This window comes from Agrococcus sp. ARC_14 (assembly GCF_022436485.1).
Classification (GTDB): Bacteria; Actinomycetota; Actinomycetes; order Actinomycetales; family Microbacteriaceae; genus Agrococcus.
This window is the reverse complement of record NZ_JAKUDO010000001.1, coordinates 2,294,615-2,352,285: the sequence shown is the minus strand read 5'-3', so window position 1 is coordinate 2,352,285 and position 57,671 is coordinate 2,294,615. Positions and strand designations below refer to the sequence as shown.

Genomic DNA, 57,671 nt, shown 5'->3' with positions numbered 1-57,671 from the left:
TCCTGGGGCTGGAGTAGGTCCCAAGGGTTGGGCTGTTCGCCCATTAAAGCGGCACGCGAGCTGGGTTTAGAACGTCGTGAGACAGTTCGGTCCCTATCCGCTGCGCGCGTTGGAAGTTTGAGAGGATCTGACCCTAGTACGAGAGGACCGGGTTGGACGAACCTCTGGTGTGTCAGTTGTTCCGCCAGGAGCACCGCTGATTAGCTACGTTCGGGATGGATAACCGCTGAAAGCATCTAAGCGGGAAGCCGGCCTCAAGATGAGACTTCCGTGCCTTCGGGCGAGAGGCTCCCAGCCAGACTACTGGGTTGATAGGCCGGATGTGGAAGTGGGGACTAAAGACCCATGAAGCTGACCGGTACTAATAAGCCGATGACTTGATAACATATATATGAGCTTGCTGCTCGCGTCCACTTTGTGGTTCTCGATGTACGGTCGAGAACCGCAGCCCTCCGCTTCAATGCGGAGTGCTGTGCAGACTGAAACATCAATAGTGTTTCGGCGGCCATAGCGAGAGGGAAACGCCCGGTCACATTCCGAACCCGGAAGCTAAGGCTCTCAGCGCCGATGGTACTGCAGGGGGGACCCTGTGGGAGAGTAGGACACCGCCGGACTTCTTTTGGAAGGGGCCCCAGATCTTTCTGGGGCCCCTTTTTCATTTGTCGACTGTTATGGGAGCATGGCGCCGTGAACGATCAGGCAGATTCTGGCTCCAACAGGGGTGACGACCGCCGCCGCAACAGCGGTGACGCAGGTCGACCCAAGCGCGACGGCGATCGTCGCCCGCAGCGGGATGGCGAGCGCCGGTTCGGCGATCGCAAGCCGCAGGGCGAAGGCGACCGACGGCCTCCTCGAGACGGCGACCGCCGCTTCGGAGACCGCGACAGCCGACCGCAGCGCGACGGCGAGCGACGCCCTGGTGGCGACAGCGACCGCAAGCTCCGGCCCGGTGACCGCGGTTACCACCCTGACGGGGATCGTCGAGGCTCGAGCGACAGCGACCGCCGGCCACAGCGTTCCGGCGAGCGCACCTTCGGTGACCGCAAGCCGCCGCAGCGGGATGGTGAGCGTCGCTTCGGCGATCGGGACCAGCGTCCACAGCGCGACGGCGACCGCCGTCCACAGCGCGACGGCGACCGCCGTCCACAGCGTGACGGTGACCGCAAGTTCGGTGACCGCAAGCCGCCGCAGCGTGATGGTGAGCGTCGCTTCGGCGATCGCGATCAGCGTCCACAGCGTGACGGCGACCGCAAGCCGCCGCAACGTTCTGGCGAGCGCAAGTTCGGTGATCGCAAGCCGCCGCAGCGTGATGGTGAGCGTCGCTTCGGCGATCGGGACCAGCGTCCACAGCGCGACGGCGACCGAAGGCCTCCGCAGCGCTCCGGCGAGCGCACCTTCAGCGACCGCAAGCCGCCGCAGCGTGATGGTGAGCGTCGCTTCGGCGATCGCGACCAGCGTCCGCAGCGCGACGGCCAGGGGACTGGCCGTGGCGACCAGCGCCGCCGTGACGATCAGCGTGCGCGCAATCAGGGTCCGCAGCGCGATGCTGCGCGCCCCGGTCGCGATTACGACCACCGCGGTGATGGCTCCGGCGAGAGCTTCAAGCAGGTGCGAGAGGACGACTTCGTCCCGCCCGACTTGCCCGAGGAGATCCAGCCCGAGGATCTCGACATCGGTGCGCGCGCGCAGCTGAAGACGCTCACCAAGGACAACGCCGATTACGTCGCCAAGCACATGGCGCGTGCCTCGGAGCTCATCGATGAGGACCCGCAGCTCGCGCATCAGCACGCGCTGGCGGCCGCGCGTCGTGCCGGCCGCATCGGTGTCGTGCGTGAGACGCTCGCGATCACTGCCTACCAGCTGGGCGACTTCTCGCTCGCTCTTCGCGAGCTGCGCACCTACCGTCGCATCACCGGTCGCGACGATCAGCTGCCGCTCATGGCCGATTGCGAGCGCGGCCTCGGCCGCCCCGAGAAGGCGCTCGAGCTCGCCAGGTCTGTCGAAGCATCCACACTCGACACCGCGGTGCGCGTCGAGCTCGCGATCGTGAAGTCGGGCGCGCGTCTCGACCTGGGCCAGACGGACGCCGCGCTCGAGGAGCTGCGCATCCCGGAGCTGCGCAAGGACAAGGCGTTCGAGTACAGCCCTGCGCTGTTCGCGAGCTTTGCCGGAGTGCTCGAGGAGCTCGGTCGTGACGAAGAGGCCGCCGAGTGGTTCGCTCTCGCTGACCGCGCGATCGATGCCCTCGAGGACGCGCTCGCCCCCGGCGAGCTGGAGTCGGTCGGCATCGTCAGCGAGCGCCTCGAGACCGAGGACGCGCCGGAGGATGTCGGCGTCGCCCTCGAGCCCGCGGACGGCGACGCTGCGGATAGCGATGCCGACGCGCCGAGCGATGGTGTCGCGCCGATCGTCGAGCCTGAGGACGTCCCGGAGTCGGACGACGCTGTGGAGGCGCCCGATGCGATCGAGCTGGTCGAGCCGGACGACGTGCCGGAGGCTGAGGGCACCCAGGCCGAGGTCACGCCGGCGGATGACTCCATGGTTGCGTCCGAGGATGTGCCGGAGGCCGCAGTCGATCCTGTCGAGGTCGCGCCGGCGGGCGAGCCGATGGTTGCGTCCGAGGATGTGCCGGAGGCCGCTACCGATCCGGTCGAGGCTGCGCCGGCGGGCGAGCCCGTGGTCGAAGCCGAGGACGTTCCGGAGGCGGATGACGCCGCTGCAGAGCGCGTTGCGCCCGCGGCCCAAGACGACGCGCTGTTCGGCGATGCGCTGTTCGGCGACGAGCTGATCGCGGCGGACGACACGGCAGACGACACGTCGGGGGAGGCGCGGCCGGAGTCAGCATCGGGCGACGGAGACGCGCGCTGATGGGGCTGTTCCGCAGACAGCCGACGCAGGAGCCGACGCCGATCGACGGCGTCGACTGCCTGTATCTCGACCTCGACGGTGTGGTCTACCAAGGCCCTGACGCCATCCCTCATGCCGTGGACAGCATCCGCAGCACCGGCGTGCGCTCGATCTACCTGACGAACAACGCCTCGCGCACGGACGCGGAGGTCGCAGCGCACCTGTCATCCTTCGGGCTCGACGTGCAGCCAGACGACGTCGTGACGAGCCCGCAGGCTGCCATGCGCCTGCTGGCCGAGCACCTCGGGCCGGGCGACCCCGTGCTCGTGGTCGGCGGCGCTGGCATCGTCGTCGAGGTGGAGGCGCGCGGCTGGCAGGTGGTGCGCACCGCCGCCGAGCAGCCGAAGGCCGTCGTGCAGGGGTTCCATCCGTCTGTCGGGTGGAAGGAGCTTGCCGAGGCGTCCTTCGCGCTGCAGGCCGGGCGCACGGGCAGCGGCATCCCATGGATCGCGACCAACGGCGATTGGACGATCCCGGTCGCCGGCGGCATCGCGCCCGGCAACGGCACGCTCGTCTCCGCGGTGCACACGGCGGTCGGCCGACTCGCGGAGTTCGCAGGCAAGCCCGAGCGGCACATGTACGACGTGGCGACGGAGCGCTTCGGCGCCCAGACGCCCGCGATGGTGGGCGACCGCCTCGACACCGACATCCTCGGCGCGCGCCGTGCGGGCATCCGCTCCATCATGGTGCTCACGGGCATCGATCGCGGGGCGAGCCTCATCGGTGCCGACGAGTCGATGCGACCAGATCACGTGCTCGAGGATCTCCGTGGCCTCACCCAGCCGATCGCGCCGCTGCGCGAGACGCTCGAGACCTCGACCGGTGACACCTACTTCGAGGTCGGCGCCGCGGCCGTGCGCCGCAGCGGCATCGACATCACGCTCGTGCGGGCCGGGGCGCGCCCCGTCGACACGATCCGCGCCGCCTGCGCCGCCGTGTGGACCGCAGATCGGCCCGTGCTCGGATTGCGCATCGCCGACGAGCTGCTCGCGCTGTAGCAGCGCTGCTCAGCCGCCACCGGCGCCGTTGTCGTCACTGGGCAGCGCCCAGCGCGCCCGCCACTGCTCGATGCGTGCCGCGTCGGGCTCGATGCCATAGGCGCGCCAGAAGGCGGGCTCGCTGTCGGCCAGCCCGTTCCACTCCAGCGACCACGATGCGATCGCGAGATCCGACCAGCGGTCGGCCACGCCGACGCGCCCCAGATCGACGAGACCTGCGAAGCGCCCGTCGTGGATGAGCGTGTTGGGCGCGCACGGGTCGCCGTGGCAGACGACGAGATCCTGCTGCGGGGCGTCGGTGACGGATGCGGTCCAGTCCGGCGCGGGAAACGGGCAGTCGGCGATGGGCACGGCATGCAGCTGCCGCAGCCCTGAGCCGAGCGCAGCTGCGGCGAGCGCAGGCTCGCGCAGGCCGACGGAGGAGACGATGGAGTCTCCGGCGATCGCAGCCGTCACGAGCAGCTCGCCGTCGCGCTCGGCGATCAGCGCGAGCACCTTCGGTACCGGCACTCGATCCGTCTGCGCGAGCCAGCGCATCCGTTCGGCCTCCGCCGCGAGCGACTCGGGCGAGCCTGCGGGGTTCCACTTCGCGAACACGGGCCCGCCTGGGCGGTCGATGCGCGCAGTGATGCCGCCCGGCTCGTTCTGCCAGATCAGCTCGACCGGGTGGTGCGCCGCCAAGGCCGCGATCGCGCGCGGCACCGGGGAGCCGGCGGGCGGGGGACCGGCGAGGTCGGAAGGAGGCGGTGCGCGCATCCTGCGACGGTAGCGAACGCGCCAGTGGGTGTCGCAACGGCCTGTGCCGAGGGCGAACGACCGTGTTTCGCATCCGCAGACGTGGTCGGATGCTGGGATGACGCAGACCCAGACTCCGGCCCGAGTGCTCGTGCTCGGCGGCACCAGGTGGCTCGGCAGGCGCATCGCACTGGGGCATGTCGACCGCGGCGCGGAGGTCACGTGCCTCGCGCGCGGTGAGGGCGGGTCGGTGCCGGAGGGCGCGCGGCTCCTCGCCGGCGATCGTGCGACGGAGGGCGCCTACGCGGGCCTCGACGGCGACTGGGACGAGGTGATCGATGTCACACGGCTGCCGCGGCACGCGGCCGGCGCGCTCGACGCGCTGGCCGATCGTGCAGCACATTGGACCTTCGTCTCCTCTGTCTCCGCGCAGCGGCTCGAGGGTGCCCCCATCGGGGCCGACGAGCACGACGAGCTGGTGCCGGAGGATGCGAGCGGCGATGAGTATGGGGGCGCGAAGGCATGGATCGAACGCGTGGCGCGCGAGCGACTGGGGGAACGACTCGCGATCGTGCGGCCCGGCCTGATCGGCGGACCGGGAGACGAGAGCGGCCGCTTCGGGTATTGGGTCTCGCGGCTCGCGCTCGCGAAAGACGGCCCGGTGCTGATGCCCGCGCGCGACCAGGCGACGCAGACGATCGACGTGCGTGACCTCACGACATTCCTCGTCGCGGACGCGCCGCGACGCAACGGCGTCGTCAACGCCGTCGGGGTCGAGCGGCGGCTGCACGCGCTCATCGAGCTCGCTCGCGAGATCGCGGGCCACACCGGGGCGCTCGTCCGTGCGAGCGACGAGCAGCTCGGGTCGCTCGGCATCGGCCACTGGGCCGGGGAACGCGCGCTGCCACTGACGCTGCCCGCAGAGGTGGCGTCCCACGCGCAGCGATCCAGCGCCCGCTATCTCGCGGCCGGCGGGGCGCATCGACCGCTGCGGGACACGCTCGAGGCCGTCCTTCGGGATGAACGGGCGCTCGGACTCGATCGAGCGAGTCCTCACAGGCTGTCGCGCGCCGACGAGCTGGCGGCGATCCATTCGCTACCCTCCAAGGCATGACCGACGACTACTCGACCGACGGCCTCGTCGACGAGCTCGAGCTGCTCGAGCAGCAGCCGCTCGAGGAGCGGGCCGACCAGCTGGCGCGCATCCACGACAAGCTGCAGGCAGAGCTCGGCGCGGTTCGCGCTTGACGGGCATGGCTGAACCCACGGAGGCCGTGCGCCTCGACCAGGCGCTCGTCGAGCGCGGTCTCGCCCGCAGCCGCAGCCAGGCGCAGCAGCACATCGCGGCGGGGCTCGTGACCGTCGACGGCCGCGGCGTCGTGAAGGCGAGCCTGAGGGTCGCGCCCACCGCAGAGCTCTCGGTCACAGGGGGCGATCCGTGGGTCTCGCGTGCTGCCCACAAGCTGCTCGCCGCACTCGACGCCTTCGGCATCGATCCCACAGGTCGCGTCGCGCTCGACGCCGGTGCCTCGACCGGCGGCTTCACACAGGTGCTGCTCGAGCGCGGTGCCGCGCACGTGACTGCCATGGATGTCGGGCACGGGCAGTTCCAGCTCGACGTCGACGCGCTCCCCATCACCCTCATCGAGGGGCAGAACGTGCGCGACCTCGTGCCGGACTCGCTCGAGCCTGCGCCCTCCATCGTCACGGCAGACCTCTCGTTCATCTCGCTCTCGCTCGCGATCGGCCCGCTCGCGGGCGTCGCCGCGCCCGATGCCGACTGGGTCGTGCTCATCAAGCCGCAGTTCGAGGTCGGCCGCACGGGCGTGCGCGAGGGCATCGTGACCGACCCGACGCTGCGCGCGCAGGCGATCGAGCAGGTGCTCTGGGCGGCGTGGGATGCGGGGCTCGGCACGGCAGGGCTCATCGGCAGCCCGATCATCGGCGGCCGCGGCAACCTCGAGTACCTCGCACACCTGCAGGCGAGCACCGGCACGAATCCGACAGAATGGCTGGAGGAGTCCGTCAGGCTGTCGAAGGAGGCGCGATGAGCGATCGCAGGTTCCTGCTCGCGTTCCACCCCGGACGCGCCGAGGCCGTCGAGACTGCCGCCACGATCGCCAGGCGACTGCTGGCGGCGCAGGTGACGCCGGTCGTGCTCGTCGACGACCGAGCAGTGCTGCTCGAGGGGCGTGACGGTCTCGATGCCGTCGAGCCCCACGGCCCGGCAGATCTGCCGGAGGTCGAGCTCATCATGACCCTCGGCGGCGACGGCACGATCCTGCGGGCCGCAGAGCTGCAGCGCCAGGTCGACGCTCCGCTGCTGGGCATCAACCTCGGACACGTGGGCTTCCTCGCGGAGGCGGAGGTCGCCGACACCGCGAAGGTCGTCGAGCGCGCGCTGCAGCGCGACTACGAGGTCGAGCAGCGGCTCGTGCTGCGCGTCAAGGTGTTCGACGGCGACGTGCTCGTGCACGAGACGTGGGCGGTCAACGAGGCTGCCGTCGAGAAGGCCGGCTCCGGCCGCATGATCTCGACGCTGCTCGAGATCGACGACCGGCCCATCTCGTCGTTCGGCACCGATGCGGTCATCCTCGCGACCCCCACCGGTTCGACCGCCTACTCGTTCTCGGCCGGGGGGCCGATCGTCTGGCCCACTGCCGAGGCGCTGCTGATGGTGCCGCTCGGTGCGCATGCGCTGTTCACCCGCCCGCTGGTCGTCGCCCCGACATCGACGATGTCGGTCACGATCGCCGAGGAGTCCACGAGTCCCGCGGTGCTTTGGTGCGACTCGCGGCGCTCGTTCGACCTGCCGCAGGGGTACCGCGTCGAGGCGACTCGCGACACGCGTCCGCTGCGCCTCGCGAGGCTGTCGAGCGCGCCCTTCTCCGACCGCTTGGTCGCCAAGTTCCAGCTGCCCGTCGAAGGCTTCCGGCGGCAGCTGCCGTGACGCGGCTCGACGAGCTCACGATCCGCTCGCTCGGCGTGATCGACGAGGCCCGCGTGCCGTTCGGCGCCGGGTTCACCGCCATCACGGGTGAGACCGGTGCAGGCAAGACGATGGTCGTGCAGGCGCTCGCGCTGCTGCGTGGGGAGCGCGCCGACGCCGGCGTGATCCGCTCCGGTGAGCAGCGCGCTGCCGTGCAGGGCGTCTGGCTGCTCGATGACGCGGGAACGCAGGGCCTCGTGGAGGACGCCGGCGGCAGCGTCGACGACGGTGAGCTCATCCTCGGCCGCGCGCTCACGCGCGCCGACGGCGCTGCCACGCGCTCCCGAGCTCAGGCCGGTGGGGCCGCGGTGCCCGCCGGGCTGCTGCGCGAGCTGGCCGACCGGCTCGTCGCCGTGCACGGCCAGGCCGATCAGCAGCGGCTGCGCTCTGCGGAGGCGCAGGCGGCGGGGCTCGACCGGGCCGCAGGGGCGGAGCTCGGCGAGCTGCTGAGCCAGTATCGCGCTGCGTTCGCAGCCTGGACCGACGCGCGCGACGCGGCGGAGCACATCCGCACCCAGCACGATGCCCGTGTGGCAGAGGCGGCGTCGATCCGCGCAGAGCTCGAGGAACTCGAGGCGTTCGACCCGCAGCCGGGGGAGCAGGACGAGCTGGCCGCGGTGGCGAACCGGCTCGAGCACTCCGAGGCCATCAGGATGGAGCTCTCCGAGGCGCATGCGGCCCTCTCGACCAGCGATGACGCGCCTGACGCTCTGACGCTCAGCGCGATCACGCAGGCGGGCACGGCCCGCAGGCTCGTCGAGCGGGCCTCGACGGACGACGCGGCGCTCGCGGAGGCGCTCGAGCTGCTCGTGCAGTCAGAGGCGCTGCTGCAGGAGGCCGCATCCTCGATCGTGAAGGCGCTCGACGACCTGGAGCGACCGGAGCGCAGCCTCGACGAGGTGCAGCAGCGGCGCGCAGATCTCAGCGGCCTCGAGCGCAAGCTCGGCCGATCGCTCGACGCCGCCCTGGAGGCGGCACCGGCCGGGGCTCTGCGGCTCGCGGAGCTGGAGGGCGACGACGACGAGCTCGCACGCCTGGCGGCCGAGGAGCAGCGCCACCTCGACGAGACCCTCGCGCTCGCAGACCGACTGAGCGCGCTGCGACAGGAGGCTGCTCGCACGCTCGAGACGGCCGTCTGCGCAGAGCTCGCGGCGCTCGCGATGCCCAACGCGCGCCTCGTGGTGGAGGTGGCGCAGGCGGAGTCGCTGGGCGCCAACGGCCGCGACCGCGTCACGATGCTGCTCGTGCCGCACCCGGGTGCCGAGCCGCGCCCGGTGCAGAAGGGCGCGTCGGGCGGCGAGCTGAGTCGCATCATGCTCGCGATCGAGGTGGCGCTGGCCGCCGGAGCGCTGGCCGACGAGAGCGTGCCGACCATGGTCTTCGACGAGGTCGACGCCGGTGTCGGCGGCGCGGCGGCGATCGAGATCGGTCGCCGGCTCGCGCGCCTCGCCGAGCACTGCCAGGTGATCGTCGTCACGCACCTCGCACAGGTCGCGGCGTTCGCAGCCCAGCACGTCCGGGTCGAGAAGGGCACCGACGGCCGGATCACCGCGTCGCAGGTGTCGGAGGTCGCGGGCGACGACCGCCTGGCCGAGCTCGCCCGCATGCTCTCGGGCACCGCATCCGAGACCGCACTCGCCCATGCCCGCGAGTTGCTCGAAGATGCGCGAGCGGTGGGATAGGCTCGAAGCCCGTGAACCTCGTTGCGCCAGACGCCGACCAGAAGCCCGCGGAAACCCCGGCACAGACCGCCGATCAGCTCGACGCTGGCCGGCCTGCCAAGGTGACCAAGCAGATCTTCGTCACGGGTGGTGTCGTCTCATCGCTCGGCAAGGGACTCACCGCCGCGTCGCTCGGCAACCTGCTCACGGCGCGCGGCCTGCACGTCGTGATGCAGAAGCTCGACCCGTACCTCAACGTCGACCCCGGCACGATGAATCCGTTCCAGCACGGCGAGGTCTTCGTGACCGACGACGGGGCTGAGACCGACCTCGACATCGGCCACTACGAGCGCTTCCTCGACGTGAACCTGTCGCAGGCTGCCAACGTCACGACCGGCCAGATCTACTCGCGCGTCATCGAGCGCGAGCGCCGCGGCGAGTACCTCGGCGACACCGTGCAGGTCATCCCGCACATCTCCGACGAGATCAAGCGACGCATGCGTCTGCAGGCTGAGGGCGACCCGCAGCCCGACGTCATCATCACCGAGATCGGCGGGACGGTCGGCGACATCGAGTCGCAGCCCTTCATCGAGTCGGCGCGCCAGCTCCGGCACGAGCTCGGCCGCCAGAACGTCTTCTTCGTGCACGTGTCGCTCGTGCCCTTCCTCGGCGCATCCGGCGAGCAGAAGACCAAGCCGACGCAGCACTCGGTCACGACGCTCCGCTCGATCGGCATCCAGCCCGACGCGCTCGTGCTGCGCAGCGACCGTCCTGTCTCGGACGCGAACCGCAAGAAGATCGCGCTCATGTGCGACGTCGAGGAGGAGGCGGTCGTCAACACCGTCGACCTGCCCTCGATCTACGACATCCCCACGACCCTGTTCGAGCAGCACCTCGACGCGTACATCATCCACCAGCTCGGCCTCACGGCCGGCGAGGTGGACTGGTCGCACTGGCAGCCGGTGCTCGACGCCGTGCACGCGCCCAAGCATGAGGTGACGATCGGCCTGGTCGGCAAGTACGTCGACCTGCCGGATGCGTACCTGTCGGTCACCGAGGCGGTCAAGGCCGGCGGATTCGCGAACCAGACGAAGGTCAACCTGCGCTGGGTGCGCTCGGACGACTGCGAGTCGCCGGAGGGCGCGGCCGCGCAGCTCGGCGAGCTCGACGGCATCATCGTGCCGGGCGGCTTCGGCATCCGCGGCATCGAGGGCAAGCTCGGCGCGCTGCGGTTCACGCGCGAGAACGAGATCCCCACGCTCGGCATCTGCCTGGGGCTGCAGTGCATGGTGATCGAGGCCGCACGCAACCTCGCGGGCATCGAGGGCGCATCCTCGACCGAGTTCGACGAGGCGACGCCGGCACCCGTGATCGCGACCATGGCCGAGCAGGAGCAGCACCTGCACGGCGGCGACCTGGGCGGCACGATGCGCCTGGGGCTCTACGAGGCGAAGCTCGCGGAGGGCTCGCTCGCCGCGCAGCTCTACGGCGACACCGTCTCGCACGAGCGCCACCGCCACCGCTACGAGGTCAACAACACCTACCGCGACCAGATCGCCGCGGCGGGCATGGCCTTCTCCGGCACCTCGCCCGACGGCAAGCTGGTCGAGTACGTCGAGCTGCCCGAGCACCCCTTCTACATCGCCACGCAGGCCCACCCGGAGCTGCGCAGCCGCCCGAACCACGCGCATCCGCTGTTCCAGGGCCTCGTCCAGGCCGCGCTCGAGCGGCAGCGCGCATCGAAGCTGTTCGACGAGACCGACGAGAGCGCCGACGCGGCATGATCGGCGACACGCTCGGCGCGCAGCCGGTGCTCGCGCGCGAGCGGCTGTTCGACGGGCGCGTCTGGGACGTCGAGCGTCAGGAGTTCGAGCTCGGCGGCAGCCGCATCAGGCGCGAGGTGATCGTGCACCCCGGCGCTGTGGCGGTCGTGGCGCTCAACGACGCCGACGAGGTGTGCCTCGTGCACCAGTACCGGCACCCGGCAGGCGGCACGCTCTGGGAGCTGCCGGCCGGTCTGCTCGACATCGAGGGGGAGGACCCGCTCGTCGGCGCCCAGCGAGAGCTGGCCGAGGAGACCGATCTCGCAGCCTCCACCTGGCGCACCCTGCTCGACATCTCCACCACCGGCGGCGGCTCGACCGAGATGATCCGCATCTACCTGGCGACCGACGTGCACGAGCTTCCGGATGCCTTCGCCCGCGAGGGCGAGGAGGCCGAGATGGAGCGCCGCTGGGTGCCGCTCGAGGAGATCATCGATGCGGCGCTGTCGATGCGGCTGCACAACGCCTCGCTGCTGGCGGCGATGCTCGCCCTCACACAGCTGCGCTCCCGCGGCGGCGAGGCCCATCCGGCCGACCTGCCGTTCGACTGGCACCCGGCCTCACGGCCGTGACCCCGCAGCAGGCCGTCGACCGGCTGCTGCGGCAGCTCGCGATCGAGCGCGGTCTCTCGACCCACACGGTCGCCGCCTACCGCCGCGATCTGGGCGGCTATCTGGCGGTGCTCGAGCAGCGCGGGGTGACGGATGCGTCGGCCATCACGGGCGAGGACGTGGCCGCCTTCAGGGGCTCGCTCGCCGATCGCGGGCTCGCGTCCTCATCGGTCGCGCGCCACCTCTCTGCGGTGAAGGCGCTGCACCGCTGGCTGGTGGACGAGCGGGTCGTCGTCGAGGATGTCGCGAGGGATCAGCGGCCACCGAAGCTGCCATCGCGGCTGCCGAAGGCGATCTCCGTCTCGCAGATGCAGCGGCTGCTCGAGACCGCGGGGACGGACGCGGGCGACGGCGGCGCCGTGAGCGACGGTGCCGCGGTCGACCCGGCACGGCTGCGCGACCGGGCCCTGCTCGAGCTGCTCTACGCCACCGGCGCGCGCATCTCGGAGCTCATCGCGCTCGACGTCGACGACCTCGCGACGCTCGAGGAGCACGGCCTGATCCGGGTGACCGGCAAGGGCGCGAAGCAGCGGCTCGTGCCGATCGGCTCCTATGCCCGCACGGCGGTGGATGCGTGGCTCGTGCGGGGCAGGGCGGCCCTCGCCGCCAAGGGGCGTGGGGGCCCCGCGCTGCTGCTCGGCGCGCGCGGCGGCCGGCTGAGCAGGCAGGCGGCGTGGGAGATCATCCAGCGGGTCGCAGAGGAGGCAGGCATCGAGCACGTCTCGCCGCACACCTTCCGCCACTCGTTCGCCACGCATCTGCTCGAGGGCGGCGCCGACGTGCGCGTGGTGCAGGAGCTGCTGGGCCACGCCTCGGTCGCGACGACGCAGATCTACACGCACGTGACCGCCGACACGCTGCGCGACATGTACACGACAGCGCACCCGCGGGCGCGCTGAGCCTCGCGCTGCGGACACTGGTCTGCGAGCGCCGTCCGCGGCTATCGTCAGCCCTATGAGCATCGCCGACTTCGAACGCTTCCCGCTGACCTTCGGGCCCAGCCCTGTGCATCCGCTCGACAACCTGACGAAGCATCTGGGCGGCGCGGCCATCTGGGCGAAGCGGGAGGATGTCGCCTCCGGCCTCGCCTTCGGCGGCAACAAGACCCGCAAGCTGGAGTACATCGTGCCCGACGTGCTGGCCTCCGGCGCCGACACGCTCGTCTCGATCGGCGGCTACCAGTCGAACCACACGCGGCAGGTCGCCGCGGTCGCCGCGAAGCTGGGCCTCAAGTGCCGCCTCGTGCAGGAGCGGTGGGTCGACTGGGATGACCCGGTCAACGACAAGGTCGGCAACCTGCTGCTCTCGCGCATCATGGGTGCCGACAGCCGGCTCGACGAAGCCGGCTTCGACATCGGCATCCGCTCCTCGTGGGAGGAGGCGCTCGCGGAGGTCGAGGCCGCGGGCGGCACGCCCTACGGCATCCCCGCCGGCGCGAGCGAGCACAAGCTCGGCGGGCTCGGGTTCGCCAACTGGGCGTACGAGGTCGCCGAGCAGGAGCGCGAGCTCGGCGTCTTCTTCGACACGATCGTCGTCTGCACGGTCACCGGCTCGACGCACGCGGGCATGATCGCCGGGTTCGCGGCGCTCGAGGACGCCGGTGGCCGCCCTCGCCGCGTCATCGGCATCGACGCCTCCGCCACCATCGAGAAGACGCGTGACCAGGTGGCGCGCATCGCCAGGCACACCGCGCAGCTGATCGGCCTCGAGCGCGACCTGCGTGACGACGAGATCACGGTGCTCGAGGGCTGGGCTGGTCACCTGTACGGCGTCCCCGTCGAGTCGACGATCGACGCCATCCTCACCTCTGGCCGCACCGAGGCGATGATCATCGACCCGGTCTATGAGGGCAAGTCGATGGCCGGGCTCATCGATCTGGTGCGCTCCGGCGAGATCGCGCAGGACTCGACGGTGCTCTATGCACACCTGGGCGGCCAGCCGGCGCTGAACGCCTACTCGGGCATCTTCCCCTGGAGCTGAGGAGGCCTTGCCGGGCGCAGCGCGCGGGGTGAGCCTCAACCAGAGGTTGAGATACACGCCGCACCCGGCTACCGGGCGAAGCCGCCGGGGGTTCCTAGACTCGGGGGTGTGAGCACGAGCAACGAGACCCTGACCGGCATGGAGACGCCCACGCTCGGGCCGACCGGGCGCTCGGTGCAGGAGTTCGCGGTGCCGGCGCCGCTGAAGAGCCACGGGCCGGCGCGCATCGTCACGATGTGCAACCAGAAGGGCGGCGTCGGCAAGACGACGACCACCATCAACCTCGGCGCTGCCGTCGCCGAGTACGGCCGACGCGTGCTCGCCGTGGACTTCGACCCGCAGGGCGCACTGAGCGCGGGCCTCGGCGTCGACAACCACGATGCGATCACCATCTACGACCTGCTGCTGAACCCGCGCCTCGACCCGAAGGAAGCGATCCAGTCGACCTCCGTCGAGGGCCTCGACGTGATCCCGGCCAACATCGATCTCTCGGCCGCAGAGGTGCATCTCGTCAACGAGGTCGCGCGCGAGCAGATCCTCGCCCGCGTGCTGCGCCGCGTGGCCGACGACTACGACCTGATCCTCATCGACTGCCAGCCCTCGCTGGGCCTGCTCACGGTCAACGCGCTCACTGCCGCCCACGGCGTGCTCATCCCGCTCGAGAGCGAGTACTTCGCGCTCCGCGGCGTCGCGCTCCTCAAGGAGACGATCGAGAAGGTGCAGGACCGCCTGAACCCCGCGCTGCAGCTCGACGGCATCCTCGTCACCATGTTCGACTCCCGCACGCTCCACGCCCGCGAGGTGATGGAGCGCGTGGTGGAGACCTTCGGCGACACCGTGCTCGACACCGTCATCCGCCGCACCGTGAAGTTCCCCGACGCATCCGTCGCCGGTGTGCCGGTGACGCAGTTCGCGCCCGAGCACGCGGCCGCCGAGGTGCACCGCCAGCTCGCCCGCGAGCTGATCGCCCGCGGCGCCATTGCCTAGTCGGCGCCGTGCCTTCGCCTGACATCGAGGCATCCACGCCCGAGGTCGGTGCGGCCGAGCGCGACGCCGAGCCTGACGCCGCCGCCGACGAGCAGCGCGGGTTCCGCCTCGCGCTCGACAACTTCGACGGCCCGTTCGACCTGCTGCTGACGCTGATCGGCAATCGGTCGATGGATGTGACCGAGATCGCGCTGGGACGCGTGACGAACGAGTTCATCGCCTACGTGCGCACGCTCGACACGCATGAGGAGCTCGAGCAGGCGAGCGAGTTCATCGTCGTCGCCGCCACCCTGCTCGACCTGAAGATCGCCTCGCTGCTGCCCGCGGGCGATGTCGTCGACAGCGAGGATGTCGCGCTGCTCGAGGCACGCGACCTGCTCTTCGCGCGGCTGCTGCAGTACCGCGCGTTCAAGCAGGCCGCGCTCTGGGCGGCCGAGCGCATCGGCGAGGAGTCGGCCCGCCACGCCCGCTCGGTGCGGCTCGAGGATCGCTTCCGGCAGCGCACGCCAGAGCTCAGGTGGACGCTCTCTGCCGACGACTTCGCCGCGCTCGCGCTGCTCGCCCTGACCCCGAGGGAGATCCCCACCGTCGGGCTCACCCACCTGCACGCGCCGCTCGTCTCGATCCGCGAGCAGGCGGCGCACATCGTCTCGACGCTGCGCCAGCAGGGCACGACGACCTTCCGCGAGCTGATCGCGGGGGAGGCGACCCGCGGCGTCATCGTCGCCCGATTCCTCGCGGTGCTCGAGCTCTACCGCCACGCCGCGATCACCTTCGAGCAGCTCGAGCCGCTCGGTGAGCTCTCGCTCAGCTGGACCGGCCACGACTTCCGCGACGAGGACCTCGTCGCGCTGGGGGCAGACTATGACCATGCATGAGACGGATGCGGCCACCGACGAGGCGGCGCAGGCTGCCGTCGGCGAGGCGCCCGCGCAGGCCGACGAGGCACCGACCGAGGATCGATCGCACCTGCCGCTCGAGCGCCGCATCGAGGCGATCCTCATGGTCGCCGACGAGCCACAGGGGGCGGTGCACATCGCGACGGCGCTGCGCGCGCCGGTGAAGGCGGTCAAGGCAGCCATCGAGGCGCTGCGCGCCGACTACGACGGCGAGCCCGTCGGCGATCGACCCGCTGGCCCCGAGCGCGGCTTCGAGCTGCGCGAGGTGGGGGGCGGCTGGCGCATCTACGTGCGCGCTGGCTACGACGCCGACGCCGCCGACTTCGTGCTCACGCAGACGCCGACCAAGCTCTCGCAGGCCGCGCTCGAGACGCTTGCCGTGATCGCCTACAAGCAGCCCATCACGCGTGGGGCCGTCGCGGCCATCCGTGCCGTCAACGTCGACTCGGTCGTGCGCACCCTGGTGGGCCGTGGCCTCATCCGCGAGGCCTTCGCCGACGCCGAGACCGGCGCCATCAACTACGAGACCACGGAGCTGCTGCTCACGCAGCTCGGCCTCAACTCGCTCGACGAGCTGCCGCCGATCTCGCCGCTGCTGCCAGATGGAGAAGAGGACGTGTTCGCATGACCGATCCGAGCGAGCCGGGCGAGACCCTGCCATCGGCAGAGGGCGAGCGCCTCCAGAAGGTGCTCGCCGCGGCAGGCGTCGCGAGCCGCCGCGTCGTCGAGGACATGATCGTCGCCGGCCGCATCACGGTCGACGGCGACGTCGTCACCGAGCTCGGCAGCCGCATCCGACCCGACGCCCGCGTCACCGTCGACGGCACCGCGGTGCAGCTCGACAGCACCAAGCGCTACCTCATGCTCAACAAGCCGACGGGTGTCGTCTCGACGATGTCGGATGAGCGCGGTCGGCCGGATCTGCGCGAGTTCCTGCACGACATCCCCGAGCGGGTCTACAACGTCGGCCGCCTCGACGCCGACACCTCCGGCCTCCTCATCCTCACGAACGACGGCGAGCTCGCCCACGTGCTCGCGCATCCTTCGTTCGGGGTCGAGAAGACCTACGTCGCGAAGGTGCGCGGCGCGGTCGACCAGCGCGTCATCCGCCGGCTGCTCGATGGCTTCGAGCTCGACGACGGCAGCATCAGCGCAGACGCCGCGCGGGTCGTCGGCACACCCTCCAAGGGCCACTCGATGGTCGAGCTGACGCTGCACTCGGGCCGCAACCGCATCGTGCGCCGCATGCTCGACCACGTCGGGCACCCGGTGGTCGAGCTCGTGCGGCGCTCATTCGGCCCGCTGCACCTCGGTACGCTGCGGTCTGGCCGCGTGCGCGAACTCACTACGATGGAGCGCGGTGCCATCCTCACGCTCTCGAGGTCGGACGCCTAGCCCACCCAGCCAGCAGGAGCCAGCAAGGAGCCCGAAGTGACCCACCGACTGCGCGGACCCGTGCGCATCGTCGGCACGGGACTGCTCGGCACCTCCATCGGGCTCGGGCTCGCAGCGCGCGGCGTCGAGGTGCAGCTCGTCGACGCCTCGCCGACCGCGATGCGTCTCGCCGCCGACTACGGCGCCGGCCGCCTGGCCGAGCCCGGCGACACGCCGGAGCTGATCGTGGTCGCCGTGCCGCCGGATGTCACGGCGCAGGTCGTGGCCGCAGAGCTCGAGGCGTTCCCGGATGCCGTGGTCACCGACGTCGCGTCGGTCAAGGCCGTGCCGCTCGCGCAGCTGCGCGCGCTTGGCGCAGACATCAGCCGCTACCTCGGCACGCACCCGATGGCAGGTCGTGAGCGCAGCGGTGCGCTCGCGGGATCCGGCGACCTCTTCGTCGGCCGGCCATGGGTGATCGCCGGCCACGACGGCATCTCCTACGAGCGCGGCAGCCTTGTCGACGACCTCATCCTCGACCTGGGCGCCGTGCCGATCGAGTCGACGCCCGACGAGCACGACCGGGCCGTCGCGATCGTCAGCCACGTGCCGCAGCTGGTGTCCTCGCTCATGGCCGCGCGCCTCGCGCACGCGCCCGATGAGGCGCTGCGCCTCGCCGGCGGCGGTGTGCGCGACGTCACGCGCGTCGCGGCCAGCGACCCGGCGCTCTGGATCCAGATCCTGGGCGCCAACGCGCCGGCGGTGGTCGAGCAGCTGCGCGCCCTGCAGGTGGATCTGGCGACGCTCGTCGACGCGCTCGACGACCCCGATGCATCCGGCAGCCGGAAGACGGTGGCGGATGCGCTGCGCACGGGCAATGAGGGCGTCGCGCGCCTGCCGGGCAAGCACGGCACGCACACGCGGTTCACCCGCGTCCAGGTGCGCGTCGACGACCGGCCCGGGCAGCTCGCCCAGCTGCTGGTCGACATCGGCGATGCTGGCGTGAACCTCGAGGACCTGCGCCTCGACCACGCGGAGGGCGCGCAGTTCGGCGTCGCCGAGATCACCGTCGTGCCGGAGGCCGCGCTGCACCTGCACGAGGCGCTCGAGCAGCTCGGATGGCAGGTGGTGGCATGAGCGGCACCTCTTCGACCGGCACCGCGTCGACCGCCACCGTCATCGCGATCGACGGCCCCGCTGGCAGCGGCAAGTCCTCGGTGGCGCGCGCCGTGGCGCGCGAGCTGGGCTTCCAGTTCCTCGACACCGGCGCCGCCTACCGCGCGCTCACCTGGCTCATCCTGGAGCGCGGCGGCGACACCGACGTCGAGGCGACGGTGATCGCCAGCCTCGGCGCGCTCGACTCGCTCGGGCTCACCGTCGACGCCTCCGGGCAGCGCGTCACGATCGATGGCACCGACGTCACCGAGGCGATCCGCTCGGAGCGCATCTCCGGCGCCGTCTCGGGCGTCGCGCGCACGATCGCAGCGCGCGAGGCCGTCAATGTGCGCTTCCGCGAGATCATCGCGGAGGCAGCGCCCGGCATCGTCGCCGAGGGCCGCGACATCACGACCGTCGTCGCGCCCGACGCCGACGTCCGGGTGCTGCTGACCGCCGACGAGGCCGTGCGCATCCGCCGTCGCTTCGGCGACGTCGGCGGCGACCAGCACCAGGTGGGTGCGAGCCTCGCGGCCCGCGACGCCTCCGATTCCCAGGTGGTCGACTTCCTGAACGCCGCGGACGGCGTGACGGTCGTCGACTCCACCGACCTGACCTTCGACGAGACGGTCGACACGATCGTCCGCCTCGCGACTGAGGAGCACCATGACTGAGAACGAGGGCTACGAGCCCGGCACCGCTGACGAGCTCGACGGTGAGGCCGTCGAGGTCGAGCAGGTCACGTACGAGAACGAGGAGGCGCGGGTCTCCGCGCTGCGCGCCGGGCTCTCGGACTACGAGCTCGACGACGAGGATGCGGCGCTGCTCGATCTCGCCGCCGCCGGCCCCGACGCCATCCGGATCATGCCCGCGCTGCCGGTGCTGGCGATCGTCGGCCGCCCGAACGTGGGCAAGTCGGCACTCGTGAACCGCATCCTGGGCCGCAGAGAGGCCGTCGTCGAGGACACCCCCGGCGTCACCCGCGACCGCGTGACCTACAAGGCGGAGTGGAGCGGGCGCCGCTTCACGGTCGTCGACACGGGCGGATGGGAGCCGGACGCGCGCGGCATCGACCGCTCGGTCGCGCTGCAGGCCGAGATCGCCGTCGAGCTCGCCGACGCCGTGCTGTTCGTCGTCGACGTCAACGTCGGCCCGACGTCGACCGACGAGCACGTCGTGCGGATGCTGCGGCAGTCGAACCGCCCGGTGATCCTGGTGGCCAACAAGTCGGACGACGCGCGCCGCGACCTGGAGGCCTCCTCGCTGTGGAGCCTCGGGCTGGGCGAGCCCCGCCCCGTCTCGGCGGTGCACGGACGGGGTGTCGCCGATCTGCTCGATGCCGCGATGGAGCTGCTGCCGGAGATCTCCGCTGTCGCCAAGGAGGAGCTGGGCGGGCCACGCCGCGTCGCCATCCTGGGTCGCCCGAACGTCGGCAAGTCGAGTCTGCTGAACAAGGCCGCGGGGGAGGAGCGGGTCGTCGTCAACGAGCTCGCAGGCACCACCCGCGACCCGGTCGACGAGCAGATCGAGCTCGGCGGGCGCGTGTGGCGCTTCGTGGACACCGCGGGCATCCGCCGCCGCGTGCACCTGCAGCAGGGCGCCGACTTCTATGCGACGCTGCGCACGCAGGCCGCGCTCGAGAAGGCGGAGGTCGCCGTCGTGCTCCTCGACGTCACCGAGCCGATCAGCGAGCAGGATGTGCGCATCGTCGACCTCGTCCTCGAGTCGGGCCGCGCGCTCGTGCTGGGCTTCAACAAGTGGGATCAGCTCGACGACGAGCGCCGCCGCTACCTGGAGCGCGAGATCGAGCAGGATCTCGCCCACGTCGACTGGGCGCCGCGCGTCAACATCTCGGCGCGCACCGGCCGCCACCTCGAGAAGCTCGTGCCCGCGCTCGAGACGGCGCTCGACTCGTGGGACACCCGCGTGCCCACCGGCAAGCTCAATGCCTTCATCGCCGACCTGGTCGCAGCCCATCCGCACCCGCTGCGCGGTGGCAAGCAGCCGCGCATCCTGTTCGCGACGCAGGCGTCGACCCGCCCGCCGACCTTCGTGCTGTTCACGACCGGCTTCCTCGACCCGCAGTACCGCCGCTTCATCACGCGCCGCCTGCGCGAGGACTACGGCTTCGAGGGCTCACCGATCGTCGTCAACATGCGTGTGCGGGAGAAGCGCACCCGCCGCACGTGAGCCCTGCCCGTCGACCGTCAGCGCGCCCCGCAGCGTGACCGCCGCGAGCAGGCAGCAGACCGCGAACACTGCGGCACCCATCGCGACGGGAATCGCGAGGTGGATCGCGCCGAGCAGCCCGCCGAGCGCCGATCCCGCGGCCAGCCCCACGAGGCCCAGCACGCGTGCGGCACCACCGACGCGACCGAGCAGGGCGTCGGGCACGAGCTGCTGCCGCAGTGACAGCGCGCAGATGTTCCAGACGACCGCATGCAGAATGTACAGCGCCAGCAGCACGCCGGCGATGATCGGGTCCGTCGCGAGCGCGAGGCCGCCGAGGCTCAGCGCCCCCAGCAGCAGGCTGGCCACGATCGTCCACCGGTACCCGAGACGCCGGCGGAGCCGCGGGGCGAGGAACGAGCCGAGCAGCCCACCGAGGGCGGAGCACGCGAGCAGCACGCCGTAGCCGGCGCCGTCCAGCCCGAGCCGTTCCTCGGCGAGCAGCACGAGGATCGAGAACGGCAGCATGTACCCGATGCTCGCGAGCGCCCCGATGAGTGCCAGGCTGCCGACGACACGGTGCCGGGCCAGCCATGCGATCCCTTCGCGCGCCTCTGCGTAGACCGATGTCCTCGCCGTCTGCCGGTCGTCTGCCGGTCGCCTCGTTGCTCGCGTCGGCAGCGCCAGCGCGACGAGGCCTGCGACGGCCCAGAGCCCGCCCATCGCGAACAGCGGCGCGGCCGCCGCGAGCGCGAACAGCAGACCGCCCAGCGGCGGGCCGGCGAACTCGTCGGCGACGAGCTGTGCCGCCGCGACCCGTCCATTCGCCGAATCCAGGCGCTCACGGTCGACGAGCGAGGGCAGCATGGCGACTGCGGCGCTGTCGGCCAGGCTCTCGAGCGCTCCGACCACGGCCATCGTCGCGTACAGGATCACCAAGGATGAGACGCCGAGATGGATCGTCAGCGCAAGCGTCAGGAGGGCGGTGCCCCGCAGCAGGTTGGCGGCGACGATCAAGGTCCTGCGCTCGAACCGATCGACCCAGACGCCGATCGGAAGCGCGATCAGCAGGCGAACCAGCGCGTAGAGCGTGGCCAGTCCCGCGACCACGCGCGGGTCGTCGGTCATGGATGCCGCGAGCAGCGGGATCGAGACGAAGGCGAGGCCGTCCGCCAGATTCGACAGGGCGTTCGCGCTCCAGAGCGTGGTGAAGCCGCGACCGAGTGCCATGTAGCCAGGCTAAGGCTGTGCGCTGCCTGCGCTCGCCACTCCGGCCGGGCAGATGAAGCAGGTCTGTCCTCGATGCGCGAAGGCTGCAGGATCGGTCCTCAACGGGGGACGCGCGCGAGGCGGGGGAGCCGTCAGCGCACCTGGCGGGCCGTGAACTGCATGCGGGGGGTGGCGAAGACATCCTGCGCCTGCACGATGCGCAGCTCGCGCTCACCCGAGTCGATCGTCACCTGCAGCAGGTCGAACACGCTCGACGCAGTGCGCTCCAGCGCCGTCGCGGCCGAGCCCGTCTCGCGGTAGTGCGCCGTGAACAGCGCACTCGTGACATCGCCGGAGCCGTTCGCCTTGAACGGCAGGTGCGGCGTCTGCACGATCCACGCGCCCTCGTCGTCGACCGCCAGCATCTCGATCGTGCCCTCCTCGCGATCGGGCCGCAGCACGCTGGTGACGAGCACGGTGCGCGGTCCCAGGTCGCGTGCGCGATCCGCCGACGCGAGCGTCGACGCGAGCGTGTCGGGCTCCGTGTGCGTCATGAAGCCGAGCTCGAACTGGTTCGGCGTGATGATGTCGGCGTGCGGCACGACCCGCTCGCGGATGAGCGGTGGGATGGTCGGCGCGACGAAGCAGCCGGAGCTCGCGTTGCCCATCACCGGGTCGCAGGTGAAGCTCGCCGCAGGGTTCGCCGCCTTCACGCGCGTCACCGCATCCACCACCACGTCGACGATCTCCTCGCCGCCGAGGTAGCCGGAGAGCACGCCGTCGACGGTCGGCAGCACGCCGCGAGCCTCGATGCCCGTCACCACCGCGCGCACGTCATCGGCCGCGATGGCCGGGCCGCCCCAGTCGCCGTAACCGGTGTGGTTCGAGAAGTTGACGGTGAGCACAGGCCACACCTCGTGCCCGATGCGCTGCAGCGGGAAGACGGCGGCGGAGTTGCCGACGTGCCCGTAGGCCACGTGCGACTGGATCGACAGGAACCTCATCCTGCGATTCTTCCACTGCCGCCGGGCAGTCGGCGACCGGACCTACGCGACCGCCTCGAGCAGCGTCGACTGCGCGAAGCCGAGCCAGTCGACCACGTCGCGCAGCTGTGCGATGTCCTCGTCGGTGACATCGGGCGTGAGCTCTGCCCTGTCCTGGCCGGTCCGCACGTGGAGCACGAGCCTGACCTCCCCGAGGGATCGCAGCCACGCATCCGCACCCTCGCTGTCGACGGCGATGCGCAGCTCGGCCTCGTCGCTCTCGTCGCCCTCTGCGGGCAGCGCGGTCTCGAGGTCGACGACCATGCGCGTCATGGTCTGGATGCGGGAGGCAGCGATGTCGGGGGAGGCGAAGCGGCGGAACTCCGCGGCCTCCTCGTCGCTCTCGTAGGCGCTCGGGTAGAGCCGCCCCATCACCGGATCGTCGAGCACGGCGCGCCGATCGATCACGGCGCGGTGCAGGCCGAGCACCTGTCGGCCGAGGTTCGCGAGCATGTCTGCCTCATCGGGCAGCATCGCGCAGACCGCGCCGTCGCCGTCGCGGCGCCACGCCTTCATCTCGAGACCTGCTCGAGCGTCGCCACCAGGCCATCGGCGTGCAGCCCGGCCACGTGCATCTCCTGCGCCTCGCGAGACCCGTGGGCGACCGCGGCGCGACCGTCGCGCTCTGCCTGCTCCATGAGCTCCTGCGCGCGGTCGCGGCTGTGGCCGAAGCGGTGCATGAGCACGCGCACCACGTAGGGCTGCAGCGTGACGGGATCGTCCCACAGCATCGTCGCCCAGTCGCCGCCGAGCGTGGTCACCTCGACGGTGGTGGATGCGTCGGTGTCGAGCTGCTCGTCAGCTGCGTTCACGGTCGATCACCTCGATGCCTGCGGTCGTCGGGCCCAGCACGGTCGCGATGACCGAGTGCGCGGCGGTGTCGGGGCCCCGATCGATCGCGAGGCTCCACAGTGCCAGCAGGAAGCCGGCGCCGGCGAGTGCGACGCCGATCCACGCCGGAGCGAGATAGCCGAGCCCAGCGGCGATCACGGCGCCGCCGAGTGCCGCGCCGAGCGCGTTGCCAACGTTGAAGGCCGCGTGGTTCGTCGCGGCGCCCAGCAGCTCGGCGTCGCCTGCGATGCACATGATGCGGGCCTGGATCGTGGGGTTCAGCACCGAGCCCGTCGCGCCGATCATGAAGGCGAGCACGAACATCGCCACCGGCTGCCAACCGAACAGCGCGAACAGCGCGAGCGAGGCGATCAGCAGCGGGAAGGTGATGATGATCGTGCGACGCATGCTCCTGTCGGCAGCCCAGCCGCCGATGATGTTGCCGACCGTCATCCCGATGCCGATGGTGGCGAGCAGCCAGGCGATCGCGGACGGCGGCAGCTCTGCCACGCGCGTGACGGTCTCTGCGGCATAGGAGTAGACGGCGAAGAAGCCGCCGAAGCCGATGCAGCCGACGGCGATCATGAGCCAGAGCCGCGGGCTGCGGAAGGCGCGGAGCTCGCGCTTCGCGCTGCGCGTCGGGTCACCGGGCACGTGCGGCAGCACGAACCAGGCGAGCGCGAGCGTCACCAGGAAGATGACGGCGACCGCCACGTACGTCCAGCGCCAGCCGGCGACCTGGCCGAGCCAGGTGCCCAGCGGCACGCCGATGATGTTCGCGATTGTGAGGCCCGAGAGCGCCAGGGCGACGCCGGCGCCCTGCCTGCCCGGCCCCATGATGCGGGCTGCCAGCAGCGAGGCCACGCCGAAGTAGGCGCCGTGGGGGAGGCCGGCGACGAAGCGGGCGAGGATCGTGAGCTCGAAGCTCGGCATCAGGCCGCTTGCGAGGTTCGCGACGGTGAAGCCGACGGCGAGCAGCAGCACCAGGGTGCGCTGCGACATCCGCGCGGCCCAGACCGACACGAGCGGGGCACCGACGACGACGCCCAGCGCGTAGGCGGAGATGATCCAGCCGGCATGCGCGATGCCGCCGGCGGGATCGGCCTCGAAGCCGGGCACGAGATCGGTCGCCGCGAGCGGCAGGATGCCCATGGTGGCGAACTCGGTGGTGCCGATGCCGAAGCCGCCGAGAGCCAGTGTGAAGAGCGCGAGGACGCGTCGCGCGGGAGTGAGCTGCATGCTGCTTCGATCGTACGCGGATGCGGTGCGGATGCGGTGCGGATGCGGTGCGGATGCGGTGCGGATGCGGTGCGGATGCGGTGATGCGGATGCCGCGCGGAGCGGGGGAAGGGTCGCTCGGGCGGGTGATGCGCCGACACCGCGCGATCGGCCACGGTAGGGGCATGGACACCGGCACCTCCGCCTCGAGCACCTCCGCCTCGAGCACCTTCGTCTCGAGCGCACCCGTCCCGGGCGCACCCGTCATCGAGCCGGCCCTGACGCGGCTGCGGGGTCTGCGCCGGATCGCGACAGCGCTCGGCGCGGTGCTGTTCGCGCTGCTTGGCTCCGGCGTGCTCGGGGCGGTGGAACCCGGAAGCGCAGCGTTCGTCGCGCAGAACACGATCGGGCTGGTGGCCGGGGTGCTGCTCGTCCTCGGCGCATCGGCCCTGGGCGGAGCGCGCCCTGCTGCGAGCAGCGCTCCAGACGCGCTGCTGCGCTGGGGCATCCGCTGCGCGACGATCGGTTTCGCGTGTGCGGCCGGCATGCACGCGCTCGCGATCCTGTCCTCGGGGCTCGACGGCGCCGCAGCGCAGCCGCTCGCGCTCGCGGGGGTGCCACTCGTGATCGCCTCCCACCTCCTCTACCTGGGCACGAGCCTGGTGGGAGCGGCGATGCTGCGCCGTCGGCTCGCGCCCGTCGCGGTCGGCGTGCTGCTCGTCGCGAGCCTGCCGATCCTGCTCGTCGGCGTGCCGCTCGGGCTCGCGCTCGACCCCGGCGGCTCGGGAGGCGTGGTCGCCTGGATCGCGACCGAGGCGCAGACCGGGGCGGCGTGGTTCGCGCTCGCGGCGGTGGCACCTGGCTCGCGTCGAGCCGCTCGTTCAGGTTAGGCTGTCCTTACCGTCTACTCCTGGAGGACATCGACATGGCCGGACCCGAGCGCGTCGCAGCGGTCGCACCGAAGTTCATCGAGCTCGAGGTGCTCCAGAACCAGCAGGTCTCGCCGCACATCCGTCGGGTGACGCTCGGCGGCGACGAGGTCTCGGCGATGACGCCGCAGGGCTACGACCAGTGGTTCCGGTTCTTCATGCGCCGCGAGGAGCAGGAGGCGCTGCAGGTGCCGAAGAGCCCCACGACCTGGTTCCCGCAGTACCTCGCGATGCGCTCGTCGCTGCGCCCCTGGATCCGCAACTACACCGTGCGCGGCTTCCGTCTCGAGGACGGCGAGCTCGACATCGACTTCGTGTGCCACGAAGACCCGGGCCCCGGCGCCGCATGGGCGATGCGCGCCGAGCGCGGCGAGCGCGCCGTGCTGCTCGACGAGGGCCTGCTCTACAACGACGGCGGCCTCGAGGGCGACGTCCTCATGGTCGGGGACGAGTCCGCGCTGCCCGCGATCGCGGGCATCTGCGAGTCGCTCGACGAGGCCTCGCGCGGCGTCGCGATCATCGAGGTCGGACACGGCGACGACATCCAGCAGTTCGACTCGCCGACGAACCTCGACGTGCGCTGGATCGAGCGCGGCAGCGCCCGCGCTGGTGACGCGGCGCTCGAAGAGCTGCGCGGCCTGCGAATCGCGAGCGACCTCGGCTACGCCTACTCGGCAGGGGAGCAGATGCTCGCCACCGGCACTCGTCGGCACCTCGTTCGGGACCGCGGCATGGACAAGCGCCACATCACATTCACCGGCTACTGGAAGCTCGGCAAGGCGTACGTCTCCTGACCTGCGATGGTGAAAGTTCCGTTGAACTTTCACCATCGTCACGTTGACGGCAACGTGACGCGCGTTCTGGCCGGTGGGCACCCATCCGCTTGCCTATCGTGAAGACGTGCCTACCGCATCCGATTCCTCTGCGCCCCGCGTCGGTGCCGTCGACACCGCCCACGCGGCGTGGCTCGATCGCGTCGCGCTTGCCGAGCAGGCCGTGCCGATCATCGGCCGCCTCTACCGCGAGCGGGATGTCGTCACGCACGTGCACGGCAAGAAGCTGGTGAACCAGTCGCCGATCGACATCCTGAAGGCGCACAAGTGGGCCCGCCGCGTCGGTGAGCGCGTGCTGAGCGTCGAGGACTCCATGGCAGTCCTGCGCATCGTCGACGAGCTCGAGCTGCGCGGCGTCTCGCTCGACCTCGGCCGCATCCTGGTCGATGCGCCGGTCGAGGGCTTCGAGGCCTGGGTGCGAGCGCACCTCGCTGCGCTGCCGTCGTGGTCGCAGGACGAGCCGACCGACGTGGTGCTCTATGGCTTCGGCCGCATCGGGCGGCTGCTCGCGCGCATCCTGATCGGCCACGCAGGCAGCGGCCTGGGGCTTCGGCTGCGCGCCATCGTCGTGCGCAGGGGCGGCGAGGACGACCTCGAGAAGCGCGCGAGCCTGCTGCGCCGCGACTCGGTGCACGGAGCCTTCCTCGGCACGATCGACATCGACCACGAGGCGTCCACGATCCTGGCGAACGGCACGCTCATCCAGGTGATCTACTCGGATGACCCGCGCGCCGTCGACTACACGGCATACGGGATCCAGCGCGCGATCGTCGTCGACAACACGGGCCGCTGGCGCGACGAGGCGGGCCTGGCGCAGCACCTCGAGTGCCCCGGCGTCGAGCGCGTCCTGCTCACCGCTCCAGGCAAGAGCCCGTTGAAGAACGTCGTCTTCGGCGTGAACCACGAGTCGATCGACGGCAACGACGCGATCGTCACCGCGGCCTCGTGCACCACCAACGCGATCACGCCGGTGCTGCAGGTGATCGACGAGGCCTATGGCATCGAGCACGGGCACGTCGAGACGGTGCACTCGTACACGAACGACCAGAACCTGATCGACAACTTCCACAAGGGCGCGCGCCGAGGCCGCTCGGCGGCGCTCAACATGGTGCTCACCGAGACCGGTGCCGCGAAGGCCGTCGCGAAGGCGCTGCCGCAGCTGGAGGGCAAGCTGACGGGCAACGCGATCCGCGTCCCCACGCCCGACGTGTCGATGGCGATCCTCAACCTCACGCTCGGGCAGGCCGTCGAGCGCGACGCCGTGAACGAGCTGCTGCGCCTGACCTCGCTTACTGGAGCGCTGCGCGCGCAGATCGACTTCACCGACTCGGCGGAGGTCGTCTCGACCGACTTCGTCGGCAACAACCGGGCCGGCATCGTCGATGGCCTTGCGACCATCGCCACCGGTCGGCACCTGGTGCTCTACGTCTGGTACGACAACGAGTACGGCTACTCGTCGCAGGTCGTCCGCGTGATCGAGCACATGGCCGACCAGCTTGCCAAGGCGCGGCAGCTGCAGCCGGCCTGACACAGACTTGCCGCCGTCGGGACTCTCCTGGGTGGAAGCCCGACGGCGGCAAACCCCCTTCCGCACGCCGAAGCATCCGATAGCGTCGAGCACATGCGCGAGGTGACCGAGACCGAGCTCCGGGGCTGCTTCGTCAACGCGACGCGGCGCGAGCTGGAGCAGCTGCCGATCCCAGGCCTGCACGAGACGATCTGGCAGGAGCGTGAGTTCTTGGGCTGGCGCGACCCCCGATCACGCAGGCTCGGCTACGTCGTGCACTGGCGGGGTGAGGAGCTCGTCGGCATCGTCGTGCGCGGCGCCCCCGGCGGGCTGCGCCCCGGCATCGCGGCGATGTGCTCGCTGTGCCACTCGACCCAGCCTGCGACGCAGGTGCGCATGTTCAGCGCCCGGCTCGCCGACCTGGATGGCGACACGGGCAGCTCGATCGGCACCTACATCTGCGACGGGCTCGACTGCTCGCACATCATCCGCACCGGTCCGCCGCAGCTGCTCACCGCCGACCGCATCTCCTCGCGTTCCGAGGCGCTGCTCGAGCGGGTCACTCGCTTCACGGCGCGCGTCGAGCGTGCCCTCAGGGAGCACTGACGTGCGCAGGATCGCGGGTGTGGCGAACGTGCGGCCGTGGGGCGAGCCCGCGGTCGACATCGCCTTCGACGGCGATCGCATCGGCGCCGTCACGCCGCACGCCGCCGGTGCGCTGCGTGGCGATGTGCTCGACGGTCGCGGCCTGCTCGCGCTGCCCACGGTCGTGAACGCGCATGCCCACGTCGACAAGTCGTGGCTCGGACTGCCGTGGCAGTCCTACGGCGGCGATGGTGGCACGGATGGGCGGATCCGGCACGAGCGGGCGCGGCGAGACGAGCTCGGGATCCCGAGCGTCGAGCGCACCGCGGCGGTGCTCGACGCGCACGTGCGCCACGGCTCGACCGCCATCCGCACGCACGTGGACGTCGATCTGGGTGTGCGGCTGGGCGGCATCGAGGCTGTGCGCGAGGCGGTCGCGGCCTACGACGGCGCCATCGAGGCGACGATCGTGGCCTTCCCGCAGGACGGCGTGCTGCGGCGGCCGGGCGTGCTGGAGCTGCTCGACGCCGCGGCGGCCGCCGGCGCCGATCACGTGGGCGGGCTCGACCCGGCATCGATCGATCGCGATCCCGTCGGGCAGCTCGACGGCATCTTCGCGATCGCCGAGCGTCATGGCGTCGGCGTGGACATCCACCTGCACGACGCGGCCGAGCTCGGCGCCTTCCAGCTCGAGCTGATCGTCGAACGCGCCGAGCGGCTCGGGCTCGGCAGGCGCGTGAACATCGCGCACGGCTTCGCCATCGCGCAGCTGCCGGAGGCGCGCCGACGCGACCTGCTGCAGGCGATGGGCGAGCTCGGCATCACGTTCACGACCGTCGCGCCGCTGCGGCTGCCGCAGCTGCCGCTCGCCGAGCTCGACGCCGCCGGGGTCGCCTTCGCCTTCGGCACCGACGGCATCCGAGACCTCTGGAGCCCCTACGGCGACGGCGACACGCTCGCGATCGCTCGGCAGTTCGCGCGCGCCTCGTCACTCGTGCGCGACGAGGAGCTGCATCGAGTGGTCGAGATCGCCACCTGCGATGCAGCGAGCTTCGTCGGCAGAGCGACGCATGACCTGGTGCCGGGCGCCCGCGCCGATCTGATGCTGCTCGACGCCGAGCATGCGATGGATGCGCTGGTGCGCACACCGGCGCGGCTCGCCGTCGTGGGTGGGGGACGCCTGCTGCACGAGACATCGACGACCGACCTGGGAGGTCACCATGGCTGACGCCTTCATCCTCGACGCTCTGCGCACGCCGCGCGGCCGCAGGCGCGGCTCGCTCGCCGAGGTGCATCCCGTGCAGCTCGCGGGCTCGCTGCTCGGCGCGCTCGCTGGCCGCGGCATCGTGCCCGACCGTATTGACGACGTCGTGCTCGGCACCGTCTCGGCGGTCGGGGAGCAGGGCGGTGTGCTCGCGAGATCGGCCGTGCGTGCCGCAGAGCTGCCGGTCTCGGTGCCCGGCATGCAGGTGAACCGCTACTGCGCCTCCGGCCTCGAAGCGGTGACGACGGCCGCCGGCCGGGTCGCAGCGGGCTTCGACGAGTTGATCGTCGCGGGCGGCGTCGAGTCGATGTCGCGCGTGCCGCTGGGCGCAGATGGCGGCCCCTATGCGGTCGACCCGGCCAACCTCGTGCCCTGGAGCCTGATCCCGCAGGGGGTGAGCGCCGACGCGATCGCCTCGCGGGACGGCTTCTCGCGCGCCGACGTCGACGCCTACGCCGTGCAGTCGCAGCAGCGCGCGGCTGCCGCGTGGGAGGAGGGCCGCTTCTCGCGCTCCATCGTGCCGGTCTCGACACCGGAGGGCGTGCTGCTGCTCGACCGTGACGAGCACATGCGGCCGGGCACCACGGCGGATGCGCTGGCCGGCCTGGCGCCGGCATTCGCGGCCTACGGCGGGGACGGCTTCGATGCCGTCGTGCGGCGCGAGCATCCAGAGATCGCGCGCATCGAGCACGTGCACACCGCCGGCAACTCCTCCGGGATCGTCGACGGCGCAGGGCTCGTGGTGGTCGGCAGCGCGGCGGCGGCGTCGTCGCTCGGCCTGGCGCCCAGGGCTCGCATCGTCGCAACGACATCGGTCGGCTCCGACCCGACCCTCATGCTCACGGGGCCCGTCGCCGCCACCGAGAAGGTGCTCGCGCGTGCCGGGCTCAGCCACGACGACATCGACCTCTACGAGATCAACGAGGCCTTCGCATCCGTCGTCCTCCACTGGCTGCGCGAGACCGGCGTCGACCCCGAGCGCACCAACGTCTCGGGCGGTGCGATCGCGCTGGGGCACCCGCTCGGCGCCACCGGTGCCATGCTCATCGGCACCGCGCTCGACGAGCTCGAGCGCCGCGATCAGCAGCGCGCGCTCGTGTCGCTGTGCGTCGGTGGCGGCATGGCGTCGGCGATGGTGATCGAGCGGGTCTGACGCGACCGCTCACCACGGATCCGCACGGGATCCAAACCTTCCGAGGGAGGGCGCCGAAGCCCTCATGAGCCCTTGAGGGGCTCTTCCACGCTCTGGAAGGAGAGCCAATGTTCACCACGATCCTCTCGGGCCTCGCGCTCATCACCGGCCCGCTCATCACCGGCCCGCTCGTCGACTTCGGCGGCATCCTCAACGCCCTGCAGATCGGTCAGTTCCAGTAGCAGGGCCCGTCGACCGACGACCGACGACCAGGACAGGAGCCCCGCTGCGGCGGGGCTCCTCCATTGAGGAGCGCATTCGTGACGACCGCCACGCAGCACACTGACAGCACGACCGGCAACGAGCGCGTTGCGCTCACGGACGCCCAGCGGGGCATCTGGTACGCGCAGCAGCTCGACGCAGACAACCCGACATACCAGATCGGGCAGCAACTGCACCTGGTTGGGGCCCTCGAGCCCGCCCTGCTGCGTGTGGCGCTCACGAAGACGATCGCCGACCTCGACTCGCTCAGCCTGCGCTTCCGCGAGGACGCAGATGGCCCTTACGCGATCCTGGCTCGGCCGCGGCCCACGGATGACCTGCTCGAGGTCGTCGATCTCCGTCACCTCGGCGAGACGGAGGCCCGGGCGCTCGCCCGCGAGCGGGTCGACGCCGAGATGTCGACCCCGCGTGACCTGCAGGGCGACGAGCTCTTCGGCGCGATCCTGTTCCGCGTCGCCGACGACCGCGCCACCTTCTTCCAGCGCGTCCACCACATCGTGCTCGACGGCTACTCGGCCGTCATCGCCCTGCGCTACCTCGCTGCCCTCCATACACGCCTCGCTCGAGGCATCCCGCGACGCCTGCAGCGGCTCGCTGCTGCACCGCTCGCCCACCTCGCGGCGCGATTCCCCTCCCCGCTGCCCTCGCTCGAAGAGCTCCATGCCTCGATCGAGGAGTACGAGGCATCGCCGCAGCGTGCAGACGACGAGACGCACTGGCGCGCGGCGCTCGCGGACGATGCGCCGGTCGTGGGCCTGGAAGGGTCGACCGGTGCGGTCGCGCGCCGCGTGGTGCGGGCCTCTGCACTGCTCGGCGCAGCGCGTGCCGCGCGCCTCGCCTCGCTCGGACGCGACCTGCCGAAGACGATCGTCGGGCTGCTCGCGATCTACCTCTCGAAGATCACCGGCGAGCGGCGCGTCTCGCTCGGCCTGCCGGTCACCGGCCGTCGCGGCAAGGTCGCCAAGACGACGCCGTCGATGCTCTCGAGCATCCTGCCGCTGCGCATCGACGTCGATCCGGGCGCGAGCATCGACGACGTCGTCGCGCACACCGGCGCCGTCGTGCGCGGCGCCGTCCGGGCGCAGCGCTTCCGCGTCGAGCGCATCGAGGGCGCACCCGCATATGCCGGGCCCTCCGTCAACCTGCTGCCCGTCATCGACGCCATCCGATTCGGTGAGGCAGAGGGCGAGATCGAGATCCTCTCCACGGGGCCCGTGCACGACCTGTCGATCGTCGTCTCCGGCCTGTACAGCGACGCCGCCCAGGCCCGCCTGCAGCTCGAGGGGGATGCCGACGCACACTCGCTCGAGACGCTCGAGGAGCACCTCGAGCGCATGCTCGCGCTCATCGACGAGGCGCTCGAGGACGGCACCGGTGCCGTCGTCGACGCGCGTGTCGTCGGTGATGCAGAGGCCGCGGCGATGCTCGCCCTCGGCGAGGGCGGTCGCGAACGGCTCGCGCCGGAGTCGATCCTCGACGCCTTCTCGCTCGCGGCGCGCCAGCGGGCCGACGCGACCGCGGTGGTCGCCGCCGACGGCACCTTCACCTTCGCCGAGCTCGACGCGGAGGCCACGCGCCTCGCCCACCACCTCGTCGCGCAGGGCGTCGGTGCCGGCACGCAGGTCGCGGTGCGCATCGAGCGCAGCCGACTGCTGCCGATGCTCGTGCTCGCGGTGCTCCGCTCCGGCGGCGCCTATGTGCCGCTCGACCCCGAGTACCCAGGCGATCGTGTCGTGGGCATGATCGAGGATGCCGCGCCGCTGCTGCTGCTCACGAGCACAGGCCAGCTCGAGCGGGACCGCGCCGCTGGCGCGCGCTGGAACGTGCCGACGCTCGCCGTCGACGCCGATACCAGCACGTGGCAGCGCGCGACCAGCGACGCTGCCGGGCTTCCGAGGCGCTCGGTCGACGACCTCGCCTACGTGGTGTTCACCTCCGGCAGCACCGGTCGCCCCAAGGGCGTCGGCGTGGACGGCGTAGCGCTGCGCAACCTCTTCCAGCACCACCGCGACAAGCTCTTCACACCTGCCGCGGAACGGCTCGGGCGCCCGTTGCGCGTCGCGCACACCGCCGGGCTCTCGTTCGATGCCGCGTGGGACCCGCTGCTGTGGCTGTTCGCCGGCCACGAGCTCCACATGATCGACGACGACACGCGCCGCGACCCCGAGCGCCTCGTCGCGCACCTCGCGGAGCACGCCATCGACGCGATCGAGACCACGCCCTCGTTCGCGGAGGCGCTGCTCGCCGCTGGGCTGCTGGAGGCCGATCCGCACCCGACCGAGATCGCGCTCGGCGGCGAGGCCGTCGGCCCTGCGCTGTGGGATGCGCTTGCTGCGCGCGACGACCTGCGCGCCGTCAACCTCTACGGCCCGACCGAGACGACGGTGGACAGCCTCGTCGCCGAGATCGTGCAGGGGGCGCAGCCGCACATCGGCTCCTCCGTGCGCAACAGCCGCCACTACATCCTCGACTCCAGCCTCACACCCGTGCCCGGTCGTGCGGTCGGGGAGCTCTACCTCGCGGGCACCAACGTCGCTCGCGGATACATCGGGCAGTCCGGCCTGACCGCCGAGCGGTTCGTCGCGGATCCCTTCGCGGACGACGGCTCACGCATGTACCGGACGGGCGACGTCGTCCGGCGCCGCCGCGACGGCTCGCTGCGCTTCGTCGGCAGGCTCGACGACCAGATGAAGATCCGCGGCTACCGCGTCGAGCTCGCCGAGGTCGAGGCGGCGATGCGCCGCGAGGCCGGCGTCGCCCGCGCTGCCGTCGTCGTGCACGGCGAGGGCGCCGCCGCGCGCATCGTCGGCTATGTCTCCGGCTCCGGCTCCGGCTCCACCGACGGGCTCGGGGCCGCCGTGCGCGAGGCGCTGCGCACGACGCTGCCCGACTACATGGTGCCGTCGACCGTCATGGTGCTCGACGACATGCCCATGACCCCGAACGGCAAGCTCGACCGCCGGGCCCTGCCCACGCCGGAGCGGAGCGCCGCAGACCCCGCGCAGCAGCCTCGCACACGCGTCGAGCGCGTCGTCGTGGAGGCGATCGCCGAGGTGCTGGGCATCGATCGCGTCGGCGTCGACGAGGACTTCTTCGCCGCCGGCGGGCACTCGCTGCTCGCGACGCGCCTCGCGGCGCTGCTCTCGGAGCGGCTGGAGACCAAGGTCAGCGTCCGCGACGTGTTCGAGCACCCGACCGGGACGTCGCTCGCCGCCCGCGTCGGTGACGCCGATGGCGCAGCTCGCGGCCCGCGCCTCGCGCGCGCGCCACGACCCGAACCGCTGCCGGTCTCGCTCGCGCAGCGCCGGCTGTGGTTCCTCAACCGGCTCGAGCCGGACTCCGCCGCGTACAACATCCCGATCGTGCTGCACCTCGACGGCGCACTCGACGAGCCTGCCCTGCGCGAGGCGCTGCGCGACGTCGTGCGCCGTCACGAGCCGCTGCGCACGATCGTGCCGCTCGTCGATGGTGAGCCCGTGCAGCGCGTGCTCGCGGCCGACGCGGCGCTGCCAGAGGTGATCGCGGTCGACGTGCCCGCCGACCGGATCGACGCTGTCGTGCGCGATGAGGCGAGCCGTCCCTTCGACGTCACGAGCGAGGTGCCGCTGCGCACCATGCTGCTGCGTGTCGGCACCGATCGGCATGTGCTCGTGGCCACGATGCACCACATCGCCAGCGACGGCTGGTCGCTCGCCCCGTTCGCGCGCGACCTCGGCGAGGCCTACCGCGCCCGTGCCGCCGGCGAGGAGCCCAGCCCCACCCCGCTGCCGGTCGACTACGCCGACTTCGCGCTCTGGCAGCGCGAGCACCTCGGCGACCCGGATGACGAGGGCAGCGAGCTCGCCGCGCAGCTCGCGCATTGGCGCGAGGCCCTCGCGGGGGCTCCCGAGGAGATCGCCCTGCCGCGCGATCGCGCTCGCGGCACCGCCGCCTCCCACGACCCTGCACTCGAGGGCGTGGGCGAAGTGCGCCTGGAGCTCGACGCCAGGCGCCACGCCGCGCTCCGCGAGCTCGCGGCCGAGCACCGCACGAGCCTGTTCATCGTGCTGCACGCCGCCGTCGTCGCGATGCTCGAGCAGCAGGGCGCCGGCGACGATGTCGTGCTCGGCACGCCCGTCGCGGGCCGCACCGACCCGCAGCTCGACGAGCTCGTCGGCTTCTTCGTGAACACCGTCGTGCTGCGGACCTCGGTCGCGGGAGACCCGACGCTCGAAGAGCTGCTCGAGCGCGTGCGCACCAGCAACACCGCGGCGTATGCGCACCAGGACGTGCCGTTCGACGCGGTCGTCGACGCGATGCGACCGAATCGCGTCGCCGATCGCCACCCGCTCTTCCAGGTGCTGCTGACCCTGCAGAGCACCGAACCCGCAGCGCTCGACCTCGGCGACGTGCGGGTGCATGTGCCTGCCCAGACGACCAGCGCCGGCGTGAAGGCCGATCTGCTCATCGACGTCGCGACTCCGGAGGGGGAGGCCGGCTCGCTCGTCGCGAGCCTCGGCTTCGACCGGGCGCTCTTCGACGAGCCGACCGTGGTGCGGATGCGCGATGCGCTCGCGCGCGTGCTCGACGCCCTCGTCGACGCGCCGCATCGGCGTGTCTCGGACATCCCCTCGGTCGACGCCGAGACGGCCGGGTGGCTCGAGCGCGTGGCCGCCGGCCCGACGCTGCCGGCGACCGGAACCGTGCTCGATGCGCTCCGCGCGACCGCGATGCGGATGCCGGATGCGGATGCGCTCGTCGACGAGAGCGGCACGCTGTCGTTCGCTGAGCTCGTCGAGCGCGTGGACGCCCTCGCCGCAGGGATCGCGGCACGCGGCATCGAGCGGGGCGCACGCGTCGCCGTGGCGCTGCCGCGCGGCGCCGATGCCGTCGCGCTGGTGCTCGCCGCGCTCCGAGCCGGCGCGGTCGTCGTGCCGATCGACATCGCCTACCCGGATGCGCGCATCGCCCAGATCTTCGAGGGTGCCGATCCGGGGCTCGTGGTCGGGGTGGACGCCGAGCGGCTCGAAGCGATCGCCGCGGGCGTCGGCACCGGCGCAGTTGTCGTCGCTCCGGACGAGCTGATCGACCGGGATGCCGCACTGCCGCCGGCACCCCGGCCGGACGACGTCGCCTACCTCGTGTACACATCCGGCACCACGGGAGCGCCGAAGGGCGTCCAGGTGCCGCACGCGGCGCTCGCGAACGTGCTCGCACAGCACGAGGACGCGATGATCGCGCCCGTCCGCGAGCGTGCAGCGGGCGCACCGCGCATGCTGCACCTCTCGGGGCTCGGCTTCGACGCGGCCTGGGACCCGATCCTGTGGCTCGTCGCGGGCACGGCGCTCGAGATCGCCGACGAGGCGACGCGCATCGACGGCGAGGCCGTGGTGCGCGCGATCCTCGCGCGCGGCATCGACGTGGTGGAGACAACCCCTTCCTACGCGCAGCAGCTCGTCGCCGTCGGCCTGCTCGAAGCGGTGGCCGATCGCGGCCGCGCGCTCACGCTCGCCCTCGGCGGCGAGTCGGTGCCGCAGCGGCTGTGGGATCGCCTGGCTGTCGCGGCCGGCATCGACGCCTGGAACCTGTACGGCCCGAGCGAGAGCACGATCGATGCCGTGGTCGCGCGCATCGCGGCCCAGGGTCGCGTCGTGATCGGCGAACCGGTTGCGAACACCACCGCTCGCGTGCTCGATCGCTTCCTGCAGCCGGTGCCTCCGGGCGTCGAAGGGGAGCTCTATCTCTCCGGTGCCTCGCTCGCGCACGGGTATCGCGGGCGCGCCGTGGAGACGGCCGGCCGCTTCGTCGCGGACACGCACGGCGACGGCACCCGCATGTATCGCACCGGCGACATCGTCCGTCGCGCCGGCGACGGCAGCCTCGAGTTCCTGCGGCGAGACGACGACCAGGTGAAGCTGCGCGGCTACCGGATCGAGCTGGGCGACGTCGAGCGTGCGCTCGGTGCAGCGCCCGGAGTCGGCGCTGCGGTCGTGCGCGTCATCGCGCCGGGCGGGCCGGACACCGCGCGCCTCGCCGCGTGGGTGACGGGGGATGTCGACGTCGATGTCGTGCGCGCGGCCGCTGCCGAGCTGCTGCCGGGCTACATGGTGCCGACGGCGATCACCGCGATCGACGCGGTGCCGCTGACGCCGAACGGCAAGGTCGATGTCACAGCCATGCCAGAGCCCGCGGGCAGCGCGGCCTCGCGCGAGCCGCAGACCGATGCCGAACGCGCCATCTGCAGCATCGTCGGCGAGGTGCTGGGGGTCGAGGACGTCGGCCTCGACGACGACTTCTTCGCGCTCGGCGGGCATTCGCTGCTCGCGGTGACCCTCATGGGGCGGCTGCGAGACGAGCTTGGGGTCGCGCTGCCGCTGCGTGCCGTCTTCGAGTCGCCGACGCCCGCCGCACTGCTGGTCGCCGCGGGGCGCGCGGACGAGGCACCGAACGAGGCCGCGGCGAGCGCCGCGCCTGCGCTGCGCGCGTGGGCCGCTGAGCATCCCCGGCGTGACGGCGAGCAGCTGCCGCTGTCGCCGAACCAGGCACGCCTCTGGTTCCTCAACAGGCTCGATCCGACCTCCGCCGAGTACTCGGTCGTGCTGCAGGCCGCCCTCGCGGGTGCGCTCGACACCGCTGCGCTTCGCGGCGCGGTCGACGACCTCGTCGAGCGCCACGAGGTGCTGCGCACGAGCTATCCGGAGATCGACGGTCGGCCGGTCCAGCAGATCCACGAGCCGCGCGCCGACATCGTCGGCGACGTCCCCATCCAGCTCGACCGCGGCTTCGACCTCACGACTGAGCTGCCGGTGCGCGCCGCGCTCATCGAGACCGGCGTCGACACCTGGCGGCTCGAGCTCGTCATCCACCACATCGCCACCGATGGCGCGTCGCTCACGCCGCTGGTGCGAGACCTCGCGACCGCCTACGCCGCCCGGGCGGGCGGCGCGACGCGACTGCAGCGGCCGCTGGAGGTGCAGTACGCAGACTGGGCGCGGATGCGGGCCTCGCTCGAGGCTGCTGATGCGAGCGGTCACGCGGCCGGCTTGGCGGCCTGGGTCGACGAGCTCTCGGGCATCCCGACCGAGCTCGACCTCCCCGTCGACGGCAGGCGTCCCGACTCCGCCGCCCGGCGTGCCGGACGGGTGCGGTTCACCGTGCCGGCCGAGATCGCCAGGGCGCTGCAGGCGTCCGCGGCGGGCCGTCGGGCGAGCGGGTTCCACGCCTGGCTCGCGGCACTGGCCGGCTTCCTGCAGCGTGTGGGAGGCGGCGACGACATCGTCATCGGCTCACCCTCCGCGGGCCGCGGCGACCCCGATCTCGCCGAGCTCGTCGGCTTCTTCGTCAACACGCTGCCGCTGCGCGTGCGCCTCGAGGACGGCCCGTCGCTCGCCGACGCCGTCGACCGTGCCCGCGACGTCACGCTCCGTGCGATCGAGCACGAGTCGGTGCCCTTCGAGCGCATCGTGGAGGCGATGGCCCCCGAGCGCAGGCTCGGCCGGCACCCGCTGTTCCAGACGATGCTGACGGTCGAGGAGCCCGCAGGGATCGAGCTCGGCCTTCCGGGTGTGGCCGCGACGCGGCTGGAGCCCGATGCGACGGGTGCGGCCAAGCTCGACCTGTCGTTCACCCTGCGTCCGCAGCCGAGCGGCGCAGTGGAAGGCGTGCTCGAGCACGACGCCGCGCTGCTCTCTGAACGCGCCGCCCGGGGTCTCGTCGATCGATGGCTCTCGTTCCTCGCCGCTGCGAGCGCCGAGCCGCAGCGCGCGATGCGCGACGTGCCGCTCGAGCCGAGCGTCCGTCGCCTGCCGCACGGCGAAGGTGACGCCGAGCTCGAGCCCGAGTCCGTGCTCGAGGCGCTCGCTGTCTCACTGGCCGCACGGCCGGAGGCGACGGCGCTGACCGCCGGCGAGCACGCGCTCGACGGCGCTGCGCTCGACGCCAGGATCGACGCGATCGCCGCGGGGATCGCCGCACGGGGCGTCACGCGAGGAGAGGTCGTCGCGCTGCGGCTGCCGCGCTCGATCGACACGGTGGCGGCCCTGTTCGCCGTATGGCGGGCCGGCGCAGTGGTCGCCCCCATCGACACGGAGCTGCCGCTCGAGCGCGTCGCGACGATGCTGGCCACAGCCGGCGCGCGCCTGGTGGTGCACGCCGATGCCGATGGCGACCACCTCACCGTCACGGCCGCTGCTCGAGCTGGCATCGACACCGCACGAGTCGTGCCGATCGACGCGCTGCTGCAGGCGCCGACGGACGACGCGCCGCGAGCGGCCCCGAGCCTGGACGCACCCGCCTACCTGATCTTCACGTCCGGCACGACCGGCGTGCCCAAGGCCGTGCAGGTGCCGCACCGAGCGCTCGCAGCGCTGCTCGCGAGCCATCGGGCGACCCTCATGCCGGATGCTGCAGAGCGTCGCGTGCGGATGGCACACACCACGGGTGTCGGGTTCGATGCCGCGATGGATCCGATCATCTGGCTCGCAGCCGGGCACGAGCTGCACATCGTCGACGACGCGACCCGCCGCGACCCCGAGGCGCTCGTCGCGCTGCTCGAGCGCTCGGGCATCGGCGCGTGGGAGACGACACCGAGCTACGTCGCCGCGCTCGCGGGGCAGACCCGCCTCGCGGCCGTGCTCGACGAGCGGCCCGTCGACGCGCCGTTCACGATGCTGCTGGGCGGTGAGCCGCTGGACGCCGGGCTCTGGACATGGCTGCGCGAGCGCGCCGCCGTCGAGGCCTGGAACCTCTACGGGCCCACCGAGGTGGGCGTCGACTCGCTGATCGCGCGCGTCGCCGAGTGGGAGGTGCCCGTGCTGGGCGCGACCACGGCAGCGACCGTCGGCTACGTGCTCGACTCGGCGCTGCGGCCCGCTCCGGTCGGCAGCGTCGGCGAGCTGTGGCTCGCAGGGGCGCAGCTCGCGCACGGCTATGCGGGCAGAGCGGCAGCGACCGCGGAGCGATTCGTCGCCGATCCGTTCACCGCCGATGGCTCCCGCATGTACCGCACGGGCGACCTGGTCGTCGTCCGCGACGCCGGCAGCCACGCCGCACCCGCGATCGTCTCGCTGGGCCGCGGCGACGACCAGACGAAGATCCGCGGCCACCGCGTGGAGCCTGGCGAGGTCGAGGCGCTGCTGCGCAGCACCGAAGGGGTCGCACAGGCCGTGGTGCGCGCGATCGACACCGCTCGTGGCGCCGCGCTCGGCGCGTGGATCGTGCCGGCGGAGGGTGCCGACCGCGACGAGCTCGTCGACGGTCTCGGCTCGCTGCTGCGCGATCGCCTGCCGGACTACATGGTGCCGGCGGCGATCGCCGTGATCGACGCGGTGCCGCTCACGCCGAACGGCAAGGTGGATGCGCGGTCGCTGCCAGAGCTGCGGGCGGGCGGGGGAGCGGGGCGTGCGGCTGCTCCCGGCGCCGAGGCGGCGGTCGCCGCGGCGTTCGCCGAGGTCCTCGGCGTCGCCGATGTGCGTGCCGACGACTCCTTCTTCGCGCTCGGTGGGCATTCCTTCGTGGCACAGCCGACCATCCGCGCCATCAACGAGGCGCTCGGCAGCGAGCTGCCGGTGCAGGCGCTGTTCCAGGCGCCGACCGTCGCGGGGCTCGCCGAGCTGGTCGACTCCGGCGGTGCCGACGTGGCGGAGAGCCTCCGGACGATCCTGCCGCTGCGGCGCGAGGGGCGCGGCCACCCCGTGTTCGCCGTGCATCCCGCGAGCGGCGTCGCCTGGAAGTTCACGACCTTCGTCTCGCGGCTCGACACCCAGCGGCCGATCCTCGGGCTGCAGATGCCCGGCATCGCTCCGGACGACCCAGAGCCAGCGCTCGCGGCGACGCTCGATGAGCTGCTTGACGACTACGTCGAGGCGATCCGCGCCGAGCAGCCGCACGGGCCATACACGCTCGCCGGCTACTCCTTCGGCGGTCAGCTCGCACACCACATCGCCGCGCGGCTGCAGGCCACGGGGGAGCGTGTGTCGCTGCTGGCGATCCTCGACGCCTACCCCTCGCAGGCGCCGGCGCTCGCCGGTGTCGAGGGCGAGCAGGCGATGTGGCGCGGCTTCCTCGACGCGAACGGCGTGCGCCCGCCTGACGGGACGCTCGATGTCGGGCGCGTGCGCGAGGCGCTCGGCGATGCGAGCAGCCCGCTCGCCGACGTGCCCGAGGAGTCGATCGAGCGGATGGTGCGACGGTTCCGGCAACTCGGCACGCTGCTGGACGCCGCACAGAAGCCGGTCGTGCAGGGCGGCCTTCACGTCTTCGCATCGACCGAGCAGGTGCCCGCCGGCCGGCCGGGCCCGGAGGCCTGGGAGGCCTTCGTCACCGGCGCGGTGACGTCGAGCCCGGTCGGTGCTCGGCACCAGGACGTGCTGGGGGATCGCGGCATGGACGACATCGCGCCCGTGCTCAGCCGCCTGCTGCGCGACGCGCCCGAGATCGACGACGGGACAACCGTTCAGCGGAGGGCTCCGAAGCACTGATGACGAAATCAGATGACGACGCGAGACCAGTGAAGGACGGGCGATGACGAATCCATTCGACGACCAGGACGGCACCTTCCGGGTGCTGGTGAACGACCGCGACCAGCACTCGCTGTGGCCAGAGTTCGCAGACGTCCCGCGCGGATGGGTCGCGGTCTTCGGTCCGACGGCCAAGCAGGCCTGCCTCGACTACGTGACCGAGCACTGGCAGGACATCACGCCGGCGCCGGAGCGCGATCGCGTCGCCTCGTGATCTCGATCCGAGGGATCCGCAAGCGATTCGGCGACCATCTGGCGCTCGACGGCGTCGACCTCGAGGTGCCCGAGGGCACTGTGCAGGGGCTGCTCGGGCCGAACGGCGCGGGCAAGACGACGGTGGTGCGCGTGCTCGCGACGCTGCTCGAGCCTGACGAGGGCGACGCGATCGTCGCGGGCCACTCGGTGCGGCAGGAAGGGCACGCGGTGCGCGAGCGACTCGGGCTCTCGGGCCAGTACGCGGCCGTCGACGAGCGCCTCACCGGCTTCGAGAACCTGACGATGGTCGGCGAGCTCTACGGCATGCGACGCCGTGACGCGAAGGCACGTGCCCGCGAGCTGCTGCGCGACTTCCGCCTCGATGACATCGCCGACGGCAAGCGCGCAGGCGCATACTCCGGCGGCATGCGACGGCGGCTCGACCTCGCCGGCGCGATCGTCGCTCGGCCGCCCGTCGTCATCCTCGACGAGCCCACGACGGGTCTCGACCCGCGCGGTCGTCGTGACACCTGGGATGCCATCGCTTCGCTGACGCAGGGCGGCACGACGGTGCTGCTGACGACGCAGTACCTCGAGGAGGCCGACCAGCTCGCCGACTCGATCGCTGTGATCGATGCGGGTCGCATCATCGCGGAGGGCACCGCGACAGCGCTGAAGGCTCAGGCGGGCGGTGCGCGACTCGACATCGTGCTGGCTCCTGGCGCCGACGGTCACGCCGCCCTCGCTGCGATGCGCGAGACCGCGGCCGATGCGACGCTCGACGAGCGAGCGCGGCGGCTGCTGGCGAGCGCCGTCGACGGCGCAGCCGGGCTGCGCACCGTGCTCGGGCTGCTCGAGCGGGCGGGCGTCGCAGTGGTCGAGGCCGCCGTGCGGCAGCCGACGCTCGACGACGTCTTCCTGCGACTCACCGGCAGCCCTGCGGAGGAGCCCGACGAGCCTGGCGCAGATGAGCCCGGTGCCGGCGAGCCCGGTGCCGACGTTCGGCTCGAGGCAGAGCGGGCCGCCGCGTGAACGGCCTGATCCGAGCCGCCCGCGACGGTGGCATCGTCGCGCGCCGCAACATCATCGGCGTGCGGCGCACGCCCGGAGCCCTCGTCACCGGCGTCGCGCAGCCCATCATCTTCGTGCTCATCCTCGCGTTCGTCTTCGGCAGCGCGCTGGGCGGCGATGACTACCGCGAGTTCCTCATCGGCGGCATCCTCGCCCAGACGCTCACCTTCAACTCGTCCTTCACGGCGGTCTACCTCGCGAAGGACCTCCAGACGGGCCTCATCGACCGCTTCCGGGCGCTCCCGATGTCGCGCGTCGGGGTGATCCTGGGCAGGACCACCTCCGACCTCGTGACGAGTGCGCTGTCGGTCGCCGTGATCCTGGCGTGCGGACTGGTGATCGGCTGGCGCGTGCACACGGATGTCGGGCAGGTGCTGCTCGCCTTCGGGCTGCTGCTGCTGTTCGCCTTCGCGACCTCGTGGATCGGCGCCTTCATCGCGATGTCGGCTCGCAGCGTCGAGGTCGCGCAGAGCCTCGGCCTGCTGTGGCTGTTCCCGGTGACGTTCATCTCCGGTGCGTTCGTCTCGGCCGACATGCTGCCGGGCCCGCTGCGAGCGATCGCCGAGTGGAATCCCATCACCGCCGTCGCCACTGCGGTGCGGCAGGCGTTCGGCAACGACGCGCCTGTCGGCTTCGAGACGGCGGGCGGCTGGCCTGCCGACAACGCGCTGCTCTACGCGACGCTCTGCTGCATCGCGATCATCGCGGTCTTCGCGCCCATCGCCGTGCTGCAGTACCGCCGCATCAGCCGGCGATGACGGCGCGGTGAGCGGTGATCGACCTCCTCATCACCACGGTCGACGAGCTGCTCGATCGCGCCGATGGCGCGGCCGGCCGTGTGCGTGGCGCTCGAGCGCTCGTGAGCGAGGTCGATCTCGCGGCGGCCGATCGCAGGCAGCGATCCGACGACGCGCGACGCACGCTGGCCGGACGCCTGGGGCTGCGGCTGCTTGCGGCGGCGACGACCGGTCTTCCGCTGCAGGAGCTGCCGTCGCTCTCGATCGACCGCAGTTGTGACCGCTGCGGCGAGCAGCACGGGCGGCCGCGCGCCGCAGGCATGTCGCTGTCGAGCTCGACCTCCGGCGATCTCGTGCTCGCCGTCGTCGGGCCCGCGGATGCGTCGGTGGGCGTCGACGTCGAAGTCGTGCCGCACGAGCTCTGGCGGGGCTTCGACGCCTACGCGTTGCACCCGCGCGAGCGCGATGGCCGACCTGGCGCGCCCACGCACATCGAGGAGCGCCTCGCGGTGTGGACCGAGAAGGAGGCGATCCTGAAGGCAGCGGGCGTCGGGCTTCGCCTCGCGCCCTCCCGCCTGCTGCTCGGCGGCGTCGGCGAGGCGCAGCGCTGGAGCGCGCCCCGCCGCGGGGTGCACTGGCGGACGCTCGCCGAGTCGGGCGACGCACGCACGGCGGGCATGCGCTCCACGCAGGTCGCAGTGCGCCCGGACGCACGGGCTGCGGTCGCGGCGACCTCGGCGCTCCCGGTGCGTCGCCGCTCCCTCGATTCGCTGCTGCGCACCGTCGACTTCGATGCGCTCGCTGACACGGGGCCGCCATCGCACCCCTCCCGGACGGATTCGATCGCATGACACCGGCGTCAACGCATTCATGAACCAGCACATCCGCTCGGGATAGGGTCTCTCGGGTGAGTGATGACGCCGCGAAGACCGAACCCGCCACGCAGGATGAGCCGTCGGTCGTCGACGAGCTCGTGACCACGCACCACACCCTCGAGACGCCCGACGGCGAGCTCGCCTACACGGCTCGCGCGGGCCGCGTGGTGCTGTGGGAGGAGCAGGTCGAGGACGACGTGTTCCGCGGCCGGAAGGCCCGCGCGCAGGTCGCGATCACCGCCTACACGCTCGACGACGCCGACCCGGCGACGCGGCCGGTGACCTTCGCCTTCAACGGCGGGCCGGGCTCCGCGAGCGTCTGGCTGCACATGGGCGTGCTCGGCCCGAAGCGCGTCGTGATGGGCGATGTCGGCGAGCTCGCGCCGCCGCCCTACGACGTGGCAGACAACCCCGAGTCGCTGCTGACGGTGAGCGATCTGGTGTTCATCGACCCGGTCTCGACCGGGCGCTCGCGGCCCGTCGAGGGGCGGAAGGCGAAGGACTTCCACGGCTTCACGGCCGACATCGAGTCGGTGGCGGAGATCATCCGGCAGTGGGTCACTGCGGAGGGGCGCTGGCTGAGTCCGAAGTTCCTGGCGGGGGAGTCGTACGGCACGACGCGCGCCGCCGGCCTCGCCCAACACCTGCAGGACGAGCTGGGTATGTACCTCAACGGGCTGCTGCTCATCTCGAGCGTGCTCGACTTCTCGACCGCGAACTTCGAGCGCGGCGGCGATCGTGCCCACGCGCTCTACCTGCCCTTCTATGCCGCGACCGCCTGGCGCCACGGCTTCCACGAGGGCCGTTCGCTCGCGGAGGTCGTCGACGAGGCGCGCGCTTACGCCGCCCGCGACTACCCGTACGTGCTGGGCCGGGGCGCACGGCTGACGGTGGAGGAGCGGGCGGATGCGGTGGTCACCCTCGCGCGCCTCACCGGCCTGTCGGAGACCTACGTCGACCGCGCGAACCTGCGCATCGAGCACTGGCGATACTTCGGCGAGCTGCTGCGCGACCGTCGGCTGACGGTCGGCAGGCTCGACTCCCGCTTCACGGGGCCAGCGGCCGCCGGCATCGCCGAGCACATGGACGCGGATGCGTCGATGGACGCCATCCTCGGGCCGTACTCGGCGGCGTTCCAGCACTACCTGCACCACGAGCTCGAGGTGCGCGACACCGGCCCGTTCCACGTCTTCGGCAAGAACGTCATCGAGCACTGGAGCTACAAGGAGTTCGAGAACGCGCCGGTCTACGTGATCGACAAGCTCTCGCGGGCGATGCGGCAGAACCCGCACCTGGCGGTGCACTTCGCCTATGGCTGGTTCGACGGCGCGACGCCGTTCTCGGCGGCGGAGGACTCGGTGGCGCACCTGCAGATCCCGGAGACACTGCGCGAGAACCTCGAGCACCGCTACTACGAGGCCGGCCACATGATGTACGTGCACGAGCCATCGCGCCTCGCCCAGTCGGCCGACCTGGCCGACTTCGTCCGCCGCCGCTCCTGACCCGCCCGTCCTCGTTGGTCCAGTAGCGCCCGCAGGCCGACCGCGTCTCGAGACCCACCGCGCACCCGCGGGTCGAGTAGCGCCCGCAGGGCGCGTATCGAGACCCGCCATCCGCGCGAAACCGCTCCACAGATGCGGTAACCTGTCTTGGTTGCCTTCGGGCACCGCGATCGCAAGATCGACGGGCTGTGGCGCAGCTTGGTAGCGCACTTGACTGGGGGTCAAGGGGTCGCAGGTTCAAATCCTGTCAGCCCGACAGTTGTCCTGAGCCGCGACATCGTTGACACGGTGTCGCGGTTCAGGACTTTTTTGTGGGTTCGCGCGCTCCGCGGAGACCGTCGTGACGGGTCACGACTTCGGTGCGCGGCTGCGCGAGGCCTCGGGCGAAGCGGTCGGCGTCGACGCGGGAGCGGGAGAGCAGGCGGCGAGGCTCGCGAGGGTGACGGTGGCGAGCGTGAGGGCCGCGGTGCGCTGGAGCGTCGGCATGCTGCTGGTGGGGCGAATGGTCGATCAGAACAGCCCGTGCGGCAGCACGCCCTCGAGCTCGAGGAGCCACCGCTTCGTCTCGAGGCCGCGACCGCGACTGCCGCCGGAGTAGCCGCCCAGCCCGTCGCTCGCGACGACCCGATGACAAGGGATCAGCAGGGGCAGCGGGTTGGTGCCCATGATGGTGCCGATCGCGCGAGCAGGCACTCCGGCCCCGTCTCGTCTCGCGATCTCGCCGTAGGTGACGCTGCTGCCCCACTCGACGGTCGTCTGGAGCGTCTCGAGCACGGAGCGTGCGACGGGTGTCACTCCGTTCAGCTGCAGCGGCAGGTCGAAGCGCTGCAGGCCGCCGTCGAAGTACGCGCGCAGCTGCTGGAGCGCCGCAGTGAGGATCGGGTCGGTCACGGTGCTGCCGTCGGGCGCCGCAGCGCGCCACGCGACTCGGACGATCGCATTGCCGTCGCTGCTGACGGTGATCGGGCCCACGGGCGACGACAGCGTGGCGTGCGCCAGCGCAGGATCCGGCGACTGCTCGCGGGTTGCTGGCAGCATCTCTCGGCTCCGCTCGTCGGGTCGGTCGCCTGCTCGGCGGTGCGAACGTACCGCGGGGCGGTGACACCTGCGGCGAGGGGGCCAACAACCGTCGGATGGCACTCGGCTCCCACCTCCGCCGATGCGCAACGCCGATCAGCCCGGGAAGCGCACCCCCGCCAGCTCCTCCGACACCGTCCAGTTGCGCTGCGCATCCGCCTCGCTCTGCAGCGGGCGGTACAGCCGCTGCTCCGCGGGAGCGCCGCCGAGCCGCCCGGGGCCGCGCGGCGAGACGAGCAGGCCGCCCGCATCGGCAGCCGTGGCCGCCTGCAGTGCTGGCAGCCCCGCCGTGCGCGGGGTGCCGGCGAGGATGCCGCGCGCCGACAGGGCACGGATGATGCGCACCTGCGGCGTGTCCGCATCCCTCCCCACCTCGGGCCTGGCCGCCAGCAGGCTCGTCGGCGCGACGCCCGGGTGCGAGAGATTGCTCGAGATGCCCCAGCCGAGCCGCTGGCTGCGGCGCTCGAGCTCGAGGCCGAACAGCCCGAACGCGATCTTCGACTGCCGATAGGCGGCCATGCCGTCGTAGGAGCGCTGCCACTGCAGGTCGTCCCAGTTGATGCTGCCTCGCGCCGCCGCGACGCTCACCTGCGATGTCACACGAGCGCGACCGGCGCGCAGCAGCGGCAGCAGGTGCCCGACGAGCGCCACGTGGCCGAGGTGGTTCGTGCCGAGCTGCAGCTCGAAGCCGTCGGCGGTCGTCTGCCGGTCCGGCGGCGTCATGACGCCCGCGTTGTTGATGAGGATGTGGATGGGGTCGCCCTCGGCCAGCAGGGTCGCACCGAGCGCGGCCACCGAGTCGAGCGACGAGAGATCGAGCTCGCGCAGCGTGACCTTCGCGTCGGGCGCCGCCGCGCGGATCCTCTCGAGCGCCGCCTCGCCCTTGCGCTGGTTGCGCACCGGCAGCACGAGCTCGCCGCCGGCCGCCGCGAGCCGCGTCGCGATGCCGAGGCCGATGCCGTCGCTGCCGCCCGTGAGCACGATGCGCTTGCCGGTCTGGTCGGGGACTGTGATGTCGATGTTCCCGCGTGCCATGGGAGCGCTCCTTGCGATCGGTCGGTGCACTCACCGTGACGCTCGCCGAGCGCGCCATCCAGGGTCGACCGATCCATGGATCGGCAGACCGTGGATGACGGATGGCCGCTGGCAGTAGAAAGGGTGCAGCACGTCAGGGGGCGCGGATGGACATCGACCGGAGTGGCATGAGCGAGTTCCTGCGCCGCCGCAGGGAGGCGCTGCAGCCCGAGGACGTCGGCCTGCCGCGCGGCCAGCGCCGCAGGACGAGCGGGCTGCGCCGCGAGGAGGTCGCCGGGCTCGCCCACATGTCGACCGATTACTACGCGCGGCTCGAGCAGGAGCGCGGCCCACAGCCCTCGCCGCAGATGGTCGCCGCGATCGCGCAGGGCCTGCACCTCACGCTCGACGAGCGTGACCACCTCTTCCGGCTCGCGGGCCACGAGGCACCCGCGCGCGGCGGGGCCAGCGAGCACGTCAGCCCCGGCCTGCTGCGCATCTTCGACCGGCTGCAGGACACGCCAGCCGAGATCGTCACCGAGCTCGGCGAGACGCTGCGCCAGACGCCGCTCAGCGTCGCGCTGGTCGGTGACCTCGTGTCGCTGCGCGGCCCGCATCGCAGCATCGGCTACCGGTGGTTCGCCGATCCGGCGACGAGGCTGCGATATGCGGCACACGACCACGCGTTCCTGTCCCGGATGTTCGCCTCCGGGCTGCGGGGCGCCGTCACGCGGCAGGGCCAAGGGTCGCGGGCCGCTGAGCTGGCCGAGCTGCTGCTGGCAGGCAGCGAGGAGTTCCGCGCCGTCTGGGCGGAGCACGAGGTCGGCATTCGACCTCACGAGGTCAAGCACTTCGTGCACCCGGAGCTCGGTGCCCTCGAGCTCAGCTGTCAGACGCTGCTCGACCCGACCCAGTCGCACTCGATGCTGGTCTACACCGCCACCCCCGGCAGCGAGTCCGCTCAGAAGCTCGAGCTGCTCTCGGTGCTCGGCGCGCAGTCCTTCGCCTGAGGCGACTGGCTGAGCAGAGTAGTGTTCGCGAACCAACACCCGATCGGAGGCACGCGCATGACTGAACCGACCATCCCTGAGCCCGTCGCGTCGTTGATCGACGCCATCAACCGGAGCGACGAGGGCGCATTCCTCGATGCCCTCGGCGAGCAGGGCGTCGTCGACGATTGGGGCAGGGAGTTCGTCGGCCGCGACGCGATCAAGACCTGGAGCGACAAGGAGCTCATCGGTGCGGCAGGCACGTTGACACCGCTCGAGGTCACCGAGGCCGGCGATGAGGTCACGGTGATCGGTGACTGGCGCAGCAGCTGGGCCAACGGCCGCTCCTCGTTCGCGTTCCGCGTCGTCGACGGCCAGATCGTGCGCATGACGATCCGCGAGGGCTGACAGCAGAGCAGATCGTCGGGCGCGCCGGCCTAGCGGCCCTGGGCCGGCCGCAGCGTGCGCGCGTAGTCCTCCTTCAGCACCGCAAGGTGCAGCCACGACTCGACGTGCTCGACACCAGGGTGGCTGCGGATGCGCTCGAGGCTCGCGTACAGCGCCCCGGCGGAGGGCTCCACCAGGGTCGCGACGAGGTCGAAGCGGCCGATCGTGCGGGTGGCGAAGTCGACGCCGCGCCACTGGCGCAGCGCATCGACCATGCGATCGTCGCCGCCGCGCATGCTCAGCCCCACGCCCATCGACAGCTGCCGGTGGGCGAGCCCGCGGGCCTCGACGGCGCTGATCTTGATCACCCCGCCGTCGACGAGCCGCTGCACGCGCGTGGTCACGGCCGAGGGGGAGAGGCGCACCGACTCGCCGAGCGCGCGATAGCTCGTGCGGCCGTCGCGCTGCAGCAGCTCGATGAGCGCGACGTCGGTCTCGTCGAGGGTGATCTCGCCGCGGTATTCGGAGACGAAGAACCCCTTCACGACCGTCGTGTAGATGAGTGTGCTGATGTCGGCGACGCCGGGCAATGCGCGGAGGCCGACCAGCAGATCCTGCAGCTCGGCCATCGAGCCGACCCGCAGCTCCGCGACGATGTCGAACGAGCCGCCGATCGCCGAGACGAGCACCGTCTCCCGCAGCCCGCGGAGCTCGGCCGCGACGCGCTCGACGCCGCCATCGGTCCGGATCGACACGTGCGCGAGCACGTGCTGGCCGAGGAACGAGGGGTCGACGGCAGCGACCACGCGCACCTCGCCGTCGGCGAGCATCGCGCGCAGCCGGCTCGAGACTGCCGCGCGAGGATGCCCGAGCCGCTCCGAGAGCGCGTGGATGCTCGCGCGGCCGTCCTCCTGCAGCGCACGGATGAGCTCTGGGTCGAATGCCACGTGGCCGCCTTCCGCCGGATTTCCCGAGAACGCACCTGTGTGCATCCGGAACCGCAGTCTATCGACCGCTTCAGGCATCGGCACGGCGAAGAATGACGACCTCGACGTGCAGAACACCAGTGAAGTGGTGCTTGCTCTGGCGTTCTGTGCTTGGCAAGGGCCCCGGTGGCTCGTACGATCCAACGCAGTTCTCCCATCCGCAAAGGAGCGGCCATGACCTCCACCACCAGCCCGGCGATGACGAAGCGGGCCCGCAAGGCCGGCTTCGCCGCCTTCGTGGGCACCACCATCGAGTGGTACGACTTCTACGTCTACGCGACAGCCGCCGCACTCGTGTTCGGCCCGTTGTTCTTCCCGAGCGAGGATCCGCTCGCCGAGACGGCGTCAGCCTTCGCGACCTTCGCCGTCGCCTTCCTCGTGCGCCCGATCGGCGGCATCCTCTTCGGCCACATCGGCGACAAGCTCGGGCGACGCTTCTCGCTCGTGCTCACGCTGCTGCTGATGGGGCTCGCGACCGTGCTCGTCGGCTGCCTGCCGACCTACCAGGACATCGGCTTCATGGCGCCGATCCTGCTCATCGCGCTGCGCGCGCTGCAGGGCCTCGCGGTCGGCGGCGAGTGGGGCGGCGCCGTGCTCATGAGCGTCGAACACGCGCCTGAGAAGTCGAAGACCTTCTACGGCGGCTTCACGCAGCTCGGCAACCCGGCCGGCGCACTGCTGGCATCGGGCATCTTCGCGATCATGTCGCGCATGGGCGACGACTTCATCATGGACGGCGGCTGGCGGATCCCGTTCCTGCTCTCGATCGTGCTGATCGGCGTCGGGCTGTGGGTGCGCTACCGCGTCGAGGAGTCGCCGGTGTTCACCGCGAAGGTGGAGGGTCGCAAGCAGTCGCTGCCGCTGGCCTTCGCGCTGCGCTCCAACTGGAAGCCGATCCTGCTCGGCATCGGCATCCTGCCGGTCTCGACCGGTGGCTACTACCTCGCCACCACCTTCGCGACGGCGTACGCCACGGGCGAGCCGATCCGCATGGACGAGACGCTCATCCTCGACGCCATGACGGTGGCCTCGTTCATCGAGTTCCTCGTCACGCTCCCGATCGCCTGGCTGGGCGACAAGTGGGGTCGCAAGAACATCATGTACATCGGGCTCGTGACCTCGGTGCTGACCTTCGCGCCCTTCCTGCTGATCATGCCCGGCCAGATCGAGCCGCTCATCTTCCTGATGGCATCGCTCGTGCGCATCGCCATGAGCGCCACCTACGCACCGATCGCGGCGATCCTTGCGCAGATGTTCCGCCCGCAGGCGCGCTACACCTCGATCTCGCTCTCCTACGGCTTGGGCGCTGCGATCTGGGCCGGCTTCTCGCCCTGGTTCGCGACGATGCTCGTCGCCTGGACGGGCAGCATCTGGTCGGTCATCGTGATGTTCGCAGCCATGGCCGCGATCGCCTTCGTCTGCACCTGGAAGGCCCCGCAACACTCCGACGAGGCCCCCGTGACCGAGTCGTTCACCGCCCGCACCGACACGACCGCGAACCCGCTGCCGTGAGGAAGCTCACGCCCTTCGACCGCCCGGCGCAGACCGCGCCGCGCATCGTCACCGCGAAGGCGATCCACACAGTCGGCCCCGACGACGCCACCGCCACCGCCATGCTCATCGACGACGGCCGCATCGTCGCGATCGGCACGCTCGCCGAGTGCGAGCAGGCGGCGACGGATGCGGGGCTGGCGGCAGAGCGCGTCGACCTCGGCGAGCGGGTGGTCGTGCCGGGCTTCGTGGATGCCCATGCGCATCCGCTCATGTACGGCCAGATGATGTCGTGGGTCGACTGCGGGCCCGAGCGCGCGCAGAGCATCCCCGAGATCGTGGCACTGCTGCGCGCGGCTGCCGCCGAGCTGCCAGCGGGCAGGCCTGTGCGCGGCTACGGCTACGAGCACCGCAACCTCGTCGAGCAGCGGCACCCGACGCGCTTCGAGCTCGACGAGGTGGCCGCCGACCGCGAGGTCTACCTGATGAACGCCTCCGGCCACGGCGGCGTCGTCAACTCGCACATGCTCGCGCTGAACGGCGTCGATCGCGACACCCCGGATCCCGACGGTGGCACGTTCTTCCGCGACGCCGATGGCGAGCTGACAGGCGAGCTCTCGGATGCGGCCTGCAACATCCTCACCGGTGTGCACGGCGTGAAGATCGGCCACCACGGGCCCAACTTCCACCTGGCCGACGAGCCCGAGGAGCACCTGCGGCAGCTCGACGCGGCGACGCAGCGGTTCCTCGCGGGCGGCGTCACGACGATCGGCGATGCGCAGGTGAGCCGGCGTGAGCTCGACATGTACCTGCGGCTGGCCGAGGCCGGGCGCCTCGAGCTGCGCGTCTCGATGTACCTGCTCTCGCACCTGCTCGACCAGGCGCTCGAGATGGGTCTGGTCGGCCAGTTCGGCAACGCACACCTGAGCTTCGCCGGCATCAAGCTCTATGCCGACGGCACGCTGGGCGGGTGGACGGCCTACTTCCCCGACGGCTACGTGGGCGACCCGTGCCGCACGGGGCAGCTCTACCACCAGCCTGCCGAGTACACCGAGCTGATCCGCCGCGCGCACGCCGCCGGCCTCCAGACGGCGACGCACGCGCAGTCGCCCACCGCCATCGAGATGGTCGTCTCGGCCATCGAGCAGGCGCTCGCCGACCGGCCGGACCCCGACGCCCGGCACCGCATCGAGCACTGCGGCCTGCCGACGCCCGACCAGATCCGGCGGATGGCGGCCGCGGGCATCCGCCCCGTCAACCAGCCCCAGCACTACCGCAACTGGGGCGAGGGCGTCGAGCAGGCCATCGGCACGCCGGGGGAGCGCTTCAACCCGCTCGGCGAGTTCGAGGCCGCGGGGATCCCGTTCACGATCTCCTCGGACGCCCCGGTCGCCGAGCCCATCCCGCTCGAGGCCATCGAGACCTCGGTGACGCGTCTGACGCGCCGCGGGCACAGGCTGGGGTCGGATGCGCTGCGCGTGACCGCGCGGGCGGCACTGCGGGCGCACACCTGGGAGGGCGCCGTCTCACTCGGCCGCGAGGACGACCTGGGCTCGCTCGAGACCGGCAAGCTCGCCGACTTCGCCGTGCTGAGCGATGACCCGCTCGAGGTCGCCAGCGACGCGATCGCGAGCATCCGGGTCGAGCAGACCTGGGTCGGCGGCGAACGACGATTCGAGGCGGCACCATGAGCGAGCAGTACGCCGACACCGCGGGACGCGCGGTGCTGGAGACGATCCGCGCCTACGGCGTGACCGCGGTGTTCGGGATCCCCGGCACGCACAACCTCGAGCTCTATCGACCGCTGGCCGAGCTGGGCATGCGGGCGGTGACGAACCGGCACGAGCAGGGCTCCGGCTACGGCGCCGACGGCTGGGCGCAGCAGACCGGGCTGCCGGGTGTGGTCATCACCACCTCGGGCCCCGGCCTGCAGAACGCGATGAGCGCCGTCGGCACCGCCTTCTGCGAGTCGCGGCCGCTGCTCGTGCTCTCGCCAGGCGTCGCCCTCGGCGCCGAGTTCGCCGACGTGGGCACGCTGCACGAGACGAAGGATGCGTCGGCCATGGCCGGCGCGGTCGCCGCCTGGTCCCGCCGCGTCTCCAGTGCGGCCGAGGCGGTCGATGCCGTGCACGACGCCTTCGCGCTCTTCCGCACCGGCAGGCCGAGGCCGGTGCACATCGAGATCCCGCTCGACGTGCTCGAGGCGCCCGCCGGCGTCGCGGCCGCGGCGAGGGCCGCTCGCTCCGCACCGGCCGCCGTGGCGGGGGAGGCCGCCTCCGTGCGCGAGGCCATCGCGCTCTTGGCCGACGCCAGCGCTCCCGTCATCGTCGCAGGCGGGGGAGCGACCCGGGCGAGCAGTCAGGTGACGGCGCTCGCCGAGCGACTGGGCGCTCCCGTGCTCACGACCCTCAACGGCAAGGGCACGCTGGACGAGCACCACGCGCTCTCGCTCGGCTCGAACCTGCGCCTGCCCGCCGCGCGCGCGATCGCTGAGGCGGCCGACGTGCTCATCGTGGTCGGCTCGAAGCTCGGCGAGGCAGAGCTGTGGGCGCCCACCCTCGAGGCCCGCGGCGCCGTCGTCCGGATCGACATCTCGGCCGCGCAGGTGCACAAGAACCTCGAGGCGCGGGTCGGCATCGTCGGCGATGCGGCAGCCGTGCTCGATGCCGTGCTGGCTGATCTGCCGCAGGGCTCGCCCGCGGCCACGGACCTCGCGCCCGTGCGCGCCACCATCCTGGCCGAGACGCGCGCCGCGCTGCCGCAGACCGTCGCGCTCGCGGAGACGATCGCCGCGGCGCTGCCAGAGGGAGCGATCGTGGCCGGCGACTCCTCGCAGATCGTCTACATGGCGCTCGCGAACGTGCTGCGCCAGTCGCGCCCGCACTCGCTGCTCTACACGCCCACCTACGCCACCCTCGGCTACGGCCTGCCGGCCGCGATCGGCGCCCGTGTCGCGCAGACCGAGCGGCCTGTCGTGACCGTGATCGGCGACGGCGCGCTGATGTTCTGCGTCAACGAGCTCGCCACCGCCATCGAGCAGCGGCTCGACCTCACGATCGTCTGCGTCGACAACGGCGGCTACGCCGAGATCAAGCAGAACGAGCTCGACCGCGGCATCGCGCCCGTCGGCGTCGACCTGGTGCAGCCCGACTGGGCGGCACTGGCGGATGCCTTCGGCGCCACGGGCACGCGCGTCGCGTCCGATGGCGAGATCGTTCCGAGCATCCGAGCAGCCATCGCCGCAGGCGGTGTGCAGCTCGTGCACATCCGGCACCCCCAGCACTCGGCCGACTGATGCATCCACGCAAGGAGAGACCATGACCGACCTCAACGGCACTGCGCCCACCGAGCCGGCGCCTCACGAGCCTGCGCCCGAAGGGCACGCGCCCATCGGCCCTGTCGACGCATCCGTCAACCCTCGCTACTCCGGCATCGCCACCTTCGCGCGGCTGCCACGCATCGAGGATGTGCCGCGGGCAGACATCGCGATCGTCGGCATCCCCTTCGACACCGGCGTCAGCTACCGCCCCGGCACGCGCTTCGGCCCCTCGCACGTGCGGGAGTCGTCGCGGCTGCTGCGGCCCTACAACCCCGCGCAGGACGCCTCGCCGTTCGCCGAGGCGCAGGTCGTCGACGCGGGCGACATCGCCGTCAACCCGTTCGACATCGCAGAGGCCGTCGCCGAGGTCGAGCAGGCCGCGACGGCGCTGGGCGCGCAGGTCGCGCGCATCGTGGCCATCGGCGGCGACCACACGCTGGCGCTGCCGCTGCTGCGTGCGGTCGCGAAGCAGCACGGGCCGGTCGCGGTGCTGCACTTCGACGCACACCTCGACACCTGGGACACCTACTTCGGCGCGCCGATCACGCACGGCACGCCCTTCCGTCGCGCGAGCGAGGAGGGGCTCATCGACCTGACGGCCTCGTGCCACGTCGGCACGCGCGGCCCGCTCTACTCGAAGCAGGATCTCGAGGACGACGCCCGGCTGGGCTTCTCGATCGTGACGAGCGAGTACGTCGAGGAGCACGGCGTGGCCGCTGCGATCGAGCGGATGCGCGAGCGCATCGGCGACAAGCCGCTCTACATCTCGATCGACATCGACGTGCTCGACCCCGCGCACGCACCCGGCACGGGCACGCCCGAGGCCGGCGGGCTCACGAGCCGCGAGCTGCTGCGCATGCTGCGCGCATTGGCCGACAAGCACATCGTCGGTGCCGACGTCGTCGAGGTCTCGCCGGCCTACGACCACGCGCAGATGACGGGCATCGCCGCGAGTCACGCGGTCTACGAGCTCGTCACACTGCTGGCGCGACAGGCGAGGGTGCGCGAGCAGGACTGACCGCAGCGCGTCTCCGCGTCGGCGCATCTCCAGACCGGGAGCTCGCATCGCTGGCAGGCCTGCTGCACGGGTGCGGAGCGAGGTTCGTCGGAGCTCAGTCGGCCGTGTGGCCGCGCTGGATGGCGTCGGCGCGCACCTGGATCAGGGTGAGGTCGAGCAGCGGTGTGGGGATCTCGAGCTCTCGTGCCCGCCGCGCGAGGTCGCCGAGGATGTGCTCCGCCTCGGTGGGCAGCCCCGCGAGGAGGTCGCGGTAGAGCGAGGTGGTGAACGCGGAGCCCGGCTCCGTCAGCAGTCCGATGGACTGCTCGTGGCCGGCGGCGGAGACCGGGTGCCCTGCAGCGGCCGCGACCGCTTCGAGCTCGCTGATCGCACCCAGGATCTGGGGAAGCCCACCGGCTTCGATGGTCGCGCCGATCGGGCTGCGGAACAGGCAGGTGGCGACGGCACCCGCGGCGATGAACATCCACTTCTCCCACAGCGCGCCCTCGACATCGGCGCTGACGGAGAGATCGATCCCCTGCACGCGCAGCGCCTCGGCGACCGCCGGGGAGAGCTCGCGCTCGCCCAGGCCGCCGATGGTGATGGTCGACATCTGCGTCAGCTGTCGGACCGCCCCCGCGTCGAGCGTCGCGACGATCTTCGCCATCCCGCCCGCGACCCGGCCCGGGAACGCTTCCTGGAGGCGATCGATGTGTGCCATGCCATTCAGCACCGGCACGATGGTCGAGCTGGATCCGATGGCAGGGCGCATGTCCTCGATCGCGGAAGGCAGCGCTGACGCCTTCACCGTGACGAGGATGAGGTCGTATGCGTCGGCAGGCTCGTCGGCCGTGCGCACCTGCACCGAGTGCGTGCGATCGCCGGAGGGTGAGATGAACCGCAGCCCGTCACGCCGCAGTGCCTCTGCCCGTGGCCTTCTCACCAGATAGGTGACATCACGCCCGGCTTCTTGGAGGAGCGTGCCGAACGCGCCGCCGGTGGCCCCGGCGCCGACGATGAGGATGCGCATCGGGTTCCTTTCGCATGGCTGTCGAGCGGCGGCGAGGGTGCCTGTCGCACACGGCTCGAGGGCTCCAGCCTAGTGACGGCGCCGGCGCGCTTGCTCGACGCTTCACAGGCTCCACTAGGCTGATTGCTAGCCGCCACCACGAGGTGCGGCTCACGACATGCAATGGCGCACGCCGCGGAAGGGGAGAACTCGATGGGTTCCCTTGTGCTCATGATCATCGGCCTGGCGATGTTCGCCGCCGGCTACTTCGTGTACTCGAAGTACCTCGCGAGACGGGTCTTCCAGCTCGACAGCTCGTTCAAGACGCCGGCCCATGAGCTGAACGACGGCGTCGACTACGTGCCGACGAACAAGTTCATCCTCTGGGGCCACCACTTCACCTCC

General features: G+C 71.7%; 49 protein-coding genes, 1 tRNA gene and 2 rRNA genes (2 of these 52 running past the window's edge). 40 read left to right on the top strand and 12 right to left on the bottom strand.

The genetic code is table 11. From position 1 onward, the window contains the following. Both MKD51_RS11620 and rrf read left to right on the top strand, forming a co-directional pair. Positions 1-385 (top strand): 23S ribosomal RNA (locus MKD51_RS11620); it begins 2,727 nt to the left of the window's first position. A gap of 112 nt (positions 386-497) precedes the next feature. Continuing rightward, positions 498-614: ribosomal RNA gene (gene rrf, locus MKD51_RS11615) — 5S ribosomal RNA — on the top strand. A gap of 55 nt (positions 615-669) precedes the next feature. Here the strand turns inward: rrf and MKD51_RS11610 are convergent. After that, complete coding sequence (locus tag MKD51_RS11610; RefSeq protein WP_240240462.1) at positions 670-1,782, bottom strand: hypothetical protein; 1,113 nt, start codon at positions 1,780-1,782, stop codon at positions 670-672. On the opposite strand from MKD51_RS11610, the gene MKD51_RS11605 reads away from it, so the two are divergent. Together MKD51_RS11605 and MKD51_RS11600 are read left to right on the top strand one after the other, a co-directional pair. Then, positions 1,735-2,868 (top strand): hypothetical protein, encoded by a 1,134-nt coding sequence (locus MKD51_RS11605; protein WP_240240461.1) that lies wholly within the window; start codon positions 1,735-1,737, stop codon positions 2,866-2,868. The two genes, MKD51_RS11610 and MKD51_RS11605, sit on opposite strands and share 48 nt — an antisense overlap. Next, complete coding sequence (locus tag MKD51_RS11600; protein ID WP_240240460.1) at positions 2,868-3,905, top strand: HAD-IIA family hydrolase; 1,038 nt, start codon at positions 2,868-2,870, stop codon at positions 3,903-3,905. Before MKD51_RS11605 ends, MKD51_RS11600 begins: the two co-directional genes overlap by 1 nt. A 9-nt stretch (positions 3,906-3,914) precedes the next feature. Here MKD51_RS11600 and MKD51_RS11595 read toward each other — a convergent pair whose 3' ends face one another. After that, positions 3,915-4,661 carry an aminoglycoside 3'-phosphotransferase gene (locus MKD51_RS11595; protein ID WP_240240459.1) on the bottom strand — a complete coding sequence of 249 codons (747 nt, stop codon included), beginning with the start codon at positions 4,659-4,661 and terminating at the stop codon, positions 3,915-3,917. A gap of 97 nt (positions 4,662-4,758) precedes the next feature. On the opposite strand from MKD51_RS11595, the gene MKD51_RS11590 reads away from it, so the two are divergent. From MKD51_RS11590 to der, 16 genes are all read left to right on the top strand, one after another. Next, a complete protein-coding gene (locus MKD51_RS11590) occupies positions 4,759-5,754 on the top strand; it encodes a reductase (protein WP_240240458.1) in 996 nt (331 codons plus the stop codon). After that, positions 5,751-5,888 (top strand): hypothetical protein, encoded by a 138-nt coding sequence (locus tag MKD51_RS11585; protein WP_240240457.1) that lies wholly within the window; start codon positions 5,751-5,753, stop codon positions 5,886-5,888. The genes MKD51_RS11590 and MKD51_RS11585 overlap by 4 nt, the downstream gene beginning before the upstream one ends. A 5-nt stretch (positions 5,889-5,893) precedes the next feature. Then, positions 5,894-6,691, top strand: coding sequence for a TlyA family RNA methyltransferase (locus MKD51_RS11580; RefSeq protein WP_240240456.1), 798 nt, complete (start codon positions 5,894-5,896; stop codon positions 6,689-6,691). Then, on the top strand, positions 6,688-7,590 hold the full coding sequence (locus MKD51_RS11575) for an NAD kinase (protein WP_240240455.1): 903 nt from the start codon (positions 6,688-6,690) through the stop codon (positions 7,588-7,590). The genes MKD51_RS11580 and MKD51_RS11575 overlap by 4 nt, the downstream gene beginning before the upstream one ends. Beyond that, on the top strand, positions 7,587-9,311 hold the full coding sequence (recN, locus tag MKD51_RS11570) for a DNA repair protein RecN (RefSeq protein WP_240240454.1): 1,725 nt from the start codon (positions 7,587-7,589) through the stop codon (positions 9,309-9,311). Before MKD51_RS11575 ends, recN begins: the two co-directional genes overlap by 4 nt. Before the next feature lie 101 nt (positions 9,312-9,412). Then, positions 9,413-11,074, top strand: coding sequence for a CTP synthase (locus MKD51_RS11565; protein WP_240240939.1), 1,662 nt, complete (start codon positions 9,413-9,415; stop codon positions 11,072-11,074). Continuing rightward, positions 11,071-11,685 carry an NUDIX hydrolase gene (locus MKD51_RS11560; protein WP_240240453.1) on the top strand — a complete coding sequence of 205 codons (615 nt, stop codon included), beginning with the start codon at positions 11,071-11,073 and terminating at the stop codon, positions 11,683-11,685. The genes MKD51_RS11565 and MKD51_RS11560 overlap by 4 nt, the downstream gene beginning before the upstream one ends. Then, positions 11,682-12,623: a site-specific tyrosine recombinase XerD gene (locus MKD51_RS11555; protein ID WP_240240452.1), complete on the top strand. Its 942-nt coding sequence runs from the start codon at positions 11,682-11,684 to the stop codon at positions 12,621-12,623. Before MKD51_RS11560 ends, MKD51_RS11555 begins: the two co-directional genes overlap by 4 nt. A gap of 55 nt (positions 12,624-12,678) precedes the next feature. Next, positions 12,679-13,704, top strand: a complete 1,026-nt coding sequence (locus tag MKD51_RS11550) for a 1-aminocyclopropane-1-carboxylate deaminase (RefSeq protein ID WP_240240451.1) — start codon at positions 12,679-12,681, stop codon at positions 13,702-13,704. 138 nt (positions 13,705-13,842) lie between these two features. Then, positions 13,843-14,691, top strand: coding sequence for a ParA family protein (locus tag MKD51_RS11545; protein ID WP_240240938.1), 849 nt, complete (start codon positions 13,843-13,845; stop codon positions 14,689-14,691). Between the two features lie 8 nt (positions 14,692-14,699). After that, the gene (locus tag MKD51_RS11540) at positions 14,700-15,569 is read left to right on the top strand and encodes a ScpA family protein (RefSeq protein WP_240240450.1); all 870 of its coding nucleotides are present in this window, start codon (positions 14,700-14,702) and stop codon (positions 15,567-15,569) included. Beyond that, positions 15,556-16,218, top strand: coding sequence for an SMC-Scp complex subunit ScpB (gene scpB / locus MKD51_RS11535; RefSeq protein ID WP_240240449.1), 663 nt, complete (start codon positions 15,556-15,558; stop codon positions 16,216-16,218). Before MKD51_RS11540 ends, scpB begins: the two co-directional genes overlap by 14 nt. After that, entirely contained in the window at positions 16,215-16,985 is a 771-nt protein-coding gene (locus tag MKD51_RS11530) for a pseudouridine synthase (protein ID WP_240240448.1), read from the top strand. Before scpB ends, MKD51_RS11530 begins: the two co-directional genes overlap by 4 nt. 36 nt (positions 16,986-17,021) lie before the next feature. Next, positions 17,022-18,101: a prephenate dehydrogenase gene (locus MKD51_RS11525; RefSeq protein WP_240240447.1), complete on the top strand. Its 1,080-nt coding sequence runs from the start codon at positions 17,022-17,024 to the stop codon at positions 18,099-18,101. Continuing rightward, on the top strand, positions 18,098-18,793 hold the full coding sequence (cmk, locus tag MKD51_RS11520) for a (d)CMP kinase (protein WP_240240446.1): 696 nt from the start codon (positions 18,098-18,100) through the stop codon (positions 18,791-18,793). Before MKD51_RS11525 ends, cmk begins: the two co-directional genes overlap by 4 nt. Next, positions 18,786-20,309 carry a ribosome biogenesis GTPase Der gene (gene der, locus MKD51_RS11515; RefSeq protein ID WP_240240445.1) on the top strand — a complete coding sequence of 508 codons (1,524 nt, stop codon included), beginning with the start codon at positions 18,786-18,788 and terminating at the stop codon, positions 20,307-20,309. Before cmk ends, der begins: the two co-directional genes overlap by 8 nt. Here der and MKD51_RS11510 read toward each other — a convergent pair. From MKD51_RS11510 to MKD51_RS11490, 5 genes are all read right to left on the bottom strand, one after another. Continuing rightward, complete coding sequence (locus MKD51_RS11510; protein ID WP_240240444.1) at positions 20,256-21,518, bottom strand: MFS transporter; 1,263 nt, start codon at positions 21,516-21,518, stop codon at positions 20,256-20,258. The genes der and MKD51_RS11510 overlap by 54 nt on opposite strands. A gap of 131 nt (positions 21,519-21,649) precedes the next feature. After that, a complete protein-coding gene (pdxY, locus tag MKD51_RS11505) occupies positions 21,650-22,501 on the bottom strand; it encodes a pyridoxal kinase PdxY (protein WP_240240443.1) in 852 nt (283 codons plus the stop codon). Between the two features lie 42 nt (positions 22,502-22,543). Next, positions 22,544-23,056, bottom strand: a complete 513-nt coding sequence (locus MKD51_RS11500) for a DUF2017 family protein (protein WP_240240442.1) — start codon at positions 23,054-23,056, stop codon at positions 22,544-22,546. Further along, positions 23,053-23,352, bottom strand: coding sequence for an ATP-dependent Clp protease adaptor ClpS (locus tag MKD51_RS11495; RefSeq protein ID WP_240240441.1), 300 nt, complete (start codon positions 23,350-23,352; stop codon positions 23,053-23,055). The genes MKD51_RS11500 and MKD51_RS11495 overlap by 4 nt, the downstream gene beginning before the upstream one ends. After that, complete coding sequence (locus MKD51_RS11490) at positions 23,339-24,610, bottom strand: MFS transporter (RefSeq protein ID WP_240240440.1); 1,272 nt, start codon at positions 24,608-24,610, stop codon at positions 23,339-23,341. The genes MKD51_RS11495 and MKD51_RS11490 overlap by 14 nt, the downstream gene beginning before the upstream one ends. A gap of 164 nt (positions 24,611-24,774) precedes the next feature. Between MKD51_RS11490 and MKD51_RS11485 the strand changes: the two genes are divergently transcribed. The 13 genes from MKD51_RS11485 to MKD51_RS11425 all read left to right on the top strand — a co-directional run bounded on the left by MKD51_RS11485 (position 24,775) and on the right by MKD51_RS11425 (position 46,253). Continuing rightward, a complete protein-coding gene (locus MKD51_RS11485) occupies positions 24,775-25,479 on the top strand; it encodes a hypothetical protein (protein ID WP_240240439.1) in 705 nt (234 codons plus the stop codon). 35 nt (positions 25,480-25,514) lie between these two features. Beyond that, a complete protein-coding gene (locus MKD51_RS11480) occupies positions 25,515-26,312 on the top strand; it encodes a siderophore-interacting protein (RefSeq protein ID WP_240240438.1) in 798 nt (265 codons plus the stop codon). A 106-nt stretch (positions 26,313-26,418) separates the two neighbouring features. Next, a complete protein-coding gene (locus MKD51_RS11475; protein ID WP_346986711.1) occupies positions 26,419-27,879 on the top strand; it encodes a glyceraldehyde-3-phosphate dehydrogenase in 1,461 nt (486 codons plus the stop codon). A gap of 93 nt (positions 27,880-27,972) precedes the next feature. After that, positions 27,973-28,464, top strand: a complete 492-nt coding sequence (locus MKD51_RS11470; protein ID WP_240240437.1) for an FBP domain-containing protein — start codon at positions 27,973-27,975, stop codon at positions 28,462-28,464. A 1-nt stretch (position 28,465) separates the two neighbouring features. Continuing rightward, positions 28,466-29,671: an amidohydrolase family protein gene (locus MKD51_RS11465; protein ID WP_240240436.1), complete on the top strand. Its 1,206-nt coding sequence runs from the start codon at positions 28,466-28,468 to the stop codon at positions 29,669-29,671. Then, complete coding sequence (locus MKD51_RS11460) at positions 29,664-30,860, top strand: acetyl-CoA C-acetyltransferase (RefSeq protein ID WP_240240435.1); 1,197 nt, start codon at positions 29,664-29,666, stop codon at positions 30,858-30,860. The genes MKD51_RS11465 and MKD51_RS11460 overlap by 8 nt, the downstream gene beginning before the upstream one ends. A 299-nt stretch (positions 30,861-31,159) precedes the next feature. Then, positions 31,160-41,578, top strand: a complete 10,419-nt coding sequence (locus MKD51_RS11455; RefSeq protein WP_240240434.1) for a non-ribosomal peptide synthetase — start codon at positions 31,160-31,162, stop codon at positions 41,576-41,578. Between the two features lie 43 nt (positions 41,579-41,621). Next, positions 41,622-41,831, top strand: a complete 210-nt coding sequence (locus tag MKD51_RS11450; protein WP_240240433.1) for an MbtH family protein — start codon at positions 41,622-41,624, stop codon at positions 41,829-41,831. Continuing rightward, positions 41,828-42,844, top strand: a complete 1,017-nt coding sequence (locus MKD51_RS11445; RefSeq protein ID WP_240240432.1) for an ATP-binding cassette domain-containing protein — start codon at positions 41,828-41,830, stop codon at positions 42,842-42,844. Before MKD51_RS11450 ends, MKD51_RS11445 begins: the two co-directional genes overlap by 4 nt. After that, entirely contained in the window at positions 42,841-43,641 is an 801-nt protein-coding gene (locus tag MKD51_RS11440) for an ABC transporter permease (protein ID WP_240240431.1), read from the top strand. Before MKD51_RS11445 ends, MKD51_RS11440 begins: the two co-directional genes overlap by 4 nt. A gap of 14 nt (positions 43,642-43,655) precedes the next feature. Next, positions 43,656-44,471: a 4'-phosphopantetheinyl transferase superfamily protein gene (locus tag MKD51_RS11435; protein WP_240240430.1), complete on the top strand. Its 816-nt coding sequence runs from the start codon at positions 43,656-43,658 to the stop codon at positions 44,469-44,471. Between the two features lie 56 nt (positions 44,472-44,527). Further along, positions 44,528-45,997 (top strand): peptidase S10, encoded by a 1,470-nt coding sequence (locus tag MKD51_RS11430; RefSeq protein WP_240240429.1) that lies wholly within the window; start codon positions 44,528-44,530, stop codon positions 45,995-45,997. Positions 45,998-46,179: 182 nt separating this feature from the next. After that, positions 46,180-46,253 (top strand) — tRNA-Pro (locus MKD51_RS11425). 92 nt (positions 46,254-46,345) lie between these two features. On the opposite strand, the gene MKD51_RS11420 is transcribed toward MKD51_RS11425, so the two are convergent. The 3 genes from MKD51_RS11420 to MKD51_RS11410 all read right to left on the bottom strand — a co-directional run bounded on the left by MKD51_RS11420 (position 46,346) and on the right by MKD51_RS11410 (position 48,109). Beyond that, a complete protein-coding gene (locus tag MKD51_RS11420; RefSeq protein WP_240240428.1) occupies positions 46,346-46,483 on the bottom strand; it encodes a hypothetical protein in 138 nt (45 codons plus the stop codon). A 24-nt stretch (positions 46,484-46,507) separates the two neighbouring features. Next, complete coding sequence (locus MKD51_RS11415) at positions 46,508-47,035, bottom strand: methylated-DNA--[protein]-cysteine S-methyltransferase (RefSeq protein ID WP_240240427.1); 528 nt, start codon at positions 47,033-47,035, stop codon at positions 46,508-46,510. 135 nt (positions 47,036-47,170) lie between these two features. Then, on the bottom strand, positions 47,171-48,109 hold the full coding sequence (locus MKD51_RS11410) for an SDR family oxidoreductase (protein ID WP_240240426.1): 939 nt from the start codon (positions 48,107-48,109) through the stop codon (positions 47,171-47,173). 146 nt (positions 48,110-48,255) lie between these two features. On the opposite strand from MKD51_RS11410, the gene MKD51_RS11405 reads away from it, so the two are divergent. Together MKD51_RS11405 and MKD51_RS11400 are read left to right on the top strand one after the other, a co-directional pair. Further along, complete coding sequence (locus tag MKD51_RS11405; RefSeq protein ID WP_240240425.1) at positions 48,256-49,098, top strand: helix-turn-helix transcriptional regulator; 843 nt, start codon at positions 48,256-48,258, stop codon at positions 49,096-49,098. 57 nt (positions 49,099-49,155) lie between these two features. Then, complete coding sequence (locus tag MKD51_RS11400) at positions 49,156-49,485, top strand: nuclear transport factor 2 family protein (protein WP_240240424.1); 330 nt, start codon at positions 49,156-49,158, stop codon at positions 49,483-49,485. A gap of 29 nt (positions 49,486-49,514) precedes the next feature. Here MKD51_RS11400 and MKD51_RS11395 read toward each other — a convergent pair whose 3' ends face one another. Then, positions 49,515-50,411 carry an Lrp/AsnC family transcriptional regulator gene (locus MKD51_RS11395; protein ID WP_240240423.1) on the bottom strand — a complete coding sequence of 299 codons (897 nt, stop codon included), beginning with the start codon at positions 50,409-50,411 and terminating at the stop codon, positions 49,515-49,517. Positions 50,412-50,624: 213 nt separating this feature from the next. Between MKD51_RS11395 and MKD51_RS11390 the strand changes: the two genes are divergently transcribed. From MKD51_RS11390 to speB, 4 genes are read left to right on the top strand one after another with little or no spacing between them, the layout of a single operon-like run. Then, positions 50,625-51,962: an MFS transporter gene (locus MKD51_RS11390; RefSeq protein ID WP_240240422.1), complete on the top strand. Its 1,338-nt coding sequence runs from the start codon at positions 50,625-50,627 to the stop codon at positions 51,960-51,962. After that, positions 51,959-53,632 carry an amidohydrolase gene (locus MKD51_RS11385; protein WP_240240421.1) on the top strand — a complete coding sequence of 558 codons (1,674 nt, stop codon included), beginning with the start codon at positions 51,959-51,961 and terminating at the stop codon, positions 53,630-53,632. The genes MKD51_RS11390 and MKD51_RS11385 overlap by 4 nt, the downstream gene beginning before the upstream one ends. Further along, positions 53,629-55,236 (top strand): thiamine pyrophosphate-dependent enzyme, encoded by a 1,608-nt coding sequence (locus MKD51_RS11380; RefSeq protein ID WP_240240420.1) that lies wholly within the window; start codon positions 53,629-53,631, stop codon positions 55,234-55,236. The genes MKD51_RS11385 and MKD51_RS11380 overlap by 4 nt, the downstream gene beginning before the upstream one ends. A gap of 22 nt (positions 55,237-55,258) precedes the next feature. Then, positions 55,259-56,278: an agmatinase gene (gene speB, locus MKD51_RS11375; protein ID WP_240240419.1), complete on the top strand. Its 1,020-nt coding sequence runs from the start codon at positions 55,259-55,261 to the stop codon at positions 56,276-56,278. A 94-nt stretch (positions 56,279-56,372) separates the two neighbouring features. On the opposite strand, the gene MKD51_RS11370 is transcribed toward speB, so the two are convergent. Further along, complete coding sequence (locus tag MKD51_RS11370; RefSeq protein ID WP_240240418.1) at positions 56,373-57,287, bottom strand: 2-dehydropantoate 2-reductase; 915 nt, start codon at positions 57,285-57,287, stop codon at positions 56,373-56,375. 192 nt (positions 57,288-57,479) lie between these two features. On the opposite strand from MKD51_RS11370, the gene MKD51_RS11365 reads away from it, so the two are divergent. Beyond that, positions 57,480-57,671 carry the 5' portion of a carbon starvation protein A gene (locus MKD51_RS11365; protein WP_240240417.1) on the top strand. Its footprint extends 1,536 nt past the window's final position, so only the first 192 of its 1,728 coding nucleotides appear in the window; it begins with the start codon at positions 57,480-57,482; its stop codon lies beyond the right edge, outside the window.

What these genes read in the sequence shown, in the direction of transcription:
- MKD51_RS11605 (WP_240240461.1), top strand. Translation starts at nt 1,735, where the DNA reads ATGGCGCGTGCCTCGGAGCTCATCGATGAGGACCCGCAGCTCGCGCAT.
- MKD51_RS11610 (WP_240240462.1), bottom strand. Translation starts at nt 1,782, where the DNA reads ATGCGCGAGCTGCGGGTCCTCATCGATGAGCTCCGAGGCACGCGCCAT.
- MKD51_RS11600 (WP_240240460.1), top strand. Translation starts at nt 2,868, where the DNA reads ATGGGGCTGTTCCGCAGACAGCCGACGCAGGAGCCGACGCCGATCGAC.
- MKD51_RS11595 (WP_240240459.1), bottom strand. Translation starts at nt 4,661, where the DNA reads ATGCGCGCACCGCCTCCTTCCGACCTCGCCGGTCCCCCGCCCGCCGGC.
- MKD51_RS11590 (WP_240240458.1), top strand. Translation starts at nt 4,759, where the DNA reads ATGACGCAGACCCAGACTCCGGCCCGAGTGCTCGTGCTCGGCGGCACC.
- MKD51_RS11585 (WP_240240457.1), top strand. Translation starts at nt 5,751, where the DNA reads ATGACCGACGACTACTCGACCGACGGCCTCGTCGACGAGCTCGAGCTG.
- MKD51_RS11580 (WP_240240456.1), top strand. Translation starts at nt 5,894, where the DNA reads ATGGCTGAACCCACGGAGGCCGTGCGCCTCGACCAGGCGCTCGTCGAG.
- MKD51_RS11575 (WP_240240455.1), top strand. Translation starts at nt 6,688, where the DNA reads ATGAGCGATCGCAGGTTCCTGCTCGCGTTCCACCCCGGACGCGCCGAG.
- MKD51_RS11560 (WP_240240453.1), top strand. Translation starts at nt 11,071, where the DNA reads ATGATCGGCGACACGCTCGGCGCGCAGCCGGTGCTCGCGCGCGAGCGG.
- MKD51_RS11550 (WP_240240451.1), top strand. Translation starts at nt 12,679, where the DNA reads ATGAGCATCGCCGACTTCGAACGCTTCCCGCTGACCTTCGGGCCCAGC.
- MKD51_RS11545 (WP_240240938.1), top strand. Translation starts at nt 13,843, where the DNA reads ATGGAGACGCCCACGCTCGGGCCGACCGGGCGCTCGGTGCAGGAGTTC.
- scpB (WP_240240449.1), top strand. Translation starts at nt 15,556, where the DNA reads ATGACCATGCATGAGACGGATGCGGCCACCGACGAGGCGGCGCAGGCT.
- MKD51_RS11530 (WP_240240448.1), top strand. Translation starts at nt 16,215, where the DNA reads ATGACCGATCCGAGCGAGCCGGGCGAGACCCTGCCATCGGCAGAGGGC.
- cmk (WP_240240446.1), top strand. Translation starts at nt 18,098, where the DNA reads ATGAGCGGCACCTCTTCGACCGGCACCGCGTCGACCGCCACCGTCATC.
- der (WP_240240445.1), top strand. Translation starts at nt 18,786, where the DNA reads ATGACTGAGAACGAGGGCTACGAGCCCGGCACCGCTGACGAGCTCGAC.
- MKD51_RS11510 (WP_240240444.1), bottom strand. Translation starts at nt 21,518, where the DNA reads ATGGCACTCGGTCGCGGCTTCACCACGCTCTGGAGCGCGAACGCCCTG.
- pdxY (WP_240240443.1), bottom strand. Translation starts at nt 22,501, where the DNA reads ATGAGGTTCCTGTCGATCCAGTCGCACGTGGCCTACGGGCACGTCGGC.
- MKD51_RS11500 (WP_240240442.1), bottom strand. Translation starts at nt 23,056, where the DNA reads ATGAAGGCGTGGCGCCGCGACGGCGACGGCGCGGTCTGCGCGATGCTG.
- MKD51_RS11490 (WP_240240440.1), bottom strand. Translation starts at nt 24,610, where the DNA reads ATGCAGCTCACTCCCGCGCGACGCGTCCTCGCGCTCTTCACACTGGCT.
- MKD51_RS11485 (WP_240240439.1), top strand. Translation starts at nt 24,775, where the DNA reads ATGGACACCGGCACCTCCGCCTCGAGCACCTCCGCCTCGAGCACCTTC.
- MKD51_RS11480 (WP_240240438.1), top strand. Translation starts at nt 25,515, where the DNA reads ATGGCCGGACCCGAGCGCGTCGCAGCGGTCGCACCGAAGTTCATCGAG.
- MKD51_RS11470 (WP_240240437.1), top strand. Translation starts at nt 27,973, where the DNA reads ATGCGCGAGGTGACCGAGACCGAGCTCCGGGGCTGCTTCGTCAACGCG.
- MKD51_RS11460 (WP_240240435.1), top strand. Translation starts at nt 29,664, where the DNA reads ATGGCTGACGCCTTCATCCTCGACGCTCTGCGCACGCCGCGCGGCCGC.
- MKD51_RS11450 (WP_240240433.1), top strand. Translation starts at nt 41,622, where the DNA reads ATGACGAATCCATTCGACGACCAGGACGGCACCTTCCGGGTGCTGGTG.
- MKD51_RS11420 (WP_240240428.1), bottom strand. Translation starts at nt 46,483, where the DNA reads ATGCCGACGCTCCAGCGCACCGCGGCCCTCACGCTCGCCACCGTCACC.
- MKD51_RS11415 (WP_240240427.1), bottom strand. Translation starts at nt 47,035, where the DNA reads ATGCTGCCAGCAACCCGCGAGCAGTCGCCGGATCCTGCGCTGGCGCAC.
- MKD51_RS11410 (WP_240240426.1), bottom strand. Translation starts at nt 48,109, where the DNA reads ATGGCACGCGGGAACATCGACATCACAGTCCCCGACCAGACCGGCAAG.
- MKD51_RS11405 (WP_240240425.1), top strand. Translation starts at nt 48,256, where the DNA reads ATGGACATCGACCGGAGTGGCATGAGCGAGTTCCTGCGCCGCCGCAGG.
- MKD51_RS11400 (WP_240240424.1), top strand. Translation starts at nt 49,156, where the DNA reads ATGACTGAACCGACCATCCCTGAGCCCGTCGCGTCGTTGATCGACGCC.
- MKD51_RS11390 (WP_240240422.1), top strand. Translation starts at nt 50,625, where the DNA reads ATGACCTCCACCACCAGCCCGGCGATGACGAAGCGGGCCCGCAAGGCC.
- MKD51_RS11380 (WP_240240420.1), top strand. Translation starts at nt 53,629, where the DNA reads ATGAGCGAGCAGTACGCCGACACCGCGGGACGCGCGGTGCTGGAGACG.
- speB (WP_240240419.1), top strand. Translation starts at nt 55,259, where the DNA reads ATGACCGACCTCAACGGCACTGCGCCCACCGAGCCGGCGCCTCACGAG.
- MKD51_RS11370 (WP_240240418.1), bottom strand. Translation starts at nt 57,287, where the DNA reads ATGCGCATCCTCATCGTCGGCGCCGGGGCCACCGGCGGCGCGTTCGGC.